We start from the raw sequence: 57,671 nt of genomic DNA, 5'->3' as shown, positions 1-57,671 counted from the left end.
TAATAAAGTATAATAATAAACCAATCCATCCGAGAATTTAGGAGTGAAATAGAACGTGAAAATAGCAATTATTGGTGGCACTGGTTACGGTGCTGTTGAACTTATACGATTTTTAACGAATCATCCATATGTTGAATTAACGACAATTGTATCCCATTCTCAGAGCGGGACAGAGCTTTCATCCGTGTATCCGCATTTAACCGATGTAATCGAAATGACAATGGAAGCATTAGATGTCGATAAATTAAGCCAATCGATTGATTTAGTATTTTTTGCAACGCCATCGAATGTTAGTAAAGAGTATATACCGGCATTTGTAGAAAATGGTGTAAAGTGTATCGATCTTTCAGGTGATTTCCGACTCAAGTCTGCTGAAGATTATGAGCAATGGTATCAATCAACACTAGCTGAACAAAAATATGTAGATCAAGCGGTTTACGGATTAAGTGAACTATATGCTGAACAAATTAAGGAAGCGAGTATTATTGCGAATCCGGGATGTTATCCAACTGCAACGCTTCTAGGGTTAATGCCAGCCGTCAAACATAGGCTAATCAATAATCATTCGATACTTATTGATGCAAAGACAGGTACGTCAGGTGCAGGCAGAGGATTATCCTTAAATGTCCATTTTTCAGAAATGAATGAAAACCTGAAAGCCTATAAGATTGGACAGCACAAGCATATACCTGAAATAGAACAAGTGTTGCAAACGGAATCTGGCGAGAATTTACAGGTTACTTTTACAACCCATCTTGTCCCAATGACGAGGGGGATTATGTCGACGATTTATGCAGATTTAAATGAATCAACTCAGACAGAAGAAGTAATTCATCTTTATAAAGAGTTTTATAAAAATGACCCATTCGTTCGAGTAAGGGAAGCGGGGGTTATTCCTTCTACTCGAGAAGTCTATGGGAGTAATTTTTGTGATATTGGCATTTATGCAGATCAGCGTACTGGAAAATTAACGATTATCTCGGTGATTGATAATCTTGTCAAGGGTGCTTCTGGTCAGGCGATACAAAATATGAATCTACTAAATGGTTGGGATGAAACAACGGGAATCAACCATTTACCTATTTATCCTTAAGGAGAGTGCGAAAATGGAATCGAATCAACTGGCAATGAAAGAAAAAATCCACATGTTAACTGATGGCAATGTAACGACGCCAAAAGGCTATACTGCAGGGGGGTTACACTGTGGTATCCGTAAGCGCAAGCTTGATCTTGGGTGGGTTTATTCTGATGTTCCTGCACAGGCAGCTGGTGTTTACACAACGAACATTTTTCAGGCAGCTCCGTTAAAAGTAACACAGGAGAGTATTGCAAAGGAACAAAAGCTTCAAGCAATCATCTGTAATTCCGGAATAGCGAATGCTTGTACAGGTGATCAAGGCTTGCAGGATGCTTATGAAATGAGACGCCACTTTTCAGAAGCATTAGGTATTGAAGAACATTATGCAGCGGTAGCGTCAACGGGGTTAATTGGTGAATTATTGCCAATGGAAAAAATTAATGCTGGTATTAGCCAAATACATGATCAAGAAAACAATGGGGCTTCCCGTTTTGAATCGGCGATTTTAACAACAGATACGAAGGAAAAGGGAATTGCTATTCAATTTGAAATTGATGGAAAGCTTGTTTCGATTGGTGGTGCTGCAAAAGGATCGGGAATGATTCATCCAAATATGGCAACCATGCTTAGCTTTGTTACAACGGACGCCAATGTAAGTGATCAAGCATTATCACAAGCGTTGAAGGACATCACCAATAAATCATTTAATATGATTACCGTTGATGGAGATACGAGCACGAACGACATGGTGTTGGTGATGGCAAATGGGAAAGCTGATAATGATGAACTAAATCCAAGTCATCCGGAATGGAACATGTTTGTAGAAGGGTTAAACATCGTTTGTGAAATCCTTGCAAAAGAGATAGCTAGGGACGGTGAAGGTGCGAGCAAGTTAGTCGAAGTCCAAGTAACTGGGGCTGTCAATGACAAGGCTGCACAGGCAATTAGTAAATCAGTTATTTCTTCTAACCTAGTTAAAACGGCGGTTCATGGTGCTGACGCAAACTGGGGAAGAATTATAACAGCCATTGGTTATAGCGGACAACAGCTCGACCCAGATAAGGTCAATATAGCGCTTGGATCGATTCCTGTTGTAAAAAATGGTATTCCGGTCTCATTTAGTGAAGAAGATGCAAAAAATTATTTGCTAGAGGATACAGTTGTTATTTATGCAGAGCTAGGTGATGGAGATGGGAAAGCAACCGCTTGGGGCTGTGACCTTTCGTATGAGTATGTAAGAATTAATGCTTCCTATCGTACGTAATGGAGGGGTTTAATATGAATTATGTGGTAATTAAATGTGGCGGCAGTGTGTTTAATGAATTACCGGAATCTTTTTATAAAGATATTATAACGATTCATAAAAGCGGCAAGTGGAAGCCAATCATTGTCCATGGTGGAGGACCACTCATTTCTTCGTTGCTTGAAAACATGGGTGTGAAGACTTCTTTTGTAAATGGGCTGCGCGTAACGACAAATGAAGTATTAGATGTCGTGGAAATGGCGTTAAGTGGATTGATGAATAAGCAAATTGTTCGCCATTTAACAAAGGCTAACGGTAATGCTTATGGAATAAGTGGTGTCGATGGTGGCTTGATTCAAGCAATTCCAGCTGTTTCAAGCGAGCTAGGTTTTGTAGGGGAAGTAGATACAGTTGAGACTTCCATCATTGAACAAATCGTCAACCAAGGCTTTATTCCTGTAATTTCACCACTCGGTATGAATAAAGACGGCCAGCGTTATAATATCAATGCGGATATGGCGGCTGCATCTATTGCTCAAGCATTGTCTGCAAAGCTTTGCTTTATTAGTGATATACCAGGTATTTATACCGAACAAAATGGGGAAAAGCTTGTCTTACATCATGTAGGAAAAGATCGAATTGAACAACTCATTGAAGATAAAGTGATTTATGGTGGCATGATACCAAAAGTACAATCTGCATTAAAAGCACTTGGCGATGGGGTACCAGAAGTGTCCATTGTTAACGGACTAGAGGAAAATGGACTGTTACAATTTATGAATGGAAAAAACATAGGAACGAGAATCTCATTAGAGAAGGAGATGCCGTATGTCTGAAAATATTTCGACACAAGTAGAGCCAATCATGTCAACGTATAATCGATTTCCAATCACCTTGACAAAAGGAAAAGGGAGCTTTGTCTGGGATGACTCAGGGAAAAAGTATTTAGATTACACGTCTGGGATTGCGACTTGTAATTTAGGTCATGTTCCAGATGTGGTTCAAGAACAAGTGGAGAAACAACTTCAACAATTGTGGCATTGTTCCAATTTATATCACATCCCGTCTCAACAAAAATTAGCTGCAAAGTTAGTGGAGAACAGCTGTGGAGACCAAGTGTTTTTTTGTAATAGTGGAGCGGAAGCAAATGAAGCGGCTCTTAAACTAGCAAGAAAATATGCTTCGAAACATAAAGGGGAAGATTCTGCAGAAATCGTAACCTTTACCAACTCCTTTCACGGAAGAACGTTAGGCTCATTATCTGCTACTGGCCAGGAAAAACTTCAACAAGGGTTTGCTCCGTTGTTACCAGGTTTTCGTTATTTGCCTTTTAATGATGAGAAAGCTTTGGAACAATTGGTACAGTCAAATACGTGTGCCGTCTTATTGGAGCTAGTTCAAGGGGAAGGTGGAGTTTTACCTGCTGATCCTCATTGGGTAGATCAGTTAATAGAGATTTGTAAGAAGAATGATATCTTAGTCATGGTAGATGAAATTCAAACAGGCATGGGGCGTACGGGTACACTGTTTACGTACGAACAATACGGAATCGAACCCGATGTAATTAGTATTGCAAAAGGTTTAGGATCAGGAATTCCGATTGGTGCAATTATCGCAAAAGAACATGTTGCTGAAGTATTTGGTCCTGGAACTCATGGTAGCACGTTTGGGGGAAACCCGGTTGCAACTACAGCTGGCTTAGCAACTGTTAATCATTTAGTAGAATCCAATGTCATCAAACAGTCGAAGGATATAGCAAGCTACCTCCTTGAAGGGTTAACAAAACTGAGCGAAAAATATAATCAAATCGAAGCAGTTCGGGGTAAAGGATTATTACTTGGGCTTGTTGTTAAAGGGAATGCGATTGATTATGTTAATGAAGCTAGAGAACATAACTTATTAATTTTAGTAGCTGGTCCGAATGTCATAAGAATTTTGCCACCATTAACGACAACAAAAGAGGAAGCAGATCAATTTTTGGAAATTATTGATAAAGTTTTTGCGAGTAAATAGAAAATACTTGAATAGATAACAGCTTTCACATACAGTATAAGAGGTAGAAAATAGCAAAAGAGGGTTAAAAGATGAAAAGCTATATTCAAGAAAAAGTAAATGCTTTTAAAGACCAAAATGAAAATCGAGCGAGGTTGTTAATTAACTGTCCAGATCAGCCTGGCATTATAGCTGCTGTCTCCGAATTTTTATATGAACATAATGCGAACATCGTGGAGTCGAGCCAATATTCCGTTGACCCAGAGGGCGGCGAGTTCTTTATTCGGATTGAGTTCGATTGTCCAGAGTTACAGGAGAAATCACAGCAGTTAGAGGACGATTTTCAAAAAATAGCCGATACGTTTAAAATGGATTGGAAATTTATGTATGTTTACAATGTTAAAAAAATGGCTGTTTTTGTATCCAAAGAACCACACTGTTTACTAGAATTGTTATGGGAATGGCAAAGTGGAGATTTGATGGCTGATATTTCAATGGTAATTAGTAATCATGAAACTTCTCGTGAGATGGTCGAATCACTAGGGATTCCGTATTACTATATCCCGGCTAACAAGGATATTCGCCAACAAGTCGAAAAAAAGCAAATTGAGTTACTACATGAACATGACATTGACGTGATTGTTTTAGCACGATACATGCAAATACTAACACCAAATTTTGTTGAAACATTTAAGGACCGGATTATTAATATTCATCATTCGTTTTTGCCGGCGTTTATTGGGGCAAACCCATACGAACGTGCCTACAGACGTGGGGTGAAATTAATTGGTGCAACATCCCACTACGTAACAAATGATTTAGATGAAGGCCCGATTATTGAGCAAGATATTAGTCGTGTCGATCATCGAGATAACGCAGAGGATATGAAGAAAATCGGTCAATCGGTTGAACGTAGTGTGTTAGCGCGGGCGGTAAAATGGCACCTAGAGGATCGGATTATTGTGCATGGCAATAAGACGATTGTGTTTTAAAGAATAATTGTTCACTGTTTTTTAACTATAAATACAGACAAGAACCGGGCTTTATTTGCCCGGTTCTTCTAGGTTTTGAATCAATCAAAGCAATAATGTATTTTTTGGTAGCTTTTTCTCATTTCAATCACTTGCTGACGGGCAGCATCTGTTCCTTTGCTTCCCTCTAATACAGCTACGATTAGATCAGCAATTATATCCATTTCTTGTTCCTTCATTCCTAGTCTTGTTATTTCTGTTGTACCAATTCTTAAACCGCTTGGATAATCCCAATTTTCCGGCTTATCAGAGGGGATAAGATTTTTATTTGTAATGATATTTGCTTTTGCTAACTTTTGTGCAACGCTTAAACCTCCGCCAAACTTCGTAACATCTAAAATAACTTGGTGGGTTTCCGTAAATCCTTTATGAGAGCCAAGTACTGTCATTCCTCTATCAGACAAAGCTGTTCCCAATGCTTTTGCATTTGCAACAATTTGTGCCATATATTCTTCACCGAATGCTAAAAATTCTGCTGCTGATGCAGCTAGTGCTGCAACTCTATTTACTTGGTGTGTCGCTGCTAAAGCAGGAAAAATGGTATCAGTAATTGGTTTTGTCAATTCTCCATCATTCCATAAGATAACTCCACTTTGTGGGCCGCTAAAGGTTTTACCTGCAGAACCAGTAATGATACATGCTCCTTCATTTAATGGTTCTTGGAATTGTCCTCCACCAATCAGTCCTAGCTGATGGGCTCCATCAAAGTAGATTTTTCCACCCCATTCTTGTACGATGTCTGACATTTCTTTAATTGGAAAAGGGAAGAGTGTCATTGATGCCCCCAATGTCACTAGGCGAGGCTTAATTTTTCTGGCTTCTTCTTTAAATTTCTCTAAATCAACTACCAAATCTACTGGGTCAAATGGGATGTCATAGATATTAAGTCCACGGACACCAGCTGGTCCATCATAACGATTACTAGAATGACCACCAAATGGCTGTGTCATCGTCATTATATTGTCACCAGGCTCGGTTAAAGCACTGTATACAGTCATATTTCCAATCATACTTGCAACTAAGCGGTGGTCCGCATAATTACAGTTAAACACCCTTTTAAGTAGCTCTACACATAGTGCCTCAATTTCATCTATGTATTGGGTACCGGCAAACCAGCGTTGGGTTGAGCCAATATGTCCTTCGGCAGCACGAGTACCAACCTCTGCAGATAATAAATTTTTAACCGTTGGACTAGTTGGTGCTTCTGGTGCTAGTAAATTTAAGCATTCTTCCCCTCTCCATAAGGCATTTCTGTTCACGGAATGAATCACTTCCTGTTGCATCATCCGTGGCGATGAGCATCTATCGAGTACGTCTTTTGCCCATCCAAGAATTTTCGGATCATGAACCTCATCGTTTTGTTTAGCCTCTTTTACCGATGTTTCCATTTATACAGCTCCTTTTTATATATTCTTCCTTATCTTATAAACCAATATATCGGATATCATAACAATCGTCAATAAAAAGTCTGAATTTTTAAAATAATAGTTTGTATTAAAGTTCGATGTGATTTTGACTCATCGTTAGTCAAAATTTACTAATTATCAGCAATATCCGTTAACAGGGAAAAATAAAAAAGTATGCGCATTCTGTGCACATACTTAAATATTGTTTATATAGTTTTGCTTCCAACTAATAACCGACCTAAGCTAAGCCAATTCTCTTCTACTAGTTTAGCTGTTAATTCCGCATCTCCTGATTTAGCTGCTTGTATAATTTCATCATGTTGTTGTACAGAATCCAAACCAGTGATAGAGCCAAACTTGGCAAATTCTAATCGGCGAATTTTTGGTGTGATATTTGCCAATACTTGTTCGATTTCTTTATTTCTGGAACCTATTACCAATACATGATGAAACTCATCATCACTTTCTACTGCTGATCGTATGTTTTTTTCGTCCAAAGCAAGCTTAAGTGCTTGATTGGCTTCTTTTAATTTCATTATGTCATCATCTTTAAGGTTAGGTATGGCCTGCCTAGCTGCTAGTGATTGAAGTGCTGCTACTACCGTAAAGGAGTTTTGTGCTTCTTCTGCATTCAATTCTGTTACACGGGTGGAGGAGCTTGGTAAAGATTCTATCAATCCTTCTATTTCTAATTTTTTAAACGCTTCTCGCACAGGTGTCCTGCTTGTTCCAAACTCTTTGGCGAAATCACTATCTTTAATTTTTTGTCCTGGAGATAGCTGCAATGTCACAATGGCTTCTTTTAAATGTTCATATATCTCTTCTCTTAATGGTAGACGATTAAGTCTTTTAAATGTTTTCATAAAACCAATATACTGGATTTCAATAAAATGTGTCAATAAACGTAGAGAAATAGATTGCATGGAAACACTTGAAAAAGTCTAGATTGACAATCATCAACCCTATCTATATAATAAATCGAGTGAATTGATTATTCGTATATACATGCGAGAGGTTCTTAGCTTAAACCCTCTATAAAAAACTAAGGACATATGACTTAATGGTGTATGTTCAAAAGTCGGTGAAAACTAGTTTGACTTTGAACAATCTCTAATATAGCGTCATGTCTCTTAGGGGGGCATGTTTTTTTATTTTATTTTCCAAAAAGGAGGTAACATCATGGCAGGTAGAAAAGATGAAGATTTACAGGACTTAACGTTACTAGGGAACCAAGCAAATTCCTATGCATTTGACTATTCGCCAGAAGTGCTGGAGACCTTTGATAATAAACATCCGAATCGCGATTACTTTGTAAAGTTTAATTGCCCAGAGTTTACGACATTGTGTCCGAAGACTGGTCAGCCAGATTTCGGTACCGTTTATATTAGTTATATCCCTGATCAAAAAATGGTGGAAAGTAAATCACTAAAGCTATACTTGTTTAGCTTCCGTAATCATGGTGACTTTCATGAAGATAGCATGAATATTATCATGAATGATTTAATTGATTTGATGGATCCGCGATATATTGAAGTGTGGGGGAAATTTACGCCAAGAGGCGGGATTTCTATCGATCCGTATTGTAACTATGGTCGCCCTGGTACGAAGTATGAACAAATCGCAGATCATCGAATGATGAATCATGACTTGTATCCTGAAAAGATAGATAATCGTTAAATGTACCAATATGAAGTTAAGGACATATGACTTAATTGTCTGTTTAAAAGTTTTCAAAAACCATTAGCGATTTTTGACAATCTCTTATGTAGACATGTCCCTTAGGGGCAGGATTTAAATATTAATGCTATACTTGTTTAACTCCCGTAATCGAATATGAAATAGCTAGAAAACGCTTGGGAATCCTGGATTTTTCAACCCAAGCGTTTTTCGATAGCACGGATTGTTAAAAATTTTTTCAACCAGTAAAAAATAATATAAATTGTTTGTAATTTTAGATTAATAGTATAGGAATTAATAGCGTTGCCTGAAGATAAAGATTAGCACAGAATGAAGAATCATAATCCCTGTTATTAAATACCACATAGCATCACGCCAACCATCGCCATTTAATGGCATGACGAAGTCTTCAACAACTCTAATAATTACCCAGCCAATGATAAACATAGGGAAGATAATTGAATAAGATTTGTTAATAATTTTACGCCCTCGTTCATCTTTTCCTTCTTCTCCAAATTGAAACTTAAACCAAATAAAAAGAGAAATAAAGAAAACTACAAGGTATGGAAAGAAAAACCATTCCATTTATAATTCCTCCTTTAAAATATATTGAAAAACTTCTTCCACTTCCACCTCGAATAAGTATGCGAGTTCGAACGCTAACTTAAGTGATGGGTTATATTTATTTTTTTCAATTGATACTATTGTCTGACGGCTAACACCTATTTTTTCAGCTACATCTTTTTGTGAATAGCCTTTTTTTGCTCTTAGTACGGATAGTTGGTTATTAAGGACACCATGTTCAATCATTTCTGTTTCCACCTCACACTGAATGTAATATATTTTTTACATAATGTCAAATAAATATTACTATTCCCAGTTGTATTTTGTATGTGAAAAGCGTTGTTAATTAATATAAAAAAGAACACCAGAATAAAATTCCAATGCTCTTTTTAAACAATCTAATTATATTCATAATTCACTTCAGAGGAATCAAAATCCCAATCTAGTTCTATGTCCCCTTCTGAAAGATCCTGTTCCCCGATACTACATTGTTCTTCAAAATCATCCTGACTCATTCCGAGTGATGGTGATAGAACATAACTGTAATCTGCGTCCGAAGCTAAATTGGTAACTGATCCACTAACACATACTTTTGAGTTTTCTACAGGCTGGATTTTACGATTATTGAAATCTGCATCCCCCATAATGTACATCGATGTATTACTCATTCCATTAATCGTCCCACCATCCGCGCTAAATGTGACATTGCCCAAAATAACGAAGAGTGAATCGTTCATACCTTGGTTAATATTTTGGAAAGTAGTATCGCCGCCAATAAAGAATTCTGACCCATCAATCCCGTTTAAAGGGGCGTTAAAATAGGAGCTATCTTTTATGACCATTGTAGAGTCTGTAATTCCATTATTAATGTTTTTAAAATTAGCCGTTCCTCCAATGTAAATGTCGGAGTTCGTAACCTCTTTTATGTTTTCATTAAACGTGCCGTCACCAGTCGTATAAATCGTTGAACCTACAATCCCTTTGTTGAGGGACTTGTGAACGGTTAAATCCCCATCGACTTTGATATCCACGTTTGTAAGATCTGCTTTATTATAGTGGTTTTCTATCGTTACATCTTCACTGAAAGTACAATCCATTGAGCCAATACTATCTGCATCATCAGCTGTACATGTTTCACCTATGGAAGGCTCTTGAATAACAATGCCATAATCTTCTTCATCATTGGATGGAACTCCGCCACCATCTGGATCACCTTCTCCACCACTGGAAGGATTAATGACAATTCTGCCAATATCAATCAATATGGTTGCTGTGATTGTCCTTTCACGTTCATCTTCCATAATTCCTGTACTAGTAAATCGTAAGTATAATTTTTCACCCGGCCCTATTTGATTATAGGTGTCCCAGTAAATAAATTTGTCGTCCGCTCCACTTTCGATACCTTCCACCGTTACATTTTCCACAGTAATACGAAATGAGTGATACTGTTCATTTTCCATTTCTACTTCTGCCACTACATCATCTGTCCCTGTAATTATTTGAAATGTTTCCATGTCACCACGTAAAAATTCATTGGCTAAGCTAGTGATTAATTCGCTGGTTAATTCTTTTTCATATGCATCTTCATAAGCGGCTTGGCCTTCTGTATCAAATCTATCCTGATCAAAATTTGTAATAATATCATCCTGAATGATTTCTTTTAATTCATCCATTTTTGTATTGTAGAAATTATTAAATTCAGCCTCAAAATATTTGAATCCCATCTCCGCTAAGTCTAATGTTTGTACTCTATTTTCCGTTTGTTTAAATTGTTGTCCGTTATTAATGATATAACCAATTCCTGCCAATCCTAGTAAACTAAAAACAGTAATCATCATAAGAACGATAGACAATGCAAAGCCTTTTTGGTTGTTTCGTTGTTTCATTTGTCTATCACCTACATCCTTGAAATGATCGTTTTGATTTCAAAACGAATGCTAGAATCACGTTTGTCTTGAACCACTAGCCTAATAGATAGGTAGTGGTTTTGGTCGCTGTCTTTAGGGTTAATCATCGTTAAAAGATCCATTTCTTGTTCTGTCTCATGACTTGTATCATAAAAAGAATATACATAGTTCGTATTTGAAATCGTAAATACTTCACCATCGTCATTTGTTATTGTGATCATTTCTGCTTGTGGGTTTTGATCTAATTTTATTTGATAGCCACTCGAGGTTTCATGCTGCGTTGTAAGCAAGGAAATAATATAATTTGCTTCGTTTTGAATAGAGGCAGTTCGCTGTGCCTTTTCAGAATAATTTAATCCATTAAATAGCACCTGGAATATAATCGTTATAACGATGGATGAAATAGCAAGGGTAGCTAATAATTCAACAAGTGTGATACCGTCTTGCTTTTTTAATTGATTCATCATCACCATCGTTTCCTTTCTAATACTTTGGAGTAATGTTTTTTTTCAATAGAATAGTCTTCTAATCATATTGAAAATAAGTATAGGTATCTGAAAGCATTTTGCTATCTTCAAACACTTGAATATATAAACGGTAAATCCCCATGCCATCGATTGCTCCAGATGTTACGTTTTCTACATCTGGTTCCTCTTTCATATAAATCAATATCTGAAAAGTCTGGTGATCAATGGTTAATAAATAATAATCACCTAGAGCTACTTGGTCAGGAGGTAGGATATTCTCAGATAGTTGAAGTGCTTGATAATCAGGGTTGGCCATGGAAAAATCTTCCGTATGGCTATCGTTATTGATATTTCTAATAAATTGTGTGAAAGCTTCATTTTTATCGGGATTCTCTTTTAGAACTGCTTGGTATTCACGAGCAAGATTCATAGCCTGTAAATGGTCCGCATTTATATGGTTAAAACGAAAGGCATTGGTGAAAAGACCTAAAAATGTCGCGATTACAATCGCTAATATTGTAATAGCTGCTAGTAACTCTATTAAAGTTAATCCACTTTGATTATATAACAGCTTTTTCATGATATCACCTGCCCAATTATCAATGTCTATTTTAGAATGCACTTTTAGTATATCATATGGCAATTTTCTATTTTAAAAAAACGAGTAGTTTTTATCGATACATCTCTGGCTTTACTGAAAACAATTCCATGACACATTAACCATATTTGACTTCAGTGAATACATTGATGTTGGGGTGGTGGTTAATATGTCAACTTATTTTAAAGTGATTCAGAGCGGAAAGTGGTTGAAAATTAAAAACAAGTCTAATCTCCCTTGTCTATACTATTGCGTTTATATTGATTATCAATTAGTGGCGATTTACTATTATGGTGACACCTTTTATTTACCGGTTGACCCACATGTGGATCACCATATTTTAGTAACGGGTATGCCCAATCATTATCGTTACCCAGCTCCAATAGCGGAGCAATTTATTTTTACTGCAGATACGCAAGCATATAGACGTGACTACAAGCCAGGAGATATTTTGGTTGCAAGTGATAATGTAAATGAAGCATTTACCGGCTATATGGGACATTCAGCCCTTGTTGTTGATGAGAACCATGTCATTGAGTCACCAGGTGGTTATCCTGCTATTCGAAAGGATTCGATTCAACAGTTTCTAGATAAACATCCACAACACGCTCATTTTAGGCCGAAATCAAAAGAAATCGGACAAAAAGCGGTTGCATATGCAGAGGAATATTTAAAAGAGTATGAAAAAAATATTGAAAATGGTGAGAAAACCCCAACGTTTTCGTTTAATCTCACCCAATCCTTGAAGGATCCTTGGGAGTATATTTATTGTTCAAAGTTAGTTTGGCTGAGTTATTATCATGGTGCCGATTATGAATTAGAAAATGATCACTTGTGGTTTTCGCCGGAAGATTTATACACAAAATTAAAGGATAATGATGATTTTGAATTGATTTATGAACATGAGGAAGTCAATTTTCAACTGGATACGTAACGTGCCTTCTTGGTGCGTTCGTATTCTATTGATACGGAGGATTTCGCCACTAGGAATTGAAGTTAACCAAGCTTTATTAATTAGAGAGGAAGTGCATAATGGAAACTACTTTTTCAGCGTATGTATTAAGAAATGAAGAGAGCTTTTCCGCAAAGGTGGACAAGCTTGAGGTTGCATCTTTACCGGATTCCGATGTGTTAATTGAAGTTCACTATTCTAGTGTCAATTACAAGGATGGATTAGCAAATAAACCAAAGAGTCCTATTGTAAAAAACTATCCTTTTGTACCGGGAATTGACTTATCTGGTATTGTTGTTTCATCTAAGGATAGCCGGTTTAAGCCAGGGGATAAAGTGATAGCTACTAGTTATGAAATTGGTGTGACACACTTTGGCGGGTACAGTCAATATGCAAGTATCCCTGCTGATTGGATTGTGCCATTACCAAGTGGATTATCTTTAAAAGAAGCAATGGTTTATGGAACGGCAGGGTTTACTGCTGCTTTATCGATTCATCGTCTCGAAACACAGGGATTAACTCCAGATAAAGGAAAAGTCCTGGTTACTGGTGCGTCTGGAGGAGTCGGAAGTATTGCTGTATCGATGTTACATAAGCGGGGATATCATGTTGTTGCAAGTACTGGAAAAGACTCTGTGCATGAATATTTGCAAAGTATCGGTGCACAAGAGGTTATTTCGCGTGAGGAGGTATTGGAAGATAAGGTGAAGCCTCTTGATAAACAGCAATGGGCAGCAGCGGTTGACCCTGTAGGTGGTCAAATGCTAGCGGCTGTACTGAGTAAATTGAGCTATGGTGGAGCAGTGGCTGTTAGTGGATTAACTGGTGGAGCTTCATTACCAACATCTGTTTATCCATTTATTTTGAGAGGTGTGTCCCTTTTAGGTATTGATTCTGTATATTGTCCAATGGCTCTTCGAAAGGAGCTATGGGGAAGAATGGCTAGTGATTTAAAACCTTTACACTTGTCTTCACAAATTGCTAAGGAAATAGCATTACAAGATTTACCAAGTGCTTTAACAAATATTTTACAAGGGAAATTAAGCGGAAGAACAGTAGTTAACATTAAATAACAAGCTTTTTGTATTCTTTGTATTTTTATTACTCAGTTGACGTATAATGCGTAACAAAAGGTGAGCTTAGATACGCGCTCCGGAAATACACTTCGCTTTCCGCGGGCGGCTGGTGAGCCTCCTCGAGCTTTCGCTCTGCGGGGTCTCACCGATGCCATTCCTCCCGCAGGAGTCTTCGTGTATTTCCTCCGCTCGCTGTATAGTGGAAGTTTCTCAACACAACTATAATTTCTTGATAAAACAATTGTATTAAAGTTCTTTACAACGTTCTGCGCATGGCAGTTGCACAATTATCTCACCTGCTTGAGAAAACAAAGCCAAGCTGTGGAAAAATGCGAGACTCCTGCGGGAAAAGCAACAGGTGAAGACCCCGCAGGAAGCGGTTTTTGCTTCCGAGGAGGCTGAGGCGTTGCCCGCGGAAAGCGAGTGTTTTTCCACAGCGGCGGATAAGCATTTTTTAGATAATAATTTTTATTGCGCATTAATCTATGTTGCGCAGTGTAGCTTTTTGCAATTAAACTTATTTATAAAAAGCAACAATTATTTATAAAACAGCCTTAAATAATGGCTTGTTATGAGAGTATATTTCCTGACTGGTTGGAAAAAGTAAGTGTACCCTACCGGAAAGGAGATACAACATGAAAAAGTATTTTCACTCTACATTCATTGCTTTACTTACCTTAGCATTCCTCATTGCTATACCAAGCTTTGCCTTTGCAGAAGAGCAAGAAGAAATGCCACAATATAAGGATGTAAAACTTACTGAGGAACAGCTAAAAGAATTAAAAGTATTGTATGAAGACGTCATTAACAAAAGAAAAGGGATCATTAATAAGTATGTGGAATTTGGTGTACTTACAAAAGAAGATGGAGAACAGATGAAAAAACATTTAGACAAGTTTTTCGAGAAAATGGAAAAGGATGGATATATTCCGAAGTGGGATAAAAAACATCACCATAAGCATAAAGGTGAATAAATGAATTATAAGAGAGTATAGCTATTGCTATCTCTCTTTTTACTTGTTTTAAAATATATAAGTTACATTTAATTTCAATAAGTTAGTTGTATGGTATTTATGATTCTTAAACAAATTTCGAATATAGATTTATTCTATAAAAATAGGAAAATCAAGCAGTAAATGTCTTAACAACAATAAAAAAACTACTTTTAAAAAAATAATTAAAAAAAAACACACTTAGTTATTGATTGTACGTACGAATTATATTATCATAAAATTAATCCAAAAAAATATACGTACAAGGAATATGTTGTACGATATCATAAAGAAGGGTGCTGAATACGAATGTTAGAGGATTTAAAACAGCAGGTTTTAGAAGCGAATTTGGCTCTTCCAAAACATGGATTAGTTACTTTCACTTGGGGAAATGTAAGCGGTTTCGACAAAGATTCAGAACTTGTTGTTATTAAGCCGAGTGGTGTGCCTTATGAAGAGCTAACAGCTAATGATTTAGTAGTCTTGGATTTAGAGGGCAACGTTGTAGAAGGAAGCTTAAAACCTTCATCGGATACGCCTACACACCTAGTACTATATAAAAATTTCCCTGGTGTGGGTGGAATTGTTCATACACACTCTCCATGGGCAACAAGCTGGGCACAGGCGGGAAAGCCAATTCAACCGTTAGGAACTACACAGGCAGATTATTTTTATGGTGCGGTTCCGTGTACAAGAAGAATGACAGATGAAGAAATTCATGGAGAGTATGAATTAGAAACAGGTAACGTTATTGTTGAAACATTCAAGGATATCAACCCGCTTGAAATACCAAGTGTTTTGGTTCATAGCCACGCCCCGTTCAACTGGGGAAAGGATGCAAATGAAGCAGTTCATAATGCGGTAGTACTAGAAGAAGTTGCAAAAATGAATTATCATGCTTACCAAATCAATCCGGATACTCCTCGAATGGATCAGACCTTATTAGATAAGCACTACTTAAGAAAACATGGAGCCGACGCTTATTATGGCCAAAAATAATAAGTGGACCCAGAATTCATGGAAAAAATACAATTAGAGTTGATTTCGCAACAGAATCCGGTAGTGAATGAAACGTAAACTATTAATCTATTAGGAGGAAATAACAATGTTAACGATTAAACCTTATGAATTTTGGTTTGTTACAGGTAGTCAACATTTATATGGAGAAGATGCTTTGCAAGAAGTTGCGGCAAATTCTCAGGCAGTTGTCGATGGATTGAATAAGGAGGGGGATTTACCTTTCCCGATTGTTTTTAAGTCTGTTTTAACAACTGCTGAAGACATCCGTCAGCTAGCCTTGAAAGCGAACGCAGATGAGAATTGTGCGGGTCTTATTACATGGATGCACACGTTCTCTCCAGCAAAAATGTGGATAGCTGGTCTAGGTTCTTTACAAAAACCGTTATTACACCTGCATACACAGTACAATCGTGATATTCCATGGAGTGACATTGATATGGACTTCATGAATCTAAACCAAGCAGCTCATGGCGATAGAGAGTACGGGTTTATCGGAACGCGTATGAATATTCCGCGTAAAGTTGTAGTAGGACATTGGCAAAACAGTGAAGTAACAGGCAGAGTTGGAAACTGGATGAAAACGGCTGTTGCTTATACGGAGGGTCCAAATGTTCGTGTAGCTCGTTTTGGAGACAATATGAGAAATGTAGCTGTTACAGATGGAGATAAAGTAGAAGCTCAAATTAAATTTGGTTGGACAGTAGATTACTATGGAATTGGTGACTTAGTGGAAGAGATGGATAAAGTCACTGATCAGCAACTAGAGGACTTATTTAACGAATATCAAGAATTGTATGAAATACCAGAGGAAGCAAAGCAACCTGGTCCGGTTAGAGATTCAATCTTGGAGCAAGGCCGAATTGAGTTAGGTTTGAAGTCTTTCCTTTCTGAAAGAAACTATAACGCATTTACAACTAACTTTGAAGATCTTCACGGAATGAAGCAATTGCCAGGTCTAGCTGCACAACGCTTAATGGCAGAAGGGTATGGATTTGCTGGAGAAGGGGATTGGAGAACAGCAGCGTTACTTCGTGTCATGAAAATTATTGCTGGTAATGAAGGTACATCCTTCATGGAAGACTATACGTACCACTTGGAACCAGGGAATGAAAAGGTTCTTGGTTCACATATGCTGGAAATATGTCCAACGGTATCAGCAACAAAGCCTAAGATTGTTGTAAGTCCACTGGGAATAGGTGGAAAAGAAGATCCTGCTCGTCTCGTGTTTGACGGAAAAGGTGGAGATGCTGTCAATGCTTCATTAGTTGAGTTAGGTGGTAGGTACCGATTAGTCATTAATGAAGTAAAGGCTGAACAGCCAACTATTGAAACACCAAAGCTACCGGTTGCGAAGGTGCTTTGGAAACCACAACCTTCATTAAGTGAAGCTACGGAATCATGGATTTATGCTGGAGGTGCTCACCATACAGTATTCTCGCTTGATGTAACGACAGAACAATTATATGACTTTGCGGATATGGTTGAGGTTGAGTGTGTTGTTATTGATCAAGATACAAATGTAAGACAATTTAGAAATGAGCTAAAATGGAATGAGGCAATTTGGAGAAGATAAAGGTTACAGCGATTTTTTCCGCAGAGGTTTACGATGGTAAATCTCTGCATTCTTTTTACATTAATCCATAAGCAGCCATTAGAAGAGCAAATAGTGGAATGGATGGTAAGTTGTTTATTTGGAAAAGTTATTACCCCTGAACGAACAAGGATGGTATAATCTATTAGGATAACTTATACGAACGACAGATAGAAAATGTTAGACAATAGTTGGGGTGTTACTATGCAAACAAAATATAATATTGTTAAACAAGCGATAAAGTCAAAGATATTGGATGGAACTTTCCAACCGCACCAAAAGATAAGCTCAGAAAGCGAGTTAATGAAGCAGTTTGATGTGAGTCGCCACACCGTTCGTTTGGCGATAGGTGACTTAGTGAATCAGGGCTGGCTATATCGAGAGCAAGGTGCAGGTACGTTTTGTGCAGATCGTTCACAAGTAGAAGCTGCAACAAATGGTAATCAAAAAAACATCGCCATCATTACTACGTATATTTCGGATTATATATTTCCTTCGATTATTAGAGGAGCAGAATCCTATTTAAGTGAACAGGGTTATCATGTCAGTCTATTTAGTACAAATAACGATCATGAAAATGAAAAACGTTTTCTAGAAACAATATTAACGCAGAATTTTGATGGCGTTATTATTGAACCAACGAAAAGCGCGTTAACAAACCCAAACATTAATTATTATTTGAATTTGGAAAGACAGCATATACCCTATATTATGATTAATGCCTATTATGATGAATTAGAGCCTATAAATATCGTATTGGATGATGAAAAGGGTGCCTATCTTCAAACGGAGCACCTTATCAAATTAGGGCACCGAAATATCGTTGGTTTCTTTAAAACGGATGACATTCAAGGAACGAAACGTATGAAGGGTTATCTAAAAGCTCACCGAACCTATGGTTTACCGATAAACCCTAATAATATTGTCACGTACAGCTCAAACGAAAAAGAAACGAAACCGAATCAGGAATTAAGAAATTTCTTATCTCGAACAGTAGATAAGCCGACTGGTGTTGTTTGTTACAATGATGAGTTGGCGATAAAGTTATTAGATGTACTGCGTGAACTAAAGCTGAAAGTACCTGAGGATATTTCAGTTGTAGGTTTTGATGATTCATTTTTAGCTAAGGTTTCCGAAGTGAAACTAACTACTGTTGCACATCCCAAAAGTGAAATGGGCAAAAATGCAGCGAAGGTAATTTTAGATTTAGTAAAAGAAAAAGAAACAAATAAAAAGAAAGCAAATAGTTCAGTTGAGTCGATTGTTTATGATCCTCAATTAATTGTTCGACATTCGACAAAAGAACTAGAATCTTAACAAATAGGGTTATCCTGCATGAGGGAGGGTAACCTGCCTTTTACACAGGAGCAAATGTTGACATTTTAGTAAAGAGGATGTTCAAAAAGCAATTCGACGTAGCAAAAAATCTCTAACAAATAGTTATTCATCACTTAATAATGTATAAGTTAAACTTATTGTAAAAACGTTTCACATTACTTATAATTAATAGTACGTACGAAAGTTAAAAATTTTAACACAAGTTGAAAGCGCTATCAAAATAAAGCGTGCTTTATGATGTGTTTCTTGTGATTTCAGCAATTTATAAGTTTAGTCGGTTGAAAGTATAAGCTGCCGTTTTTCTAAGAAGGGGTGTTGTTATGACTAGTAAGTATCAAGTGATTAAGCAAGCAATAAAATCAAAAATACTTGAGGGAACACTTGCGCCGCATCAAAAGTTAAGCTCTGAAAATGATATGATTAAGGAATATGGAGTTAGTCGCCATACTGTTCGTTTAGCTATAGGTGAATTGGCGAATGAGGGATGGTTATACAAGGTTCAAGGCTCCGGAACTTATTGTGCCGATCGTTCAAAAACAAAAAGTTTAAGGCAGCCAAATAACAATATAGCAATTATTACTACTTATATCTCTGAATATATATTTCCTTCCATTATAAGAGGTGCCGAATCTTATTTAAGTAAGCATGGGTATAATGTGACTATCTTCAATACGAATAATGACTATAATCAAGAAAAGCAAGTGTTAGAGATTATCTTAACAGGGAATTACGCGGGTGTGATTATCGAACCTACGAAAAGTTCTTCAGCTAGCCCTAATCTTCATTTGTACTTGAGTTTAGAGAGAGAGATGATTCCTTATCTCATGATTAATGCCTTTTATCATGAACTAGAACCAACAACTATTGTACTTGATGATGAAAAAGGCGGATTTATCCAAGCGGAACATCTGATTAAATTAGGACATCGTGATATCGTTGCAATATTTAAAACAGATGATATGCAAGGATCCAAAAGGTTGAAAGGGTTTATTAAAGCCCACCGGATGTACGACATTCCAATTAATACTTCAAATATAATAAGTTATAATACGCAAAACCGATATAGTAAACCGGTAGAAAAGCTGGAGGCTTTACTAGATTCGAATATGCAGACTCCTACTGGAATTGTTTGTTATAATGACCAGCTTGTTTTGGAGTTGTTGGATGTTCTTAGAAAAAGAGATTTGCAGGTTCCTAGAGATATCTCGATTGTAGGGTATGATGATTCAAGTCTATCAGAGGTTTCGGAAGTAAAATTAACTACTGTGAAACATCCAAAGAGTAAAATGGGCTATGAAGCTGCTCAATTGCTAGTGGAAATGATTAAAAATAGAAATGGTAGTGGAAAGAAATCAACAGAGTCAATTGTATATGAACCAGAGCTATTTATTCGAACATCTACGAAAAGAGTAGGTAAGTTTCAAGAGGAGCTTTTGGAAGGTAAATTTGAAAGTCCAATAGGTTCAAAGTAATTGTTTTACCTGTCGAAGATTAAGGTTTATTAATGATAGAAGCATCCATTGTCGTCATCGCTGATACGATTACCTGTGTTTGAAGCTTTTCATCGTGTGTTTGTTTTTAGTATTCATGAAAAGCTTTTTTATTTTGATATTTACTAACTTGTGGGAAGGAGTTGAGCAAATTGAGAAATAACAATAATAAGGTTGAAGCTGCATCTAACCGTTCATTTAAAGCTTTTGTGATGGGTTATTTTACAGAATCACCAAATGGGAATGGAGATGAGCATTCGTTACACATGGCTTATAGCTATGATGGGCTTCATTGGATTCCATTTAATGATAATCGCCCAGTGCTTGAGCCAGAAATAGGTGAAAAGGGGCTGCGAGACCCATATATATATCGTAAAAATGATGGGACTTTTGTTATATTAGCTACAAACATGTGGAATAGCGAATATATTATGTGTTACGACTCGACGGATCTGGTTACTTTTACTGAAGGAAGATTGTTAAGAATGAACGATTCAGCAATGCATGCTTGGGCACCGGAAGTTTTTTATGACACTAAGTTTGAACAGTATGGAATCATTTGGTCCGGAAACACCGATCGTAATCGTATCTATGTAAATTATACGTCAGATTTTATGAATGTAAGTAAACCAGAAGTTTATTTTGATCCAGGGTACAATGTTATTGATGCATCAATCGTATCCCATGATGATGTCCATTATTTATATTATAAGGATGAACGTGATGCAAATGAACCTCCTTATGAAGGAAAGCGAGTGAAAATTGCAAAGTCTGAATCTTTAAAACCACGAAGCTTTGATTCCAATTTATATTTAAAAACGATTGGTGATCCTCAGTTTGAAGCACCTTTAATAGTAAAAAGTAATGATATCGATAAATGGTATTTGTACGGAGATAATTATTATCCTTCAAATGGGAAGTTCTACGTATGGGAAACTGATGATCTAAGCGAAGCGACTTGGTTACCGTTAAACAGGAGAAATTATAATGCTCCTCTGAATGCAAAACATGCATCTGTTGTTGAGATTGATCAGCATGAACTGGACAATCTTATTCAATATTGGGGGAAAAAACCGAAGTGGAATCGTATAAAGTCTTTTCAAAACCCGGATTATTATGTAACCAGTGAGGATGGGTTTGCTAAATTAGAGTCTTATCCTTTTGATCCTTATGAACATTCACAATGGAAACTAGTTGAAGGTTTAGCAGATTCAGATGCGGTATCGTTTGAATCTATTGCTTATCCCAATTATTATTTAAAAGCTTATAACTTTGTTTTGCGCTTAGAGAAGCTTGATGGTTCAGAAGAATTTAAGCAAGAGGCAACCTTTAAAAAAATTAATGGATTAAGTGGAGTGGGAGGAACGTCGTTTATTTCTTATAAACACCCACATAAATACATTAAACAAGATGGGGCATTTTTAAGAGTTAGTGAAGTTACTACAGATACAGAAAAGCAGGCTGCGACGTTTGATATAGGCTGGTAAACGCTACAGCTGTATAAAACTATTGAAAAGTAATATTAAGAGAAATCAACTATAAACTTGAAATTATGTAGTACGTACAAGGTTAAAAAGTTGTAGGTATAAGTTGTTTAATTTATAAAAATAGAGATTTTGTCGAAAAATCTAGTTATTGAATGTAGAAGAAACTGTAAAATAAGGATCATGCTAGTTTCGGAGATTAACCACAACCTACCAATATTGTAAGATAATAATAGGATTCCATGCTAAAATGAGCGTGAAAACGTAAATGGTAATAAGTTTCTTGAGTAATTTGCTAAAAACATGTTGAAATATATAAGAGACTTATATATAATCAAATTAACAACACTTATACGTACGATTTTTCGAATGCGTTTGGTTAACTAATAAATGTTCGTACGTTGAAAGCGGATACGGATATAGAAGTTATTTAATGTTTAAAAAATCAGCGATAACTTTTATATTTTTGTACGATTTGAAAGCGTATTCATGTATAAGTGTGGATTATATATAGATTTATATATAAATGGATTTCTTTTAAGTTAAATGTATTTAATTTATAGGGAGTGAATGTACGAATGGCAGATCAATTGAAGGCTAAAATGATACTAGACAAAAATTATGAGATTGCTAAGGTAGATGAAAGAATTTATGGATCGTTTATCGAACATCTGGGTCGTGCGGTGTATGGAGGAATATACGAACCAGACCATCCGCAAGCAGATGAGCAAGGGTTTAGAAAAGATGTTATTGAATTAGTAAAAGAATTGCAAGTACCAATTGTAAGGTATCCAGGTGGTAACATGGTTTCTGCATATAATTGGGAAGATGGTGTTGGACCTAAGGAAGATCGCCCTCGTCGCCTAGAACTAGCTTGGCGTACAATTGAAACAAACCAAGTTGGTACGAATGAATTTGCAGATTGGGCGAAAAAGGTTAATGCAGACGTGATGATGGCAGTTAATCTAGGAACTAGAGGCATCGACGCTGCTAGAAACTTACTTGAATATACAAACCATCCAGGTGGCACGTATTGGAGTGATTTAAGAAAATCACATGGTTATGAGCAGCCGCATAACATTAAAACTTGGTGTCTTGGAAACGAAATGGATGGTCCATGGCAGGTTGGCCATAAGACAGCATATGAATACGGAAGAATCGCTCAAGAAACAGGAAAAGCAATGAAATTAGTAGATCCATCCATTGAGTTAGTTGCTTGTGGTAGTTCAAACACAGGGATGCCAACATTCCCAGAATATGAAGCTACAACACTTGATGTTGCTTATGAACAAGTAGATTATATTTCACTGCACCAATATTATGGAAACCATTCCAACGATCCTGCTAACTATTTAGCAAAGAACATGGATATGGATCACTTTATTCACACTGTTAGATCTACTTGTGATTATATTAAAGCGAAGCATCGCAGTAAAAAGACGATTAACTTAAGCTTTGATGAGTGGAATGTATGGTATCACTCTACTGATCATGATAAGCAGATTGAGCCTTGGACAATTGCGCCTCCTCAGTTAGAAGATCATTATAACTTTGAAGATGCATTACTAGTTGGAAGTATGCTTATCACATTCTTACAACATGCTGACCGAGTAAAAATGGCGTGTCTTGCACAATTGGTAAATGTTATTGCACCAATTATGACTGAGAATAATGGACGCTCTTGGAAGCAGACAATCTTTTATCCTTACATGCACGCATCTGTGTTTGGTAGAGGTGTTTCCTTGAAACCAATCCTTTCATCTCCGAAATATGATAGTAAAGATTTTACAGATGTACCTTATATTGATAGTGCAGCTGTATATAACGAAGAAAACGACGAAGTAACAATTTTTATGGTTAACAAGAACTTAGAAGAAGGCATTACAGTAACAAGTGATGTTCGAAGCTTCGAAGGCTATCAATTAGCTGAGCACATTATCCTTGAAAATGATGACTTAAAGGCTGTTAATACTGCTGAAAGTCAAGCGGTAGCACCGCATACAAAGAGTGAGTCAACTTTACAAGATGGTATTTTAGAAGCTAGACTTCCAAAGACTTCTTGGAACGTTATTCGTTTGAAAAAAGCTTAAGTCATATTGCATCATCGGTACAAACCTTAAGAGCAGGATCCTCCTGTTCTTAAGTGTACCAAATAAGATAAGGAGGGGTTTAGGTGATGGAAACAAGTAAAAGTACAAACACGAACTTGGCAGCAGAAAAAAGACCAAATAAGTTCCTAGAGATAATCAACTCGAAAAAAGTTGTGCCATATATCTTTGTTTCGCCGTTTGTTCTTTCATTTATCATATTTACTTTTTATCCAGCTATTCGTGGAATTATCATGAGTTTCCAAAGCGTTCTACCAGGGCAAGTTGAGTTTATTGGACTTTCTAACTATGAAAGGATTTTTAATCCAACATTTTATAAAGCGCTTTCCAATACAACCATATATGTAATATTGACCGTAACAATTTTAACAATTATTCCTATTATTTTGAGTGTTCTATTAGATTCTAAGTTTGTAAAAGGTAGAACATTTTTCAGGGCTTCCTTATTTATGCCAGCATTAGCTTCAACAATTGTTGCCGGTATGGTTTTCCGTTTAATGTTCGGGGAAACAGATACTGCAGTGGCAAACCAAATTATGAACTGGCTAGGTATGGAGTCTGTTGAGTGGAGATATAATGCTTGGTCGGGTATGTTTTTAATGGTTATTCTTTGTTCATGGCGTTGGATGGGGGTTAATATTTTGTACTTCCTGGCTGCGCTACAAAACGTTCCAAAAGAACTGTATGAAGCAGCAGACATTGATGGAGCTGGGAGAGTTCAAAAGTTTTTCTATGTAACGCTACCGTTCCTGAAGCCGGTAACGATCTTCGTTGTTACAATTTCTATCATTAACGGTTTTAGAATGTTTGAAGAAAGCTTCGTGTTCTGGGAAGCTGGTTCACCAGGTAATATTGGTTTAACAATGGTTGGTTATATTTATCAACAAGGTATCCAACAAAACGATATGGGATTCGGTGCAGCAATTGGCGTTGTGTTAATGTTAATTATTTTTGTAATTAGTATTATTCAGCTATTTCTAACCGGTGCATTCAAGAGGGGTGATGAATAATGGATACGAACAAAAACAATCCAGCATTAGTTTGGATAGCAAATTTAAGCTTTGTGATTATTTGTTTTATCGCTCTGTTTCCAATCCTTAACCTATTGCTTTCGTCCTTTAGGCCATCATCAGAGTTGATGCGTAACGGAATAAGTCTAACCTTTGATCCGAGCATGTTAAATCTAGATAACTACACTTATATTTTTACTCAAGCAGGTGATTATTGGACTTGGTACGGAAACAGTTTAGCAATTTCAGCATTAACAATCGTATTGTCCCTATTCTTTTCATCTATGGTTGGTTATGCATTAGCTGTATATGATTTTAAAGGAAGTAACTTCTTCTTTGTATTAGTACTATTCATTTTAATGGTTCCATTTGAAATTTTAATGCTACCGCTTTACCAACTAATGATTAGCATGCAGTTAATTAATACCTACACTGCTGTAGTACTTCCTGCTATTGTTGCGCCAATTGCGGTATTCTTCTTTAGACAGTTTGCTTTAGGACTACCGAAAGAATTAATGGATGCTGCAAGAATTGATGGTTCGACAGAGTATGGCATCTTTTTCAAAATTATGCTACCATTAATGACACCATCATTAGCAGCAATGGCAATTTTACAAGGTTTAAATAGCTGGAACAACTTCCTATGGCCGTTAATCGTATTACGTTCCAATGATATGTTTACATTGCCAATAGGTTTAGCTACCTTGTTAACACCGTATGGTAATAACTACGACGTGTTGATTGCTGGTTCTGTTATGACAATCGTACCAATCATTATTCTCTTTATCTTCTTCCAACGTTACTTCATTTCAGGTCTTACAGTTGGTGGGGTTAAAGGGTAAAATAGAAGCACTGTATAGCATTGGGGTGTTAGCAGCATGAACGGTAAAGGGGTAGTAACAACACTTGATTCCATTCTGAAATGGATTACACGATTAGCAGCATTAAACCTACTATGGATAGGCTATTCATTGATTGGTTTATTGGTTGGTGGCGTGTTTCCGGCAACAGTTGCAGCTCTTGGTCTATCTCGGAAATGGATCAATGGAGAGAATGAAGTAAAGTCGTGGATGACATTTAAGCAAATTTACCGACAAGAGTTTAAAGTGGCTAATTTAATTGGTTGGATACTAACTCTTGTTGGTTTAGTCCTTTACTTGAATTACCGACTGATTGCAGCATCAGAAGGAGAAATCATGATTATTATCCCTTTCGCCTTCTATCTACTCCTATTTTTCTATTCACTAATCGTGATATGGGTATTTCCGTTGCTGGCACACTACCAAGCTCACTGGTTTCAGCATATAAAAAATGCAATCATTATCGGTTTAACAAAACTTCATTACACCTTCTATTGTGGTTTATTAATTTTTACGGTCGCATATTATTCACTGGGTTATCCAGGCCTCATTCCTTTCTTTTCAATAAGTGTTATAAGTGTAGGGATGATGTGGATTTGTATGAGAATCTTTTGGCAGTTGGATGAGAAAATGAGCGAATAACTTATGGTTGCTAAAGAAAGGTTCTAATCCTTGTAGTATGAAATATCCCTAATAAGTTAGGGATATTTCTGTTTTTTTAGATTATCACCTTTACTTGTAGTGTTTCATGGCAACAAAAATTTTGGAGTTTTATGCAAATTATTAAATAACTGAGGTTTTTTTCCGACAATCCAGCGACTAGTGAGATCCCCTCATCTCCTTCCGGTGCAGGGTTAAAACTTTGATAAAAAATATAAAGGATAGATTATCGTGGATAATAGCAATGTTTATAGTAAAATAATGAAGGTAGCTGAATGGATCACTCGTTTTGCATACCTTAATCTATTATGGGTAATGTTTTCGTTACTAGGTTTACTAGTTTTGGGCTTAATGCCAGCTACAGCAGCAATGTTTTCGATTCACCGAAAATGGTATAGAGGGGAAGAAGATTTTAATGTATTTTTAAACTTTTGGAAATATTATAAAAAAGGATTTTTAGAAGCGAATGGAATCGGATTTAGTCTTTTATTAATTGGTTTATTTTTATATATTGATATTCAGTTACTATCTTCACTGTCTAATTGGTTAGGTCATCTATTTTTAATCATACTATTTGTTGCTTTTTATATCTTCATTGGTGTATTAATTCACATTTTTCCTGTCTATGTGCACTTCAACTTAACCTTTTTACAGTATTTCAAATATGCTTTTCATTTAGCTATATGTCAACCAATAAAAACGCTATTAATGGGAATTGGTGTTATCTTATTAGTATTGCTTTTTTTAATGTTTCCGATGCTGCTATTAATCTGTTCGGGAAGTTTAATTAGTGGTTTTTTAATAGGTTCTACTTTAACTGCTTATAATCATTTAGCTAAAAATAATCAAAACAATATCTCATATTAAATAATTTAAATTTATTTGGAGTCATTCTGTTAAGAGTGACTCCTATTTTTATGGATTACTTTTATAAACATGAAAGTCTTATTTTATAGTTAATATGAACCAAAAAATTAACGAAGTCGATATAATTATCGGTTATAATTAACAAAAGTGTATATTTATAATGGATATAAAAATTTATAAAAATTAGAAAAAACAGGAATTAGATTATTGACAACTATTTGTTTAACAAATATAATAATCACTAAGTTATGTACGTACGAGTTTTAATGGCGCGCGCAAATCATTCGAACAATTTAATAATTTGATTAACCATTTTATTCATCAAAACACTTTTCAAGGTGTTTAGTTTTTGCTGAATAATGAAAGCGTTTTATTTTAGGAGGGGTTAAATGTTTAAAATTAACAGGAAATGGTCGACTTTTGTTGTCTTAACGATTGTAATTGCAATCGCTGCAGGTTGTTCTGCTTTTGGTGGTGCTAGCAACAGTAACAGTAATGGTCAATCTGGTGGAGTAGAGGAAAGTGGAGTAAATGACGATGGAAAACTTGAGCTAAGTATTTCTACATGGGGATTACCAGATGAAGTAGAAGTATTTGAACAATTAATCGCTAATTTTGAGGAAGACAATCCCGATATGGAAGTAAATATTGTACACATCCCTCAAGACTATGCTGGAAAAATGAATACAATGTTAGCTGGTGGAACAGCACCGGATGTTATTTTTACAAGTGATGGTGACTTTGGCAGATGGGTAAGTGCAGGACAGTTTTTAAACATTCAGGACTATGTGGATAACAGTGATATAAACACAGATGCATTTTGGGATTCAGCTTTAAACCGATACAAGTGGAATGATAGGGCTCTTGGTACAGGTGATTTGTACGCACTTCCTAAAGATGTTGGACCATCTGTTCTTTTCTATAATAAAGATATTTTCGATGAAATGGGTTTACCATACCCTAGTCCGGAAAAGCCAATGTCATTCGATGAATTTTTAGAGCTAGCTCAGAAATTAACAGTTGATGAAAATGGAGATGGAAAGCCGGAACAATATGGAGTCGGACCACTATGGTGGGAAGGTTTTTTATGGTCTAATGGTGGAGATTTGTTAAATGAGGATAAGACAGAATTTATTTTAAATGAACCCCAGGCAGTTGAGGCTTTACAATATGTTGCTGATTTAACCAATGAGTACAAAGTTGCACCTGATACTAAATCTTTAGATGCAATGAATGCGGACCAAATGTTTGAAACAGGTAAAATTGCAATGGCTTTCAATGGAAGATGGATCGTTCCTACTTATCGCCAGCTTGATTTTGATTGGGATGTTGCGCCATACCCGGCTGGTAAGACAGGAGAGCCTTCTGGATGGTCTGGGTCTGTAGGTTATGCTATTAATAAGAATACGAATTATCCAGATGAAGCATTTAAATTAATAGAGTACCTTTCTGGTGAAGAGGGACAAAGAATTCAAACAGAATTAGGATTTGCAATTCCGACATATAAAGATGTAGCAGATGAAGAGGTGTTTTTACAGAGTGATAAAAAACCAGAGCATGCAGAAGTATTTATCATGGCTGCAGAAACTCAGCGTCCAGGTCCTTGGACATTAACTCCGAACAATAAGTGGCTAGACCATTTGAATCAAAAACTACCAGAATTATGGAATGGCGAAAAATCTGCCGAGGAATTAATAAACGAAATAAAACCAGAAGTTGACAGGTTACTAAAGGAAGGTAATCCGGAGTTGTTTGAGTAAGAGTTAGGAGTAAATAAGGGGGCTATCCTGTCCCCTTATTTAGATTAACTAAAGGAGTTGAAAAAAATGTCCTCTGAAATCGCTAGAAATACTTCTATTGAAGCAGAAAAAGTAGCTGTGAAGAAAAAAAGAAAAATAAAGAAAGAGTACATCTGGGGTTACTTGTTTATTGCACCACCAATATTAGGATTTATTCTATTTGCTTTAATTCCTATGCTATTTTCAGTATATATAAGTTTTACTCAATTTGATTTATATAATCCAGCTCAATTTACTGGGTTAGAAAACTATCATCGATTATTTTTTGAGGATGAACTTTTTTGGAAAACTATTTTTAACACACTGTATGCTGCAGTAGGAATACCTTTAGGGATGGCAGCTTCCCTACTAATCGCTATTGGTTTGAACCAAAAAATAAAAGGAATTTCATTATTTAGAACAGCATTTTTTCTACCAACAGTTTGTTCAGTAGTAGCTATTACTTTACTTTGGAGATGGATTTTTAACTCTGATTATGGGTTGTTAAATATTTTTTTAGAGTCAGTTGGTATAACAGGCCCCCCCTGGTTAAGTAGTGAAACTTGGGCAATGCCTGCTATGATTATACAAGGTGTATGGGGCGGTCTTGGTTTAAATATGATTCTTTATTTGGCTGCATTACAATCAGTAAACCCTGCTTTGTATGAAGCAGCTGATATCGATGGTGCGAATGCTTGGCAAAAATTCAGACATATTACACTTCCGTCTATTTCACCAACTACGTTTTTTATATTAATAACTTCTACGATTACAGCTTTACAAGATTTCCAGCGTTTTATGATTATGACAGAAGGCGGACCAAATTATTCCACAACTACAGTAGTGTACTATTTATTCCTGAATGCGTTTAGATATATGGAAATGGGATATGCCTCTGCAATGGCTTGGGTGCTTGGAATAATCATTCTCATTATTACCATTATTAACTTTAAAGTCGGTAAAAAATGGGTTCATTACTAAAGGGGGAGGAAACATGTCTGCAAATAACAGAACAGCATGGCATCAAAGTAAACAGAAATTAGCATTAATCAAAAAACTTTTTTCTTATATATTTTTGATTATCGGGGCTCTCGTCATGTGCGTACCTTTTTTCTGGATGCTCTCAACATCTCTAAAACCACCAGGCGCAATTTTCAAACTACCGCCTCAGTTTATTCCTGAAGAAATTATTTGGGAAAATTATATTCGTGTATTTACAGAATCTGATATTATCAGAGGTTTTGTTAATACGTTAATTATAATAATACCGGCAACAGCAGTAGGTCTATTTGCAGCAGCGTTAGCAGCATTTGGTTTTGCTAAGTTGAACTATCCGGGGAGAGACAAGATTTTCTTTTGTTTAATAGCTACAATGATGCTTCCCGGAATTGTAACAATGGTACCACAGTTTATCGTATTTAGAGATCTTGGCTGGTTAGATACATTTAAACCATTAATGATCCCAGCCATGTTTGGTGTCCCGATTGCTGTTTTCTTTTTAAGGCAGTTTTTTATGACTATCCCTACTGACTTAATTGATGCAGCTAAAATAGATGGGCTGAGTTATTTTGGTATATTTCTCAAAATTATCGTTCCATTGGGGCGCCCAGCTTTAGTGACTCAGGGGATTTTAGGTTTATTAGCTGGCTACAATGACTTTATGGGACCGTTAATTTATTTGAATTCACCTGAGAATTTCACTTTACAATTAGTCCTGGCTTCATTTAGAGGGTATTACACTTCAGAGTGGGGATTAATAATGGCCGGCTCAGTAATTGCGTTAGTACCAACAGTGATAGCATTTTTCTTTGCACAAAAACAGTTTATTGAAGGTATAACCATGACGGGGTTAAAAGGTTAAATTTCAGTAGGTAGGTAATATAACTGTGAAGGAATCAAAAAATACTATAGCGAATAGCTGTCTTACAAAGGTCTGACTCCCGTAATTGTCTACAACATAGGGGGTCAGACCCCTTTATTTTGAATCTACCTAAAAAAAGATTGGTTTTCTAATGAATTTGGAATTCACAGTTACAAAGAAACCATGCATAATAGAGTTAAGGACTCGTCCATACAACTTGAGAGAAATATGGTAGCAACTTTGAGATCAAAGCTATTGTGTTGTCAAGTTGGGACAGGAAAGATGGTAGAAACTTACGTATTCATGGGAAAAGACAATGATATAGATATACATTGCTAAAAGGGTTTAGTAAGTTAAGATTTAATCTGAAATTAGAAGAAGCGGAGGGTTTAGCATGGAAAGTGTAACGCTTAGGAACGGGATCTTTAAAGAATCACAAGAAAAAGGGAAAGAATATTTACTCTACTTAGACGTTGATCGGCTAACCGCACCATGTTATGAAACAGCGGATCAAACACCGAAGAAATCACGCTATGGTGGGTGGGAATCAACAGCAATAGCCGGGCATTCGATTGGACACTGGTTATCGGCGGCTGCTGTAATGGTATCTGTTTCTGACAGCGCTTTATTAAAACATAAGCTTGAATATGCAATTGATGAGTTGGAGCATATACAGAGCTTTGATAATGATGGATATGTGAGTGGGTTTCCAAGGAACTGTTTTGACAACGTTTTCTCTGGCGATTTTGAGGTTGGAAACTTCAGTCTAGGAGGCTCTTGGGTTCCTTGGTATAGTATTCATAAAATTTATGCAGGTCTAATTGATGTGTACAATTATACTGGCAATGAAAAAGCATTACAGGTTGTTATTAAACTTGCAGATTGGGCGAAGAAGGGGCTGGATAACCTTACTGAGGAACAATTTCAACGGATGCTAATTTGTGAGCATGGTGGTATGAATGAAGCGATGGCAGATCTTTATTTGATTACAAAGAATGAGGATTATCTTACGCTTGCAAAGCGTTTTTGTCATCACGCAATCTTAGGTCCTTTGTCCGAGGGTGAGGATAACCTGGAAGGAAAGCACGCAAATACGCAAATACCAAAAGTGATTGGTGCTGCAAAGCTCTATGAAATTACTGGAGAACAACAATATAAAGATATCGCTGAGTTTTTCTGGAACCAAGTCACAAACTATCGATCTTATGTCATCGGTGGCAATAGTATTAGAGAACATTTTGGTCCAGAAAATGCGGAAGAATTAGGAATTTTAACAACCGAGACTTGTAACACGTATAACATGCTAAAGCTTACCGAGCATTTATTTAATTGGTCACATGATTCTGTTTATATGGACTATTATGAGAAAGCATTGTACAACCATATTCTTGCATCACAAGACCCAGACTCTGGTATGAAAACCTATTTTGTTTCTACTCAGCCTGGACATTTTAAGGTGTATTGTTCTCCTGATAATTCGTTTTGGTGCTGTACAGGGACAGGAATGGAAAACCCTGCGAGATATCCTAGAAGTATTTATTATCATGATCATGATAACTTGTATGTCAATCTGTTTATTGCCTCGGAAATAAGCTTACAGGATAAGCGAGTTACGATTACACAGGAAACATCTTTTCCGGAAGAGGAAACTACTAAATTAACGTTTAAGGAAGCGCATGGGGAAAGTTTGACACTCCATATTCGAGTGCCTTATTGGGTAGATCGAGAGGTTGATGTTACGTTCAACGGTCAGAATATGACGTCTGAAGTGAAAAATGGTTATTTAGCTGTTACGAATGAGTGGCAAACGGGAGACGTTTTGGAAGCTCAAATACCGATGAATTTTCATATCTATAAATCTAAGGAAGATGCTCGAAAACAAGCACTCATGTATGGGCCGATTGTTTTGGCTGGTGCACTTGGAAAAGAAAACTTTCCAGAAACAGATATTTTAGATGATCATCAAGCGTTAAATAATCACCCGTTAATCGATGTTCCGGTTCTTGTGACGAGTGAGAATGATCCGAATAAGTGGGTTAAAAAAGTGGAAAGTACACCATTGACTTTTGAAACAGAAGCGATTGGACAACCGGGGAATGTGAAGGTTACGCTAATTCCGTTTTATCAGTTGCACCACCAACGTTATACGTTATATTGGAATATTATGAGTCCGGATGACTATCAAAACTTTAAAGATACTGAAAAGGAACTGGAAGTTAGAAGAAGAAGAATTACAGTAGATGAAGTCAATCCGAATGAACAGCAACCAGAAGTTGATCATCATATTCAAACGAAAAATTCTACATCGGGATATTTAAACCTTGTTCATAGTGGTTGGCGCGATAGTCGTGGGGAAGGGTTTTTTAGCTATGATATGGCTGTTCAACCAGAAAAAACGATGTATTTAGTTGTTACTTACTTCGGTAGCGACCATGATTTACATGTGGACGGAAAAATGTATAAAAGGGATTTTGATGTTCTTGTCGATGGCACGGTTATAGCAAATCAAAAATTGAACTTAAATCAGCCGGGCGAACTGTTTGATGTTGGCTATGAAATACCGAGAGAATTGACAAAGAATAAGGATAAAGTAACAGTTACATTCCAATCCGAAGAAGGAAAAGCGGCTGGAGCCGTTTATGGACTGAGAATTGTTAACGAAGAAGTAAATTAAACTTGACAAATAGTTTGAATTTTTTTAATCTTAATATACGTACAAATATTTTATAACTTAATGATTTTGGCATTCATGTACGTTCAACTTTGTGGGTTGACTATTTTTTGGAAGAGTGTTGTAAGCGGTTTATATAAAGCTTTGTTAATTTTTAATCCATAATATAGGAGGAATAATCATGGCAAATAAAGTTGTAGTAAATGCAGATGTAAAGCAAGGGACAATTAATAAAAATATTTATGGTCACTTTGCTGAGCACTTAGGAAGATGTATTTATGAAGGATTTTGGGTTGGAGAAGACTCCGATATACCAAATACAAACGGAATCCGTAATGATGTTGTAGAAGCATTGAAAAATATTGATATACCGCTTCTTCGTTGGCCAGGTGGGTGTTTCGCTGATGAGTATCACTGGAAAGACGGAGTAGGACCTCGTGAAAATCGTAAACGTATGGTAAATACGCACTGGGGTGGCGTTATTGAAAACAACCATTTTGGTACACATGAATTCATGATGCTATGTGATATGTTAGGGGCAGAGCCATATATTAACGGTAACGTTGGTAGTGGTACGGTCCAAGAAATGTCTGAGTGGGTTGAATACATGACATTTAATGGTGAGTCGCCAATGGCTAACTGGCGCCAAGAGAATGGACGCGAGGAACCTTGGAAATTGAAATATTTTGGTGTAGGGAACGAAAACTGGGGTTGTGGTGGTAACATGAGACCTCAATACTATGCAGATCTATATCGTCGTTTCCAAACCTATGTCCGTAACTATGGTGATAATAAAATTTTCAAAATTGCTGGTGGAGCTAACGTAGATGACTATAATTGGACAGAAGTACTAATGCGTGAAGCGGCTCGCTTTATGGATGGATTAAGTTTGCACTATTATGTACATCCAGGTGGTTTCTGGAACAAAGGTTCTGCGACTGATTTCACTGAAGATGAGTGGAATATTACGATGCAAAAGACATTGTACATTGAGGAACTAATTGAGAAGCACAGTACAATTATGGATAAATACGATCCTGAAAAACGGATTGCAATGATCGTTGATGAGTGGGGCGCATGGTATGATGTAGAGCCTGGAACAAACCCTGGCTTCTTATACCAACAAAACACAATTCGTGATGCACTAGTTGCGGGTGCTACGTTAAATATCTTTAATAACCACAATGATCGTGTCCGTATGGCGAACATTGCCCAAACAGTAAACGTCATTCAATCAATGGTCTTAACGGAAAATGAAAAAATGATTTTAACTCCAACGTATCATGTCTTTGAAATGTACAAAGTTCACCAAGATGCAGAAAGAGTTGCACTTGATCTAGAGGTAGGAGAAGTAAAGCATGGAGACACTTCATTCCCGCAAGTAAATGGTTCTGCTTCTAAGAAGGATGGTAAAATTAATATCTCTCTATGTAACATGGACAAAGATAATAGCGCAACACTTGATTTACAATTACGCGGAGCAGATCTTACTAATGTTTCTGGTAGAATCATTACAGCTACAGAAATGAATGCAATGAATACTTTTGAAGAGCCTGAAAATGTTAAACCTGCTGCATTTAATGGCTTTGAAGCTAATGGAAATGCGTTGAATGTTGAATTACCACCAAAGTCAGTAGTTGTACTTTCTATTGCTGAATAATAGATTAATTGTCGGGGGATGACTGTCTCCCGGCAATTTTGTAATCAGTGGAGGTATAGTGACAGATAATGTAAGTCCTTTGTGAATAACGTATCGTAAAGCGGATGAACGCGTTAATAACAGTTATGATGCAGTTTTACCTGGATTTTTTCTCGTCAACTGAATCAAAAGCCGGTTAAATCAGTTTTGGTCATGAGTGCTTAGGGCTTTTAAAAGATGCCCATGGTAATAGGCAAGTGGTAGAATAAACAATTTTAATCAGAAAAGGATGCCCATCAGTTGCTGCACGGAGCAAAGGTTGGTGTAACGACTACTATTATCGCAGATTTATACCGAAAAAAATTACCAACAATCTTTGATGAAACGAAGAAACGTGATACAGCCATTGCAAAACGATTGGAGGAGCATCGATCCCAGATTCTTCAATGGGTAAATGAACTACCTGATTCAGAAACATTAAAAGGGTTACTTCAATTAGTAGGTGGACCAACTACACCAGAAGAGCTTGAAATGTCAGATGAATTAGTTAAAGAAAGCTTAAATCACGCATTTAAATTGCGTGAACGCTGTACAGGATTATTGATTCTTAATCAGCTTAAAGCAGAAGATATTCCTTATCCATTTTAAGCATTTATTCCCATCTCTGTTTTGAGGTGGGTTTTTGTTGCACCAGCAAAGTGTAAAATTTCAGCAGAGGATCTAAACATTGCAAACAATTTGCATTCACTTTTCATTTGCCTGTGGTTTGTAGAAGCCGTATGTTGACTATAATAGTCTAAAAATAAGGGGGATTTTTTATATGCAGCTAATAAAAGCACTTGCGGATAAGCTAAATCAAGCAGAAACAATTACTTGCTTAACCGGTGCTGGTGTTTCAACAGCAAGCGGCATTCCAGACTTTCGCTCAACAAACGGTTATTGGAAAGAGGGCAAATCAAGGGAATATTATATGTCTCGTGAGTATTTCTTCCATGACCCGGAAGACTTTTGGAATAAGTATAAAGATATTTTCAGGCTAAAGCTTTTGAAAAACTTTGAACCAAATAATGTTCATTTATTTTTAAAACAGTTAGAGAAAAATCATAAAAAAGTTCATATTGTTACACAAAATGTAGATGGACTACACCGTGCTGCAGGCAGCAAATCAATTATTGAATATCACGGGAACTTAAATACGGCAAGTTGTCCAAGATGTGGAGCTTCTTATTCTTTAGACTATGTGATGCAGGAGAAAATTCCTGTTTGTAATCAAAAGGCTTGTGAAGATATATTAAAACCGGATATTGTCTTGTTTGGAGATCCGATTACCGAACATGGAAACGCTGAATCCGTTATTCAACAAAGTGATTTTATACTTGTAATGGGGACATCCTTATTGGTAAGTCCGTTTAATCTTTTGCCAAGTTTTGCGATGATGGAATGTAATATTCCAGGAGCTATCATTAATCGGGATGCGACAGAAATGGATGCGCTTTTTGAATTTGTTATCCATGATGACCTTGTTCGAGTGACTAATCAGTTGAAAAACTACGTGAAATAAGTTTGATGTAAAAGTGGGAGATAAAATAGTAGAAGCTTTATTCCCACTTTTTCTATAGTCTTTAAGTACAGGTTAGACTACCTATCCTTCCATCACTTTTGCTACATATTTTCGTTGACGTGGTCCATCAAATTCACAAAAATATACGCCTTGCCACGTACCTAGGACGATATCCCCGCCAGAAATGATCAATGTTTGTGCATGTCCGACTGTACTTACCTTTAGGTGGGAGGCAGTATTTCCCTCCATATGTCTGTCTTTCGGGTGATCCCATGGGTAAACCTCATCCAATCGCATCAACATGTCCGTTTTGACATCTGGATCGGCATTTTCATTAACCGTTATGCCAGCAGTTGTGTGTAGTGAGGAAACGACTAGGATACCATCCTCGATGTGATTGTCTCGAATCCACTGTTGTAATTCGAATGTAATATCAATCATCTCATCCCGTTTTGTCGTACGTAAATAAAATGTTTGTATCATGTACATCATCCCTTTCTTTCGTTATATTGAAGATACCAAATCAGGCAGTTCTATTACAACTGGATGGACGGGATTGACTTATAGACTAGTATTCAAAATAAAAAAGATGAGAATTTATAAAAAAATCTCATCACTAAAAATGTCTTATGGTGCGTGTTCAAAAAGTCGACGAATAAAAACAAGCCAACGATGAGATTCGCCGTTTATCATTTGGTGACTCTTTGAACAACCCTTTTATATATAATATATTTTAAAGTTAATGTCTTGATCGTGGTTCCCAAACTTCCTTCCGAAAATGGTTGCCCCTCCAACATGCTTTGCATCTTCTTTTACTTCTGTTCTAAATGTCCAGCTTGCACAGTTTACATCCAAATCGTCAATCGTAACATTTGACAATGGATCACCATCAATATAGGTTCCATGACTGGTAATTCGGATAGTCTTTAACAATCCGTATTGATTGACGTTATGTGGCCACCAATCTGGTGTGTACTTTCCTCTAGTATCGGCAAAATCTCCTGGGCTTATCCAGGTCCCTAATTCAATGCCATTTAAAGAAAATGTGATATCAGATGGCCAGACTTCATTTGAAAATGGAAATTCCGAAGAAACTTCTAAACTAATATCAAACTGTTGTATACTTTCTTCACTTTTTAAAAAGTTGGGTATTTTATATTCAACATACCCTTGTGTAAACCATAATATTTTGGCATCAACTCTAGTTGGAACCATAAAGATTTTAGGGTCATCCACTGGTCCCAGAAAATCTTTGTCGGAAGCAATTCCACATGTCGGCAATACTTCTATATCTGTATAATGTCCAACTGGTACAGACGTTTCATAAGTAGCAAAAGAATGATAGATTTTTTTGGGGAAATTAATTTCGATATGATCGACTTTTAATATGGAAATCTTCTGAATTCCAGACTTACCTGGTACTTTTTCCGTTCGAATAATACCAGCATCTTCCAATTTTTTAATGTGCTTGGTCACAATTGGACTGCTTATTTCAAGCTCCTTAGACAATTCCTTAATATTCATTTTATTTTTAGAGAGTAATTGAACGATTTTTAAACGAACCTCGCTGGCTAGTGCTTCGTACACACTTAGTGAAGATTTATCTATTTCCAGTTGCATATTATCATCATCCTTAATTCTAATGAATTGTTAACGCGTCCATTTCCGTTCATGAATAAAATTAACATAATAATTAATCAGTGTAAATATATTTACTTTATAGCTATTATAGTTAATATTATTATTAATTAAATTGTAAAAATAAAATGTGTTTTTTTAAAAAAAAAGCAATTGACAACGCATTTACATCTTTATGAAGTTATTTGTAAAGGTTACGGTAAAACAGCAATATGGTTCTAATCTAGTGTCTATGGTAAAATTTCAAATAAACATACAAATAGAAAGGGTGTAACGCATGGTAAAAGCAATTCATACAAACGATGCACCACAAGCAATTGGACCATACTCGCAAGCGATTGATCTTGGTGATTTAGTATTTGTTTCTGGACAAATCCCAATTAATCCGCAAACAGGTGAGGTTGTAGAAGGGATTGAAGCACAAACGAAACAAGTAATGCAAAACCTTCAAGCAATTTTATCAACGGCAGATTTGAGCTTTTCTGATGTAGCAAAGTTTACGATTTATATTACGAACATGGATGATTTTGCAAAAATTAATGAGGTGTACGCTACTTTTTTACAAGAACCATATCCTGCACGAGCTTGTGTGGAGGTAAGTCGACTAACTAAAGGGGTAAGTATTGAGATGGATGTTATTGCAAAGCGGAAGTGATTTTCAACCTTTTCGGACATCCGGACGTTATGGATTACACCGTGTTAAAAATAGGGGTATGAATCGTTATGCGATTTGTACCCCCTATTTGGTGTGATTTTTCCTCAAGAGCTGATCCCTTTCTATTATCTAGGATTCTCACTCTCCATTAGCTTCAGAAAAGAGAACACAAGTAGCCCAATAATGAAAACAGATGGTAATGCAACAATTAATGTGACGGTTTGCAATGCATTTAACCCACCAATAAACATGAGTGCAGCAGGAGGAAGTGCTAAGGCAAAAGCCCAAAACAGTCGGTTCCAGCGGATTGGGTCCCCATGTACATTTTTCTGCGTGACGGCGGCTAACATATACGATGAAGTGTCAAAGGTTGTTGAAAGAAAAACGATGGAAAGCAATGTGAATAAAAGAACAGCTAGCTCTCCTAGTGGTAGTGTACTTAAAATAGTGACGATCGTTTCAGGCGCTCCGTTGATTGCTAGTAGCTCAACCACAGGCAGTGACCCATTTAATTGCTTGTAGAGACTGAAATTGCCTAAAATCGTAAAGAATAACCAGCAGCCAACCGTTCCGAATCCAATTGTACCTAAAATTACTTGCTTGATTGTTCTCCCACGCGAAATTTTGGCAATGAACAAGCCGATAAAAGGTGCATAGACAATCCACCAAGCCCAAAAGAATAATGTCCACTTCTCTGGAAAACCGGATTGGCCAATTGGATCAATCCATGTGTTTAATCGAAGCAGATTGGTGCTGACTAATCCGATGCTGTTGGTGGACATCTCCAGAATAAATATAGTTGGACCGGCAAGAAAGACAAAGAGAAGTAAAGAAATAGCCAAATAAATATTGATATCACTTAACTTTTTAATTCCTTTTTCTAAACCGGAATAAACACTAATCGAAAATAGGAGGGTACATACAAAAAGAATAAGGATGTCTAGTGTATAGGTGTGCTCTAATCCTGTTAGCTTATGTACGCCAGCAGCAATCATTGGGATACTTATACCTAATGTTGTACCAGAAGAACCTAATAACCCAATAATAAAAGCTAAATCAATGATTTTTCCAATTACTCCATCACTATGATGCTTTAAAATAGGACGACAAGCTTCACTAATCTTGAGTACTGGCTTCCCTTTTACATGATAAATGTAAGCAATCGGTATTGCTGGTAAACAGTAAATTGCCCATGCAGTAGGACCAGTATGAAACATCCCGTAAGCGGCACTCCATTCAATTGCTTCAATCGATCCTTGGGCTAATGAAAAAGGGGGCTCCATATAGTAGAAAGCCCATTCAATGGTTCCCCAGTATATCACTCCCGCACCAATTCCCGCGCAAAAAACAAGTGCGATCCAACTAAAGGTAGAAAACGTAGGTTTGGCATGTTTGGGTCCGAGTTTAATTTTGCCATACTTGCTAAAAGCAACCCACAATAAAAAAAGCAAGGATGAAAAACCTGCCCATAAATAAAGAATGCCTACTTGGTTCATTAAATGGTCGTGGACATTTTGTAACCATATATCTGTTTGCTTAGGATATAGAAAGATAATAAGACACATGGCTAAAATGAAGGAAATGGAAAGTATAAACGAAGACCAGTCCAGTTGTTTTTTGTTCAAAAAGATGCACTCCTTCAGTCATTAAGTTTGTCCATTTCTATGTAGAAGCATATGAGTGGATGTATGAAATGATGCTTTTTTAGTAGAAGAAAATTAACGCTGGACACTGTAATAACTAGTCAAAATTTCACTTCCCATAAATTGAAAATATACGGATAATATAAGTGTAAGAATTGAAGAAAAAGGGGAAAAATCTATGACCTATAAAAAACTGCTTTTCGTAATGGTTCTTTTAATGGTAGGTTTCGTTAGTTTTTCAGTTTCTGCGTTAGCGAGTGTCGGTAGTAACAATAATGAAGGAATAAATGAGAAATATGGGTTACCTAGAGTTGTTTATGGTGAAGCGTTATCCGAAGCGCAGAAAGAAGATGTAAGGAGGCTTTTGGGTGTAGACGATCCATCAATGGTTCAGGAGTACACAGTGACTGCTGAAGATTTAGTTAATTATATTGGTGGAGACCCAAGCGCCAACATGTATTCCTCGGCAAAGATCACGAGGAAGGATCCAGGTCACGGTCTTGTAGTAAACATCGTTAATTCAGATAATATAACAGAAGTAACCAATGAAATGTACGCTAATGCATTGCTAACTGCGGGGGTAGAAGACGCATTGATAGAGGTAGCTTCACCAGTGAAAGTTAGTGGTCATTCTGCATTAACTGGTATTTACAAAGCCTTTAATGTTGACGGGGAATCATTGGACAAGGATCGTATGGAGATAGCAAATGAAGAGCTAGGTATAGCGACGGATTTAGCTGAAAAAGCAGGGATGGATCAAGAGAAGGTAAGTGAGTTATTAACGGAAATTAAAAAGGCGATTTCAGAGCAAAATCCAGCAACGAAAGAAGAGATAGAGAAAATTGTTCAAGAACAGCTGGATAAGCTTAATATTGAGCTTAGTCCCGAAGATCGGGAGTTACTCACCAATCTCTTTGAAAAAATGAGAGCAATTAATATTGATTTTGGTAATGTGGCGAGTCAGCTAGAAGACCTTGCTAATGATTTAAGAAATACAATAGAAGAGGTTACAGGAAACACAGGATTCTGGCAGACGGTTATGGACTTTTTTGAAAATTTATTAGCAGAGTTTAGAAGTTTGTTTGGTTAATAAAATAATAAACAAAGTAGGGGTGCAAATCGATAATGATTAGTACCCCTACTTTTTATGGATTTAACTGTGTTATTCTGACACAACATCGCAAAAATGTCATAAGTATTTGAAAACAAATGAATAACAATTTCATAATGAGTTGTTTTAATCAACTGGCTTGTTTAAAATAAGCATGGATTGAATTTTTAATCTATACTGAAGGATGTTCTATAAAAGGAAAGTACTATTGGGTCTATTAGGAGAGGTTTGATGGAAGGTCAACAAGTAAAGTGGACAACTACTACAATGGAAACAGCACAATGGTTTGTATTTATGTTGGCAAGTTCAGTAGCATTGCCAATTGTCATCGGTGCGATATTTGATATGAGTCTTATAGAAATTAGTGGCCTTATGCAGCGCTCTTTCTTTATTATCGGAATTGCTTCTGTGCTACAGGGATTATTTGGACATCGGTTGCCTATTATGGAAGGACCTGCTGGCATATGGATTAGCATTTTTTCAGTAATGGCACTAACAAGCTCCCAGAGAGGTGAGACTCTTAAAGAAACGCTGCAAGTTTTAGAAGCAATTATGATACTTACAGGTATTTTTTTATTTATATTTGGTGTTTTTAAGTTAGCTCAGAAAATTTTACCTGTCTTTACTCCACTTGTAACTGGAACATTTTTCTTTTTATTAACCGTACAATTAAGTGGTATTTTCTTAAAAGGGATGCTCGGCTTACAACAAGGCTCTGAATCTATTCAGTTGATAGATAGTCTACTTGCATTTATGACTTTCATTATTGTGCTTGGGCTTTCCATTTTTGCTAAGGGCTGGCTACGAAATTATGGTGTGTTAATTGGAATAATGGTAGGTTGGATCTCTTTTGTTTTAGTTAAAGATGGGGCAAAAAGTGACGCAACTGTACCCATCGTTTCGTTTCCAGAATGGTTTGCATTTGGTATGCCACAATTTGATATTAGCATTATTCCTATTGCATTTGTTACATCTATCGTTTTATTATCGAACCTTGTTGCATCTGTCGTAGCTGTTAGTCAGTCCATTTATGACAAACCTCGATACAATCAACAACAAATAAATCGAGGGAGCATATTTTCAGGGATTAATCACGGTTTAACAGGTATGTTTTCGGCACTTGCAAATGTACCTTTGGCAACACCAGCGGGATTTATCAAATTAACTGGACAAAAGCGTAAAATGCCTTTTATCTATGCGTCGTTAGTGTTAATTGGTATAGCTTTCTTTCCGCCAATCGTGTCGTTTATTTCAACGATTCCAGCACCAATTGCCAACGCTACGTTAATGGCAACCTTTGTTCAATTAGTGGGACTAGCCATTAATAATGTGACAATCGAACCACTTGATTCAAGAAAAGTAACCATTGTCGGTGTTTCTTATTTGTTTGGGATTAGTACGATGTTCTTACCGGTAGAGGTTTTTTCGGAACTACCTGCAGTCGTACAAAATCTAGCAAGTAATGGTCTTCTGATTGGAACAGCGCTAGTTATTACCTTAGAACAATTATGGAAAGTAGATGAATCATCTAGTCGATAAATAAACTTGGCTAGCCACGAACATAAGAAAAATGGTGAAGCAAAAAGGGAAAACCTAATGCTTCACCATAGAGTGGTCACAAGCTGATTTTGATTGTCGTAGTCTAGCACCTAATAAGGCAATCGAACACATCAACAATAGTATACTGGTCACGAAAAAAACGGAGGCAAAACCAAAGTAACCAGCAAGAGCACCACCCATGACTGGACCAATGATATTACCAAAAAAACGGATACTTGTATTATAGCCAAGTACCTCTCCTTGCATTGCAACCGGAGCTTCTTGACGAATATAAGCGATTCGAACAGGGATAATACCGCCAATTGCAGCTCCTAGTAAAAACCGAAGTATGACAAGCTGCCAAATATTTGTGACGAATGCTCCAGGAAAGTAAAATAGAGCAGCCATAAAAAGTAGCGCAATTAATACTTTTATATAACCAAATTTATCTCCTATGTCTCCCCATTTTTTGGTCATTAACAAATTTCCTAACCCAGCTGCAGAAAAAGCAATTCCTGAAAACAAGGCTACGTTCACTGGTCCATGTAATTCTGCAACGTATAAAGATAAAATGGGTTGAATGCTAAAATGGGCTATTTGGATAAACATGGATACAAGCATCACCATGAAAAGCATCGGATTTTTCACAATATGGAAAAGCACTTCCTTGCTCGAATAAGCTGTCTTTTCATGACTTTCTGCTGGTAACGTATATTCGTGAATTCCTATAAATACTAAAATTGCAGTTATAAATAGAATAACAGAGAGCCATTTAAAGGAAGTTGCATATCCTAATGCATCAGCCATAACACCGCCAAGAAGGGGTCCCATTAAGGTACCTGTTACCGTTCCAGTTTGAAGGGTTCCTAACACTCTCCCTGCCATGTGCTTTGGCGTTTGTGTGGAGATAAGTGCCTGTGAAATGGAAATAAAACCAGTGAATACTCCCATAAACAAACGTAAGGTAAATAATTGCCATACCGAAGTTACAAAACCCATTAAGAATACTGATAAACCTAATCCACAGGCGGAAATAATAAGGATGTGCTTCCTACCATAACGATCTCCGAGCTTTCCCCATATTGGAGAAAAGATAAAAGCTGCAACGAATGTAACACCAAAGGTTATTCCCGACCAGTTTTGTACATATTTATCAGAAAAGTTTCCAAGCGTTTCGATATATAGAGATAAAAACGGGAGGACCATCGTAATACTTCCCGCAATAAAAAAGTTAGCAAACCACATAATCCAAAGGTTTTGTTTCGTGGTTTCTTTTTTGATACTAATCACTTCTTTCAAATTATTTCGTCTATCTAAATAAATATGTTAAACGAATATTAAATATTAAGGAAGTGATTTGCCGATTGGTAAAATCATCCAAAAGGGGTCAGACCCCTTTTACTAAACATAAAAAAGACCACTTCCTATTGTGTGAAGTGGTCAAACAAATTTTTAAACAAGGCGTCTTCTGATGTATCCGGAAATTTGGTCGATGATTGTTACAACGACAATGATTGCTAATAGTATCATTCCGACTTCTTCCCAGTTACGGTTCAAGTAAGCAAAGGTAATTAGTGTACCAATACCACCTGCGCCAACAATACCGAGGACAGAAGATGCACGCACATCTATTTCAAAACGATAAATGGCGTATGATAAAAATTCCGGTAGGACCTGTGGCATAATACCGTAAAAGAATATTTGGGTTTTGTTGGCCCCGCTAGCTTCTAGAGCCTCAACTACATGCATATCAATGCCTTCAATAACCTCAGAATAGAGTTTTCCAAGCATCCCTGTTGAACCAATAGCAATCGCGAGTACACCGGCAAAAGGATTAGGTCCGACTGCTGCAACAAAAATAATAGCTAGTATGATCTCTGGAAATGCACGAACAGCACCTAGAATCCATAGGCCAACATTGTTTAAAAATTTATTTCGTACAATGTTTGATGCACATAAGAATGCGATTGGGACAGCGATCACCGCTGCCGCTAATGATCCTGTATAAGCGATGAAAATCGTTTCAATCATTTTTTCCATGATGGTACCAGTTTCGGCAAAGGCAGGATCAAAAAATTTAGGAATGATTCGATCAAAGTTTTCAACGGTGCGAATGCTGAAAATTTTGCCCCAATCAATTCTAGCTTGAGCACTGGCAATGGTCCAAGTGTATATCGCGATAAGCACTATTGCGATAAGCATTCTTTTCACGAATGTAGATTGCTTTTTTGGTTTAGGAGGTATTTGGTTAGTCATTACAGAATTCCCTCCCTTAATTTCCCGCTAATATAATCAATGACAACAACAACAGCGAAAATAATGAGAACGATGGTTGATACTGCTGGATAATTTAGAAAGTTAATTTCTTTGTTTATTAATTGTCCTATTCCACCTGCTCCAACTAGTCCTAACACAACAGAAGCTCTTATGTTAATTTCAAATACGTATAGACTAAATGAAATAAATTGTGGCAGCACTTGTGGAACGACAGCATACCAAATGGTTTGAATGGTGTTTCCGCCAGAGGCCTTAATGGCTTCTGAAGGATTCATGTCAATTGCCTCGATGATTTCACTCATTAACTTAACTAAAATACCAATGGAAAAAATGATTAACGCGATAATCCCAGAAAACATTCCAATCCCGAATAAGCCAACAAAAACAACGGCTAAAATGATATCTGGAATTGTTCGTATAATATTTAAAAGAAATCGCATAAAATTGTACAGAACTTTATTTGTTGTAATGTTTTGTGCTGTTAATAAAGTGAATGGAATGCTAACCAGTGTAGCTATAGTCGTTGCAATAATTGCCATATGAATCGTTTCAAACAACTTTCCCCAAACATTACTCACATAACCCCAATCAGGTGGGAAGAATCGAGCAATTAAATCCGTAATATTCGATGCTTTTAAAATAAAATTAATAATGAAAGATTCGGTTGTAATCGAGCTAACTAAGTAAAATCCAATGACAAAGATTAAAGAAACCGTAATGATTCGTTTAGTTTTTGCAGGATAAAGACTAGTAGGGATAAACTTTCTACTATTATTCGTCATCTGCAGCTCCTCCCCGCATATCTTCTTCACGGATGGAACGACCATAAATTTCTTCAAATGTTTTTTCGGTGACCTCGGATACTGGACCATCGTATACGACTTCTCCAGCTCTCATACCAATAATTCGATCTGCATATTCCATTGCCATATCAATAAAGTGAAGATTAACAATCGTAGTAATTTTATCTTCTTTATTGATTTGTCTTAAGTATGTCATCACCTGATGAGATGTCGGGGGATCTAGGCTTGCTACTGGCTCGTCCGCAAGAATAACATTAGGCTTTTGCGTTAATACTCGAGCAATGCTAACCCGTTGCTGCTGACCACCACTTAATTCATCTGCACGGCTATACAGCTTTTCCTCAATGTTGACACGTTTTAAATTTTCGTATGCCATGTTCATATCTTCTTTGGAGTACATATTTAATATGCTTTTAAGTGTTCCAGTATAGCCTAATCGACCTGAAATAACATTTTTGAGAACAGTGGAGCGTTTAACAAGGTTATAGTTTTGGAAAATCATTCCGACTTTTTTTCTTAACTCACGCAGTGACTTGCCGTTGTGTTTTAAAATATTTTCACCATCAACGAGTAGGTCACCTTCTGTCGGTGTTACTAGTCTGTTAATGCTACGGATAAAGGTGGATTTACCGGCACCTGATAAACCAACAATAACGACAAATTCCCCTTCATTAATTTTGATATTTATATTTTTAAGCCCTTTTGTTCCATTTGGATAGGTTAGGGACAAGTTTTTAAATTCAATCATGATTTCCCTCCATAGCTAGAAGTCTAATTCTATAAATCGTAAAACAGGAGAGAAGCCAGCTTCTCTCCTGTAGCATTAAAATATATAATTCTTCTTTTTTATTAATCTAAGGAAATGGAATCTCCGAATTTCTCATAAGTGCTTCGAACAACATCATATTCACTGTCCTCAGCTTCGATGATTGCATCCCAATTATAAACTTCATTCATAATTTGAATCATTTCTTCATCCTCATTAAATGCTAAGAATGTGTCTTTAATGTCTTGAACAAGCTCATCATCCAATTCTTTTGTTACAGAAATTGTATCGTTAGGAATTTCTTCTGTATATCCTACAACTTTTAATACGTCCATAATATCTGGATATTCTTCTTCCAGACCAGTTCTTACATCGTCAAATGTTGTAGCGACATCAGCTTCGCCGTTATAGACAGCGATCGCAGAGTTATCATGTCCACCAGTTTGAACCGAGTCACCAAAGAAATCAGCTTCCGGATTGTCTACACCAAACTCGTCCATGATTTGAGCGGCTGGGAACAAGTATCCACTAGTTGAAGTAGGATCACCATAAGCCCAAGTTGTACCTTCCATGTCTGCTAATGATTCAATACCTGAGTCAGCACGTACAAGGTATTGAGCAACATAGGTACCACTTCCATAGCGCTCAGATTTTAAAATAACTTCTACACCATGTTCTTGGTTTGCTAAAACATATCCAAAGGCAGGGATAAAACCAATATGAACTTCGTTGGTTCCCATTGCTTCTACGAGCGCAGTATAGCTTGTCATTGTCCTTGCTTCTACTTCTTTACCTAGTTCTTCCCCCAGTTTATCTGCTAATGGCTGTGCTGTATCGGTTATGGTGTCAGAATCTTGTGAAGGAACAAAACCCATGATAAGTTCGTCTGGATTACCTTCGTCTCCGCCATTACAGCCTGCAATAAATAGTACCGCGATTGCAGTTAAAACAATAGATAAAATCTTTTTCATTCTGTTATCCCCCTTAACCCTCTCTTTTTTTAGAAAAACTTGGCTTATCGCAAAGTCTTGTCTTCATGGCGAAAGCCTTGTTTTACATATACTTTCACTCGCCCCAGCTAATTTATGATGAAAGTATAAAATTTCCAATTTCTATTATGCAATATTTCGTCAAAATTAGCTATAGTTTTTACAAAAAATTTACTATAAATCTTAATGTTTGTCAGATTTTTTGACGCGAACGTTCGTGTTTTTGGATCAATCAGAAAGAAAATTCATAATAGTATTAATAATCTACTCATATCCTTTATAATTGGATTATCGACAATTCGGAGGAAAACATATGAAACTACTTTATCAATATGCACGGAAATATAAGAAAGCAATGAGTATAGCCTTGGCTCTTATGGTAACCGAGTTAATTGTGGAACTAGTACAGCCATTAGTAATGGCCGTTATTATTGATGAGGGTGTTGTTCAAAGAGACATGCAAACCGTCATGATGTGGGGATCTGTTTTATTATTGTTGACTGTAGTGGCATTTATTGCAGGAATTGTTAGTTCGTTTTTTGCAGCCGAGGTTAGTCAAGGGGTCGGATATGATGTTCGTCACAATTTATTCGAGCATATTCAATCCTTTTCAGCTTTGCAAATGCAACGGTTCTCTACACCGTCATTAATTACACGCATGACTGGAGATATAACACAAATTCAAGGATTATTATTTATGCTGATGAGAATTGCTCTACGTGCTCCTTTATTTATTATATTTGGAATTGTAATGGCTTTCATTATTCATGTGAAGCTAGCTACAATTCTTGTGGCGATTGTACCGGTTCTATTGGTTATCATGTATTGGATTATGACAAAAGGAATGTCATTATTTAGAACAGTTCAAACAAAGTTAGACGAGGTAAATCGTGCTATTCGTGAAAATTTACACGGGATTCGTTTGGTAAAGGCGTATTATCGGGTTCGCCATGAAAAATCTCGTTTTTTTCAAACGAACAGATCATTGATGGATATTACTAAAAAGTCGTTATCACTGATGGAAGTCACCATGCCAATATTAATGCTAGGAATGAATGGAAGCATCGTCATTATTCTCTGGTTTGGTTATCAGGAAATTGGCCAAGGAACAGCACAACCTGGAGAAATTGTTGCCATTCTTAATTATGCAACGAGAATCTTGGGAGCATTTGGTGTATTTTCTTTCCTTATTATGAATTTCTCTAGAGGTACTGCATCTGCTTCAAGGATAGCAGAGGTACTTCAAAGTGATGTGGATGAACCGATTCAGAGCAGCAAACCTGAAAGCAAAGATGTGAAGGGTAAGATAAGTTTTGATAGCGTTTACTTTTCCTATCCTAATACGAATGCCAATACATTAAGAGACATCACCTTTACAGCTGATCCCGGGCAGGTCGTGGGGGTGCTTGGTGAAACTGGTTCTGGAAAATCAACACTTCTACAATTAATACCACGTCTGTTTCCGGTTACGAGTGGAACCATTTATATTGACCAGACGAACGTAAATGATCAACAGGGTTGGTTTCGTGATCAAATTGCTTTGGTTCCTCAAGAGCTTCATATATTCTCCGGGACAATTCGCGAAAATATTTCATGGGGAAATGAAGAAGCAACAATGGAAGAGATTATCGAGGCCGCAACAGATGCAAATATTCATTCGTTTATTGCTAGTTTACCGGATGGTTATGAAACCGTCGTCGGTCAGCGAGGGGTTAATCTATCGGGTGGACAAAAACAAAGGATTTCTATAGCAAGAGCCTTAGTGAAAAATCCTAGAATTTTATTGTTGGATGATAGTACGAGTGCTCTTGACGCCAATACGGAATCTCGTGTGTTGAAAGCATTAAATAGAAGATCTTGTACGACAGTAATTGTTGCACAAAAGATTAGTTCAGTAGTCGATGCAGATAAGATTTTATTGTTACAGCAAGGACGAGTAGCCGGAGCAGGGTCTCATCAACAGCTGTTAAAAAACAATGAATTATATCAACAAATCTATTATTCTCAAATCAGTGAGGAAGTGGTTAATCATGTCAGCAAACCGAGAGCTTAATAGTGGATCACGTTCCCCTTCCTCGAAACATCAAGCGGGAAAGCAACCGAAGCAGAGGGTTCAAGATCTTTCCGGAACTCTATATCGAATATGGAAGTATATGGATGAGGATAAAAGAATGTTTTTTATCGTATTGAGTTTGGTCTTTATTAGTTCTGCTTTATCCTTGTTAGGTCCTTATTTATTAGGAGTAACCGTTGACCAGTTAATTGCTGATATCGATCCATCCTATTTAATACGGATGATGATTGTTCTTCTCGTTATTTTTTTATTACAGTCCATTGCTGTATGGTTACAGAATTATTGGATGATTTCAGTGGCGCAAAATACTATCTTTTCGATTCGAAATCATTTGTTTTCTCATTTTTTAACATTGCCCCTTTTGTTTTTTCAGAAGAGGCAAAGCGGTGATTTAATGAGTCGATTAACAAATGATGTAGAAAATATAAGTCGAACATTAAACACAGCAGTCATTCAGTTTACGACGAGTGTGTTAACTTTAATCGGTACCATGATCATGATGGTTTGGTTAAGTCCGCTGTTAACATTACTCACACTTCTAATTGTCCCTTTAATGTTTTGGGGAATGAAATGGATTACAAACAGAACGAGTGTTTATTTTAAAAAGCAACAGTATCAATTAGGAATGATGAATGGTTATATTGAAGAAACAATGTCTGGTCATAAAATGGTCAAATTGTTTGCAAAGGAAGCACATGTCATGGACGCCTTTAAAGAAAAAAATAAAGCGCTGAAGCATGATAGTTATTGGGCTCAAGTGTACTCTGGATTTATCCCTAAGCTAATGAATAGTTTAAATAATCTTAGCTTTGCTATTATTGTTGGACTTGGAAGCGTATTTGTTTTGAATGGCATGATAACGATTGGAGTTATTGTCACATTTACTACCTACTCCCGTCAGTTCACTAGGCCGTTAAACGATTTAGCCAATCAATATAATGTGATTTTGTCAGCTGTCGCTGGTGCAGAACGTGCTTTTTCCATCATTGATGAAGAAAAGGAGGAAAAGGAAGATACACCTAGGAATGATATGGAGGAGATGAAAGGGGAAGTGTCCTTTGAATCTGTTACTTTTTCCTATGAGGAAGAAGAGAAAATACTGAAGGATGTATCCTTTCATGTTAATCCTGGAGAGACAGTTGCTCTCGTAGGTCCTACAGGTGCCGGAAAAACAACAGTTATTTCACTTTTAGCTAGATTTTATGATGTGAATGAGGGCAATATAAAAATAGATCATCATGACATTACTTCCTTTTCTAGGGAAAGCTTAAGGAATGAAATGGGAATTGTTCTTCAGGACTCATTTATGTTTGATACAACGATCAAGGAAAACATTCGCTATGGAAGGTTACATGCTACTGATGAGGAAGTTTTTGAAGCGGCAAAAGCAGCCAATGCTCATGCATTTATTATGCAACTGCCAAATGGGTATGAAACGATGCTTGATTCAAATGGAAAAGACATTAGCCATGGACAACGGCAACTTATCTCCATTGCTAGAGCAGTCCTAAGGGATCCAAAGCTATTAATTTTGGATGAAGCAACAAGCAGCATCGATACGATAACGGAAATCAAAATTATCGATGCATTTGAAAAACTGATGGAAACACGAACAACTTTTGTCATTGCTCACCGTTTGAACACGATTAGAAATGCAGATGTCATTCTCGTTTTTAATGAAGGAATGCTAATTGAAAAAGGTAACCATCAAGAATTAATGGAGGAAAAGGGTTATTATCGTGAATTAATTACCACCCAACAAAGTTAGAAGAGGATTATTATAGTGTAACAGGTTCCGTTGTATGGTGCTCTCCTATTGAAACACAATGGGAATCACATTGTTATTCTCACAAAAATCACAAAAAAAGACACAAAGAATGTAAATTAGTGAAGGGGGGTCAGAGAAACCACTCGCTTTCCGCGGACGAACTGGCAAGCCTCCTAGAGCTAATCAGAATTTATGTAACGGAGGGGATGCCATTGAAAGATAAAGTGGTTGGTTATGCACGTGTGTCAACCAAAGGGCAAGTCAATGAAGGGTATAGTGTTGCTTATCAAATGGAGGAAATAAAACAATACTGCACCCGCCACTACCTCGAATTAGTAAACATCTACATAGATGAAGGTATTAGTGGGGCTAAAGTCGATCAGGAAGGGCTTTCTGTTGAACGTAATACGACTACAAGACATGTTAAGTGACATACGTGTTCAACAAGTGAAAGCTATCGTTGTTTTAAACACCTCCCGCCTGTGGCGATCTGATATGGTCAAAGTCCTTATTCACCGTGAATTGAAACGTCAGAATGTTGATATTTACTCGATTGAACAGCCCAATTATAGTATCTATTCCCATGATCCAAATGACTTTCTTATTAATGGAATGATGGAGTTATTAGACCAATACCAACCCCTAGAAATCGCCTTAAAGCTAGGAAGAGGGAGAAAGCAAAAGGCTCAAAAAGGTGGCTATGCAGGTGGGAGAGTGGCATATGGCTATACCACAAGAAAAAGACACAAGCAATTAGTAGTAGATGAACAACAAGCGAAAGTCATTAAAAGGCTGTTTGAATTAAAGGAACAGCACCCTTTATGGTCATGTCCCAATACGCCCTCCAACTGAATATAGAGGGCTATACAACCAAAATGAATAAACCTTTTACAAAAGTACAAGTGAAACGAATACTTGACCGTAAGGATACATTCAATCTAAGGGTAAAGGTAATGTTAAGCTATTACCATCTTCTAAAGTAGACGATGCTTTCGGTAAATTAAAAGAAAAGGATATAGACCATATTATTAACGGTAGTAAAAAATCTAATCATCAATGGGATAAACTTGTACCTGATAAGAGTTGGGGCAAAATAAAACCAATTATTAATGATGTTATGAAAAATGGTGCAGATATGCCTTATAAAAATGTATCTTCTAAAATGAAGATAATAAACGGAGAATTAGTACAGGCAACATACAAAATACTACCTGATGGTTCTTATAGAATATCAAATGCGTGGGTGAAATAACTATGAACGAAAAAGTTAAACAGTTAATAATGTCTGGAGACTTTAAAACGGCTAAAGAATTTATTACGAAAGAAGATAGAGATTTTTTAAAACAAATAGTTCTAGAGCTAGGTTTTGATGAAGATAGTATAGGGGCTTATTCATTTGTATGTTATTTAATTAATGAAGAAGAAACCTCAGAAAACCATTACTTAGCCTCAGAAGTATTAAGTACAGCTTTATGTCACTTACCAGATGCATACTCAAGTGCATTATTTCATGCAAGAAGGGCATTAGAATTACACCCTGAAGATGTAAGTTTAAAAGAATATTTATTATTATTTCACGATATTCCTGAACAATTAATAAGTAAAGAAGAGGCAAAGGAAATTGCTAAAGATATAGTTGATAAAATGCCAAATAGTACAGCTGCACAGAATATATTAAAAAATGAATAATAACTACTATGACCCTGGAAGAGGCAAAACTCTTTCAGGGTTTTTTATATAGTGGGTGGAGTGTCGAATAAGAAGTTTTTTATTGAGAAAGCAGAGGTAGCCCTTATTAGCCCTATATGATTTTTTTGCAAATTATTTAGTACTTACATTCACTGTAAAATGTATACCCTATTTATTGTTTACAATTTTAGTAAATAACCATAATATCATCAGTTACCACCATATCAATCTTCAAATACTTTACCTTCGCTTTCTCCCTGCCTTTTAAATTTTTTCGCAACTTTGACGTACATAGAACGATTACTAGAGCAAGAGGCTACTCCACCTCGATTAACTCCTGAATGTCAATGTCTAACACTTTGCATACCGTTTCTAATGTTGATAGATACACCCTGTCCACATTGTCTGAACAAAGATGGCTGATTGTATTTGGTCGCAGCCCTGTCATTCGTGCCAATTCACGTTGTGAAAGGTCACGTTCTTTAAGGATTTCTTTAAGTTTGATTGATATTGGCATGGTATTTCCCTTCCTTCCCCTTCTTCATGTTACTTTTACGATACACAATAAATTTGTATCGGTAAAGGGGTTGATTGTATCGCTAAAGCCACATGCAATGGTTTTATATTAATTATAGCGTCTAAGCGTTACGTTAATCACAATTTATGTAACGCTTTTTAGCGAATAGCGAGTATTATACGACCGTCTATAGATAAAATACAACCCAAAATTTTTAAGCCAAGTTAGCAAAAGCACACACTTTCACGTTATCCATTATTTATCGCCACGAGCTTTGTCATTCTCGTTAGTTTGTTAGCTATGCCATGTCATAACTACCCCTGCCATGTAAAATGTCATCTCGCCTATTTATCTTATTATTTTCACAAACCAAGTATTAAAACAGAATGCCTTGATGGTACAACCATCATGAGTTATGATTTTCACTTAAGCATTATTCAATGTCTATCTAACAAATGCTTTTCCTTTTATTGCTCTATTCATTTTCTTATGATACAAGTTTATTTACTTATTTATCACTACGAGCTTTGTTATTCTCGTGTGTAAATATAAATCGAGTAGTAAGTATGGCCGTTATATTTAAATGTCACTACTACCTATCTCGTAATTCTGCTAACCATCATTAGTTTTTGATTCTAAAGTCATATTGTTTTTAACCATAAAGCTCTTAAATATAAAAAACCTTGAAAGGCATCTAGCCAATCAAGGTTTTTTTGCTTTTTATATTCTTTGATTTACTCCTATACCTGACGCTTGAACCTAATTCCTGTTTAAACTAAATCCAAAATCTAAATAGTTTTCATACGATATACAAAGACACCAATCACCTTCTAAAGGTATGAAATAATGGTGCTGTGGAATGTCTAAAAAATAGACTAATATCTGTTCTATATCCTTTATTTCGAACTGATACCCAAACTCTGTAAGACTATCGCCTATATACATTACTCGAACGTTATTATTCAAGTATTTTTCTTTTAGTTCAGTAATGAATAGACTAGCATCAGTAAGTAACGATTCATTATTCGACTCTTTACTATAGTGCTTATTAGTTTGCAACCAATCTATTTTTGAACCATTAAATTCAAATTTTTGTTCTATTAAATTTAGATAAGTTTCTGGATTTTTTATTACTTTGACACACTTATTTAGGTCATTTAATACTAGATCCTTTACTAGTTCATCATAACTACTCAATAAAATTACCCCCTTTATCTAAAACGTTTTTTTATTTTTTTAACGGCTTTCTCAGATGCATCAAATTCAAAATGCGGACCTTTTTCTTTCCCAGCCCAAACATTAATATGCGCTCCACTCCTACTATCATGCTCGATTCTAAAACCTACTTTACCGTCATTTGTTTGCCTACCGATAGGTTCATTTTTAGTATACCCAAACTTTCCAAAGGTTTGTTTTTCAGATTTGAAGCCTCTTTGCTCCAACCAAGACAGTGCTTACCCTTAGGAATATCTAAAATTATACTTTATGAAAGAGTGGCAGTTTATTCAACCACCACCCAAATTGATTAACTTACTTTCGCTTCAGGCATTTCAGGCAGGATATATGCCGTTTTATTTTTCATCATACATAGATTATTCTGACTAATCTTCTCATAATGCAAAGAAGGGCTTGTGACTTGGATTTCCCTTCATTCAACTTCTGATTATAGTAAGTATAGAACACAGGATTACGAGGGATTTTACTCCCTTTACATACTTGGACTTGTTGAACAGCTAAGTTGTAAAAGGTGTCATATAACTTACGATTACCTTGTTTTGTTTTCTTCATCGTTTCCTTACCGCCCGAACCCATTCGGATAGGGGCTATCCCTGCATATTTTGCAAGTTTATCAGAGTTTGTGAACCGATGAATGTCACCAATCTCTGCAATTAAAGCGGATGAAGTAACCGTATCAATACCTGGCATAGTTTCAAGCTGCATATCTAGTGTTTTAATAGTTACTTTTAATTCTTTATCTACCTTTTTGATTTCCTGCTTCTTAAAGCGAATATCTCTAACCATACTTTGAATGATAAAATCTCTTGATGTCTGATATTCTCGCTTTACTTCTCCATCAGATTGAACAAGGGATAATATCAGTTCCGCTTTTTTAGTTGAACAAGCATTTTTACTTGCTTCTAATAGGAACTTACGTAAGTCCTCTACGGTTGCCCCCTCCAAATGATAAGGTGAAGGATAACTTTCCCAAAAGGCTAATGCCGTTTTGCCATCCACTTCTGAAAAGAAATCCTTGTAGCTTGGATAATGATAGTTTAATTGGATATGGAGTTGGTTCTTCAAAGCGGTTTGGGCTTTCACTAAAGCATTTCTTCTACCAACTAGTTGAGCGATTATCCAATGTATATCCGATGGTGCAGTGTCTGGTAGATAAGGTAGCTTACGAATTAGAACATCTGCGACACATTGAGCGTCCCAACTATCATTCTTTTCTGTCATGGCATAGCTGTTTCGTTCTGCATTGGATAAAGAGGAATTAACGAATTTTACAATGTAACCTTGTTCAATTAAATATAACGCTAAGTCCCTTCCGTAACCGCCCACATCTTCTAATCCAAATACAGGGGTCAAACCTTCTATTAGATATTTATTCACATATTCTAGTAAGCTAGGAAATGCAGTTGGTTTGTTTTGAATGGTCTTTTCTCCTAACTTCTCAAACCAACAATCTAATATCACCGCTGTATGTTGGAACTTGTGTAAATCTAATCCTATATAAATATGCTTATCTCGTTTCATCAGAAAACCTCACCCCTATATTAGAATTAAACGATTAAAGCAAGACAGAGAATGTCGGCAACCTTAGGTCGAGCGTTAGTCTGTTAAGACTCGCAAGGGTACGAAAGCCTATCCATTCTCTATCTGTTAATCGTTATAAAATGGCTTGATGTTTGCCATTTGCCGTTATTTCTCCATAGCGGTATAAACCACTATAAAACGCTTTTCTATCTAAAATCCTTTTAACCTGGACCTTACTAAACTTCTTTCCTTGTTTCGTTCGATGTCCTTCTTCATTCAGTTTCTCAGCTATCTTGGTTAATGACCATGAAGGATATTGTTCCTTTATATCAAACACTCGTTGTACGGTCTGTGCTTGTCTATGGTCTATCACAAGGCTTTTCCTACCTTTCTCCACTTTATAGCCTAATGCGATATTTCCTCCTGCATAGCCTCCCTGTTGGGCTTTCTTGTTTCTCCCTCTCCCTAGCTTTAAAGAGATTTCTAATCGTTGATATTGGTCTAATAACTCCATTAAGCCATTG

At 36.5% G+C, this 57,671-nt stretch carries 52 protein-coding genes, 2 pseudogenes and 1 riboswitch (1 of these 55 running past the window's edge); of the genes and pseudogenes, 34 read left to right on the top strand and 20 right to left on the bottom strand.

The genetic code is table 11. The annotated features are described in order from the left end of the window. The first annotated feature begins 55 nt into the window (after nt 1-55). From argC to purU, 5 genes are all read left to right on the top strand, one after another. Nucleotides 56-1,093 (top strand): N-acetyl-gamma-glutamyl-phosphate reductase, encoded by a 1,038-nt coding sequence (gene argC / locus JOC48_RS05765; RefSeq protein WP_204498112.1) that lies wholly within the window; start codon nt 56-58, stop codon nt 1,091-1,093. A 13-nt stretch (nt 1,094-1,106) separates the two neighbouring features. Beyond that, nucleotides 1,107-2,342 (top strand): bifunctional ornithine acetyltransferase/N-acetylglutamate synthase, encoded by a 1,236-nt coding sequence (argJ, locus tag JOC48_RS05760; RefSeq protein ID WP_239584213.1) that lies wholly within the window; start codon nt 1,107-1,109, stop codon nt 2,340-2,342. 14 nt (nt 2,343-2,356) lie between these two features. Next, the gene (gene argB, locus JOC48_RS05755) at nt 2,357-3,157 is read left to right on the top strand and encodes an acetylglutamate kinase (RefSeq protein WP_204498111.1); all 801 of its coding nucleotides are present in this window, start codon (nt 2,357-2,359) and stop codon (nt 3,155-3,157) included. Beyond that, entirely contained in the window at nt 3,150-4,334 is a 1,185-nt protein-coding gene (locus JOC48_RS05750; protein ID WP_204498110.1) for an acetylornithine transaminase, read from the top strand. Before argB ends, JOC48_RS05750 begins: the two co-directional genes overlap by 8 nt. A 71-nt stretch (nt 4,335-4,405) precedes the next feature. Then, nucleotides 4,406-5,305, top strand: a complete 900-nt coding sequence (gene purU / locus JOC48_RS05745) for a formyltetrahydrofolate deformylase (RefSeq protein ID WP_204498109.1) — start codon at nt 4,406-4,408, stop codon at nt 5,303-5,305. Nucleotides 5,306-5,385: 80 nt separating this feature from the next. Here purU and JOC48_RS05740 read toward each other — a convergent pair whose 3' ends face one another. Then, nucleotides 5,386-6,732, bottom strand: coding sequence for a serine hydroxymethyltransferase (locus JOC48_RS05740; protein ID WP_204498108.1), 1,347 nt, complete (start codon nt 6,730-6,732; stop codon nt 5,386-5,388). A gap of 224 nt (nt 6,733-6,956) precedes the next feature. Then, nucleotides 6,957-7,613 carry a GntR family transcriptional regulator gene (locus JOC48_RS05735; RefSeq protein WP_204498107.1) on the bottom strand — a complete coding sequence of 219 codons (657 nt, stop codon included), beginning with the start codon at nt 7,611-7,613 and terminating at the stop codon, nt 6,957-6,959. A gap of 142 nt (nt 7,614-7,755) precedes the next feature. After that, nucleotides 7,756-7,802: riboswitch (PreQ1 riboswitch) on the top strand. Nucleotides 7,803-7,929: 127 nt separating this feature from the next. On the opposite strand from JOC48_RS05735, the gene queF reads away from it, so the two are divergent. Further along, the gene (gene queF, locus JOC48_RS05730) at nt 7,930-8,427 is read left to right on the top strand and encodes a preQ(1) synthase (RefSeq protein ID WP_204498106.1); all 498 of its coding nucleotides are present in this window, start codon (nt 7,930-7,932) and stop codon (nt 8,425-8,427) included. A gap of 294 nt (nt 8,428-8,721) precedes the next feature. On the opposite strand, the gene JOC48_RS05725 is transcribed toward queF, so the two are convergent. The 5 genes from JOC48_RS05725 to JOC48_RS05705 form a co-directional block, all read right to left on the bottom strand. After that, nucleotides 8,722-9,012 carry a hypothetical protein gene (locus JOC48_RS05725; RefSeq protein ID WP_204498105.1) on the bottom strand — a complete coding sequence of 97 codons (291 nt, stop codon included), beginning with the start codon at nt 9,010-9,012 and terminating at the stop codon, nt 8,722-8,724. Continuing rightward, nucleotides 9,013-9,237, bottom strand: coding sequence for a helix-turn-helix transcriptional regulator (locus tag JOC48_RS05720; protein WP_204498104.1), 225 nt, complete (start codon nt 9,235-9,237; stop codon nt 9,013-9,015). Nucleotides 9,238-9,389: 152 nt separating this feature from the next. Beyond that, nucleotides 9,390-10,877 (bottom strand): type IV pilus modification PilV family protein, encoded by a 1,488-nt coding sequence (locus tag JOC48_RS05715; RefSeq protein ID WP_204498103.1) that lies wholly within the window; start codon nt 10,875-10,877, stop codon nt 9,390-9,392. An 11-nt stretch (nt 10,878-10,888) separates the two neighbouring features. Further along, complete coding sequence (locus JOC48_RS05710; protein WP_204498102.1) at nt 10,889-11,365, bottom strand: PulJ/GspJ family protein; 477 nt, start codon at nt 11,363-11,365, stop codon at nt 10,889-10,891. A 58-nt stretch (nt 11,366-11,423) separates the two neighbouring features. Continuing rightward, entirely contained in the window at nt 11,424-12,008 is a 585-nt protein-coding gene (locus tag JOC48_RS05705) for a type IV pilus modification PilV family protein (RefSeq protein WP_204498101.1), read from the bottom strand. Nucleotides 12,009-12,132: 124 nt separating this feature from the next. Here JOC48_RS05705 and JOC48_RS05700 point away from each other — a divergent pair, with 124 nt between their 5' ends. The 20 genes from JOC48_RS05700 to JOC48_RS05605 all read left to right on the top strand — a co-directional run bounded on the left by JOC48_RS05700 (nt 12,133) and on the right by JOC48_RS05605 (nt 36,921). Continuing rightward, a complete protein-coding gene (locus JOC48_RS05700; protein WP_204498100.1) occupies nt 12,133-12,897 on the top strand; it encodes a C40 family peptidase in 765 nt (254 codons plus the stop codon). Between the two features lie 98 nt (nt 12,898-12,995). Next, nucleotides 12,996-13,988: an NADPH:quinone oxidoreductase family protein gene (locus JOC48_RS05695; RefSeq protein ID WP_204498099.1), complete on the top strand. Its 993-nt coding sequence runs from the start codon at nt 12,996-12,998 to the stop codon at nt 13,986-13,988. Between the two features lie 638 nt (nt 13,989-14,626). After that, entirely contained in the window at nt 14,627-14,965 is a 339-nt protein-coding gene (locus JOC48_RS05690; protein WP_204498098.1) for a YckD family protein, read from the top strand. A 327-nt stretch (nt 14,966-15,292) separates the two neighbouring features. Further along, entirely contained in the window at nt 15,293-15,982 is a 690-nt protein-coding gene (gene araD, locus JOC48_RS05685; RefSeq protein WP_204498097.1) for an L-ribulose-5-phosphate 4-epimerase, read from the top strand. A gap of 106 nt (nt 15,983-16,088) precedes the next feature. Then, on the top strand, nt 16,089-17,576 hold the full coding sequence (gene araA, locus JOC48_RS05680; RefSeq protein WP_204498096.1) for an L-arabinose isomerase: 1,488 nt from the start codon (nt 16,089-16,091) through the stop codon (nt 17,574-17,576). Between the two features lie 222 nt (nt 17,577-17,798). Further along, nucleotides 17,799-18,911: a GntR family transcriptional regulator gene (locus tag JOC48_RS05675; RefSeq protein ID WP_204498095.1), complete on the top strand. Its 1,113-nt coding sequence runs from the start codon at nt 17,799-17,801 to the stop codon at nt 18,909-18,911. Nucleotides 18,912-19,252: 341 nt separating this feature from the next. After that, nucleotides 19,253-20,404, top strand: a complete 1,152-nt coding sequence (locus JOC48_RS05670; protein ID WP_204498094.1) for a GntR family transcriptional regulator — start codon at nt 19,253-19,255, stop codon at nt 20,402-20,404. A 170-nt stretch (nt 20,405-20,574) separates the two neighbouring features. Then, the gene (locus JOC48_RS05665) at nt 20,575-21,909 is read left to right on the top strand and encodes an AbfB domain-containing protein (RefSeq protein ID WP_204498093.1); all 1,335 of its coding nucleotides are present in this window, start codon (nt 20,575-20,577) and stop codon (nt 21,907-21,909) included. Nucleotides 21,910-22,484: 575 nt separating this feature from the next. Beyond that, on the top strand, nt 22,485-23,996 hold the full coding sequence (arfA, locus tag JOC48_RS05660) for an arabinosylfuranosidase ArfA (protein WP_204498092.1): 1,512 nt from the start codon (nt 22,485-22,487) through the stop codon (nt 23,994-23,996). Nucleotides 23,997-24,082: 86 nt separating this feature from the next. Further along, nucleotides 24,083-25,024, top strand: coding sequence for a carbohydrate ABC transporter permease (locus JOC48_RS05655; RefSeq protein ID WP_204498091.1), 942 nt, complete (start codon nt 24,083-24,085; stop codon nt 25,022-25,024). After that, nucleotides 25,024-25,866 carry a carbohydrate ABC transporter permease gene (locus JOC48_RS05650; protein ID WP_204498090.1) on the top strand — a complete coding sequence of 281 codons (843 nt, stop codon included), beginning with the start codon at nt 25,024-25,026 and terminating at the stop codon, nt 25,864-25,866. Before JOC48_RS05655 ends, JOC48_RS05650 begins: the two co-directional genes overlap by 1 nt. A gap of 36 nt (nt 25,867-25,902) precedes the next feature. After that, the gene (locus JOC48_RS05645; RefSeq protein ID WP_204498089.1) at nt 25,903-26,526 is read left to right on the top strand and encodes a YesL family protein; all 624 of its coding nucleotides are present in this window, start codon (nt 25,903-25,905) and stop codon (nt 26,524-26,526) included. 249 nt (nt 26,527-26,775) lie between these two features. Then, nucleotides 26,776-27,411: a DUF624 domain-containing protein gene (locus JOC48_RS05640; RefSeq protein WP_204498088.1), complete on the top strand. Its 636-nt coding sequence runs from the start codon at nt 26,776-26,778 to the stop codon at nt 27,409-27,411. A 389-nt stretch (nt 27,412-27,800) separates the two neighbouring features. Then, a complete protein-coding gene (locus JOC48_RS05635; RefSeq protein ID WP_204498087.1) occupies nt 27,801-29,171 on the top strand; it encodes an ABC transporter substrate-binding protein in 1,371 nt (456 codons plus the stop codon). A gap of 66 nt (nt 29,172-29,237) precedes the next feature. Continuing rightward, nucleotides 29,238-30,170: a carbohydrate ABC transporter permease gene (locus JOC48_RS05630; RefSeq protein WP_204498086.1), complete on the top strand. Its 933-nt coding sequence runs from the start codon at nt 29,238-29,240 to the stop codon at nt 30,168-30,170. Between the two features lie 13 nt (nt 30,171-30,183). Next, entirely contained in the window at nt 30,184-31,050 is an 867-nt protein-coding gene (locus JOC48_RS05625) for a carbohydrate ABC transporter permease (RefSeq protein WP_204498085.1), read from the top strand. A gap of 394 nt (nt 31,051-31,444) precedes the next feature. Next, the gene (locus JOC48_RS05620; protein WP_204498084.1) at nt 31,445-33,724 is read left to right on the top strand and encodes a glycoside hydrolase family 127 protein; all 2,280 of its coding nucleotides are present in this window, start codon (nt 31,445-31,447) and stop codon (nt 33,722-33,724) included. A gap of 178 nt (nt 33,725-33,902) precedes the next feature. Beyond that, nucleotides 33,903-35,381 carry an alpha-N-arabinofuranosidase gene (locus JOC48_RS05615; RefSeq protein ID WP_239584212.1) on the top strand — a complete coding sequence of 493 codons (1,479 nt, stop codon included), beginning with the start codon at nt 33,903-33,905 and terminating at the stop codon, nt 35,379-35,381. A gap of 279 nt (nt 35,382-35,660) precedes the next feature. Then, complete coding sequence (locus tag JOC48_RS05610) at nt 35,661-36,008, top strand: dehydroquinate synthase/iron-containing alcohol dehydrogenase family protein (protein ID WP_204498083.1); 348 nt, start codon at nt 35,661-35,663, stop codon at nt 36,006-36,008. Nucleotides 36,009-36,180: 172 nt separating this feature from the next. Further along, complete coding sequence (locus JOC48_RS05605; RefSeq protein WP_204498082.1) at nt 36,181-36,921, top strand: NAD-dependent protein deacylase; 741 nt, start codon at nt 36,181-36,183, stop codon at nt 36,919-36,921. An 81-nt stretch (nt 36,922-37,002) separates the two neighbouring features. On the opposite strand, the gene JOC48_RS05600 is transcribed toward JOC48_RS05605, so the two are convergent. Continuing rightward, a complete protein-coding gene (locus JOC48_RS05600) occupies nt 37,003-37,404 on the bottom strand; it encodes a secondary thiamine-phosphate synthase enzyme YjbQ (protein WP_204498081.1) in 402 nt (133 codons plus the stop codon). Nucleotides 37,405-37,638: 234 nt separating this feature from the next. Further along, on the bottom strand, nt 37,639-38,541 hold the full coding sequence (locus JOC48_RS05595) for an ArsR/SmtB family transcription factor (RefSeq protein ID WP_204498080.1): 903 nt from the start codon (nt 38,539-38,541) through the stop codon (nt 37,639-37,641). A gap of 295 nt (nt 38,542-38,836) precedes the next feature. Between JOC48_RS05595 and JOC48_RS05590 the strand changes: the two genes are divergently transcribed. Continuing rightward, nucleotides 38,837-39,214: a RidA family protein gene (locus tag JOC48_RS05590; RefSeq protein WP_204498079.1), complete on the top strand. Its 378-nt coding sequence runs from the start codon at nt 38,837-38,839 to the stop codon at nt 39,212-39,214. A 125-nt stretch (nt 39,215-39,339) separates the two neighbouring features. Here JOC48_RS05590 and JOC48_RS05585 read toward each other — a convergent pair whose 3' ends face one another. Then, on the bottom strand, nt 39,340-40,839 hold the full coding sequence (locus JOC48_RS05585) for a BCCT family transporter (RefSeq protein WP_204498078.1): 1,500 nt from the start codon (nt 40,837-40,839) through the stop codon (nt 39,340-39,342). Between the two features lie 196 nt (nt 40,840-41,035). Between JOC48_RS05585 and JOC48_RS05580 the strand changes: the two genes are divergently transcribed. Together JOC48_RS05580 and JOC48_RS05575 are read left to right on the top strand one after the other, a co-directional pair. Continuing rightward, nucleotides 41,036-41,947: a DUF1002 domain-containing protein gene (locus JOC48_RS05580; RefSeq protein ID WP_204498077.1), complete on the top strand. Its 912-nt coding sequence runs from the start codon at nt 41,036-41,038 to the stop codon at nt 41,945-41,947. Between the two features lie 252 nt (nt 41,948-42,199). After that, a complete protein-coding gene (locus JOC48_RS05575) occupies nt 42,200-43,507 on the top strand; it encodes a purine/pyrimidine permease (RefSeq protein ID WP_204498076.1) in 1,308 nt (435 codons plus the stop codon). Nucleotides 43,508-43,561: 54 nt separating this feature from the next. On the opposite strand, the gene JOC48_RS05570 is transcribed toward JOC48_RS05575, so the two are convergent. The 5 genes from JOC48_RS05570 to JOC48_RS05550 all read right to left on the bottom strand — a co-directional run bounded on the left by JOC48_RS05570 (nt 43,562) and on the right by JOC48_RS05550 (nt 48,324). Next, nucleotides 43,562-44,752 carry an MFS transporter gene (locus JOC48_RS05570; protein WP_204498075.1) on the bottom strand — a complete coding sequence of 397 codons (1,191 nt, stop codon included), beginning with the start codon at nt 44,750-44,752 and terminating at the stop codon, nt 43,562-43,564. A gap of 207 nt (nt 44,753-44,959) precedes the next feature. Continuing rightward, nucleotides 44,960-45,763 carry a phosphonate ABC transporter, permease protein PhnE gene (gene phnE / locus JOC48_RS05565; protein ID WP_204498074.1) on the bottom strand — a complete coding sequence of 268 codons (804 nt, stop codon included), beginning with the start codon at nt 45,761-45,763 and terminating at the stop codon, nt 44,960-44,962. After that, nucleotides 45,763-46,566, bottom strand: coding sequence for a phosphonate ABC transporter, permease protein PhnE (gene phnE / locus JOC48_RS05560; RefSeq protein ID WP_204498073.1), 804 nt, complete (start codon nt 46,564-46,566; stop codon nt 45,763-45,765). Before phnE (JOC48_RS05560) ends, phnE (JOC48_RS05565) begins: the two co-directional genes overlap by 1 nt. After that, nucleotides 46,556-47,335: a phosphonate ABC transporter ATP-binding protein gene (gene phnC / locus JOC48_RS05555; RefSeq protein WP_204498072.1), complete on the bottom strand. Its 780-nt coding sequence runs from the start codon at nt 47,333-47,335 to the stop codon at nt 46,556-46,558. Before phnC ends, phnE (JOC48_RS05560) begins: the two co-directional genes overlap by 11 nt. A gap of 101 nt (nt 47,336-47,436) precedes the next feature. Then, a complete protein-coding gene (locus JOC48_RS05550; protein ID WP_204498071.1) occupies nt 47,437-48,324 on the bottom strand; it encodes a phosphate/phosphite/phosphonate ABC transporter substrate-binding protein in 888 nt (295 codons plus the stop codon). Nucleotides 48,325-48,655: 331 nt separating this feature from the next. Between JOC48_RS05550 and JOC48_RS05545 the strand changes: the two genes are divergently transcribed. The 5 genes and pseudogenes from JOC48_RS05545 (at nt 48,656) to JOC48_RS05525 (ending at nt 53,873) form a co-directional block, all read left to right on the top strand. Further along, complete coding sequence (locus JOC48_RS05545) at nt 48,656-50,395, top strand: ABC transporter ATP-binding protein (protein ID WP_204498070.1); 1,740 nt, start codon at nt 48,656-48,658, stop codon at nt 50,393-50,395. Next, nucleotides 50,373-52,184: an ABC transporter ATP-binding protein gene (locus tag JOC48_RS05540; protein WP_204498069.1), complete on the top strand. Its 1,812-nt coding sequence runs from the start codon at nt 50,373-50,375 to the stop codon at nt 52,182-52,184. The genes JOC48_RS05545 and JOC48_RS05540 overlap by 23 nt, the downstream gene beginning before the upstream one ends. A 212-nt stretch (nt 52,185-52,396) precedes the next feature. Then, a pseudogene (locus JOC48_RS05535) lies at nt 52,397-53,167 on the top strand (recombinase family protein). Nucleotides 53,168-53,301: 134 nt separating this feature from the next. After that, nucleotides 53,302-53,436 (top strand): hypothetical protein, encoded by a 135-nt coding sequence (locus JOC48_RS21830; RefSeq protein WP_476693103.1) that lies wholly within the window; start codon nt 53,302-53,304, stop codon nt 53,434-53,436. Between the two features lie 2 nt (nt 53,437-53,438). Then, a complete protein-coding gene (locus tag JOC48_RS05525) occupies nt 53,439-53,873 on the top strand; it encodes a hypothetical protein (RefSeq protein ID WP_204498068.1) in 435 nt (144 codons plus the stop codon). 316 nt (nt 53,874-54,189) lie between these two features. On the opposite strand, the gene JOC48_RS05520 is transcribed toward JOC48_RS05525, so the two are convergent. The 5 genes and pseudogenes from JOC48_RS05520 to JOC48_RS05500 form a co-directional block, all read right to left on the bottom strand. Beyond that, entirely contained in the window at nt 54,190-54,390 is a 201-nt protein-coding gene (locus JOC48_RS05520) for a helix-turn-helix domain-containing protein (protein ID WP_026089141.1), read from the bottom strand. 759 nt (nt 54,391-55,149) lie between these two features. Further along, nucleotides 55,150-55,587, bottom strand: a complete 438-nt coding sequence (locus JOC48_RS05515; protein WP_204498067.1) for a rhs-associated protein — start codon at nt 55,585-55,587, stop codon at nt 55,150-55,152. A gap of 14 nt (nt 55,588-55,601) precedes the next feature. After that, nucleotides 55,602-55,832 carry a hypothetical protein gene (locus JOC48_RS05510; RefSeq protein WP_204498066.1) on the bottom strand — a complete coding sequence of 77 codons (231 nt, stop codon included), beginning with the start codon at nt 55,830-55,832 and terminating at the stop codon, nt 55,602-55,604. 83 nt (nt 55,833-55,915) lie between these two features. Beyond that, a pseudogene (locus JOC48_RS05505) lies at nt 55,916-57,147 on the bottom strand (IS110 family RNA-guided transposase). 133 nt (nt 57,148-57,280) lie between these two features. Beyond that, nucleotides 57,281-57,671, bottom strand: the 3' portion of a protein-coding gene (locus JOC48_RS05500; protein WP_204498065.1) for a recombinase family protein. 386 nt of this gene lie beyond the right edge of the window; the window shows 391 of its 777 coding nt (coding positions 387-777); its start codon lies beyond the right edge, outside the window; its stop codon occupies nt 57,281-57,283.

The sequence above is a fragment of the Aquibacillus albus genome (genome assembly GCF_016908325.1).
Taxonomy (GTDB): Bacteria; Bacillota; Bacilli; order Bacillales; family Amphibacillaceae; genus Aquibacillus_A; species Aquibacillus_A albus.
The sequence above is the reverse complement of the archived record's forward strand: the minus strand, read 5'-3'. Positions and strand labels throughout refer to the sequence as shown.

What these genes read in the sequence shown, in the direction of transcription:
- argJ (WP_239584213.1), top strand. Translation starts at nt 1,107, where the DNA reads ATGGAATCGAATCAACTGGCAATGAAAGAAAAAATCCACATGTTAACT.
- argB (WP_204498111.1), top strand. Translation starts at nt 2,357, where the DNA reads ATGAATTATGTGGTAATTAAATGTGGCGGCAGTGTGTTTAATGAATTA.
- JOC48_RS05750 (WP_204498110.1), top strand. Translation starts at nt 3,150, where the DNA reads ATGTCTGAAAATATTTCGACACAAGTAGAGCCAATCATGTCAACGTAT.
- purU (WP_204498109.1), top strand. Translation starts at nt 4,406, where the DNA reads ATGAAAAGCTATATTCAAGAAAAAGTAAATGCTTTTAAAGACCAAAAT.
- JOC48_RS05740 (WP_204498108.1), bottom strand. Translation starts at nt 6,732, where the DNA reads ATGGAAACATCGGTAAAAGAGGCTAAACAAAACGATGAGGTTCATGAT.
- JOC48_RS05735 (WP_204498107.1), bottom strand. Translation starts at nt 7,613, where the DNA reads ATGAAAACATTTAAAAGACTTAATCGTCTACCATTAAGAGAAGAGATA.
- queF (WP_204498106.1), top strand. Translation starts at nt 7,930, where the DNA reads ATGGCAGGTAGAAAAGATGAAGATTTACAGGACTTAACGTTACTAGGG.
- JOC48_RS05725 (WP_204498105.1), bottom strand. Translation starts at nt 9,012, where the DNA reads ATGGAATGGTTTTTCTTTCCATACCTTGTAGTTTTCTTTATTTCTCTT.
- JOC48_RS05720 (WP_204498104.1), bottom strand. Translation starts at nt 9,237, where the DNA reads ATGATTGAACATGGTGTCCTTAATAACCAACTATCCGTACTAAGAGCA.
- JOC48_RS05715 (WP_204498103.1), bottom strand. Translation starts at nt 10,877, where the DNA reads ATGAAACAACGAAACAACCAAAAAGGCTTTGCATTGTCTATCGTTCTT.
- JOC48_RS05710 (WP_204498102.1), bottom strand. Translation starts at nt 11,365, where the DNA reads ATGATGAATCAATTAAAAAAGCAAGACGGTATCACACTTGTTGAATTA.
- JOC48_RS05700 (WP_204498100.1), top strand. Translation starts at nt 12,133, where the DNA reads ATGTCAACTTATTTTAAAGTGATTCAGAGCGGAAAGTGGTTGAAAATT.
- JOC48_RS05695 (WP_204498099.1), top strand. Translation starts at nt 12,996, where the DNA reads ATGGAAACTACTTTTTCAGCGTATGTATTAAGAAATGAAGAGAGCTTT.
- JOC48_RS05690 (WP_204498098.1), top strand. Translation starts at nt 14,627, where the DNA reads ATGAAAAAGTATTTTCACTCTACATTCATTGCTTTACTTACCTTAGCA.
- araD (WP_204498097.1), top strand. Translation starts at nt 15,293, where the DNA reads ATGTTAGAGGATTTAAAACAGCAGGTTTTAGAAGCGAATTTGGCTCTT.
- araA (WP_204498096.1), top strand. Translation starts at nt 16,089, where the DNA reads ATGTTAACGATTAAACCTTATGAATTTTGGTTTGTTACAGGTAGTCAA.
- JOC48_RS05675 (WP_204498095.1), top strand. Translation starts at nt 17,799, where the DNA reads ATGCAAACAAAATATAATATTGTTAAACAAGCGATAAAGTCAAAGATA.
- JOC48_RS05670 (WP_204498094.1), top strand. Translation starts at nt 19,253, where the DNA reads ATGACTAGTAAGTATCAAGTGATTAAGCAAGCAATAAAATCAAAAATA.
- arfA (WP_204498092.1), top strand. Translation starts at nt 22,485, where the DNA reads ATGGCAGATCAATTGAAGGCTAAAATGATACTAGACAAAAATTATGAG.
- JOC48_RS05655 (WP_204498091.1), top strand. Translation starts at nt 24,083, where the DNA reads ATGGAAACAAGTAAAAGTACAAACACGAACTTGGCAGCAGAAAAAAGA.
- JOC48_RS05650 (WP_204498090.1), top strand. Translation starts at nt 25,024, where the DNA reads ATGGATACGAACAAAAACAATCCAGCATTAGTTTGGATAGCAAATTTA.
- JOC48_RS05645 (WP_204498089.1), top strand. Translation starts at nt 25,903, where the DNA reads ATGAACGGTAAAGGGGTAGTAACAACACTTGATTCCATTCTGAAATGG.
- JOC48_RS05635 (WP_204498087.1), top strand. Translation starts at nt 27,801, where the DNA reads ATGTTTAAAATTAACAGGAAATGGTCGACTTTTGTTGTCTTAACGATT.
- JOC48_RS05630 (WP_204498086.1), top strand. Translation starts at nt 29,238, where the DNA reads ATGTCCTCTGAAATCGCTAGAAATACTTCTATTGAAGCAGAAAAAGTA.
- JOC48_RS05625 (WP_204498085.1), top strand. Translation starts at nt 30,184, where the DNA reads ATGTCTGCAAATAACAGAACAGCATGGCATCAAAGTAAACAGAAATTA.
- JOC48_RS05620 (WP_204498084.1), top strand. Translation starts at nt 31,445, where the DNA reads ATGGAAAGTGTAACGCTTAGGAACGGGATCTTTAAAGAATCACAAGAA.
- JOC48_RS05615 (WP_239584212.1), top strand. Translation starts at nt 33,903, where the DNA reads ATGGCAAATAAAGTTGTAGTAAATGCAGATGTAAAGCAAGGGACAATT.
- JOC48_RS05605 (WP_204498082.1), top strand. Translation starts at nt 36,181, where the DNA reads ATGCAGCTAATAAAAGCACTTGCGGATAAGCTAAATCAAGCAGAAACA.
- JOC48_RS05600 (WP_204498081.1), bottom strand. Translation starts at nt 37,404, where the DNA reads ATGATACAAACATTTTATTTACGTACGACAAAACGGGATGAGATGATT.
- JOC48_RS05595 (WP_204498080.1), bottom strand. Translation starts at nt 38,541, where the DNA reads ATGCAACTGGAAATAGATAAATCTTCACTAAGTGTGTACGAAGCACTA.
- JOC48_RS05590 (WP_204498079.1), top strand. Translation starts at nt 38,837, where the DNA reads ATGGTAAAAGCAATTCATACAAACGATGCACCACAAGCAATTGGACCA.
- JOC48_RS05580 (WP_204498077.1), top strand. Translation starts at nt 41,036, where the DNA reads ATGACCTATAAAAAACTGCTTTTCGTAATGGTTCTTTTAATGGTAGGT.
- JOC48_RS05575 (WP_204498076.1), top strand. Translation starts at nt 42,200, where the DNA reads ATGGAAGGTCAACAAGTAAAGTGGACAACTACTACAATGGAAACAGCA.
- JOC48_RS05570 (WP_204498075.1), bottom strand. Translation starts at nt 44,752, where the DNA reads ATGTGGTTTGCTAACTTTTTTATTGCGGGAAGTATTACGATGGTCCTC.
- phnE (WP_204498074.1), bottom strand. Translation starts at nt 45,763, where the DNA reads ATGACTAACCAAATACCTCCTAAACCAAAAAAGCAATCTACATTCGTG.
- phnE (WP_204498073.1), bottom strand. Translation starts at nt 46,566, where the DNA reads ATGACGAATAATAGTAGAAAGTTTATCCCTACTAGTCTTTATCCTGCA.
- phnC (WP_204498072.1), bottom strand. Translation starts at nt 47,335, where the DNA reads ATGATTGAATTTAAAAACTTGTCCCTAACCTATCCAAATGGAACAAAA.
- JOC48_RS05550 (WP_204498071.1), bottom strand. Translation starts at nt 48,324, where the DNA reads ATGAAAAAGATTTTATCTATTGTTTTAACTGCAATCGCGGTACTATTT.
- JOC48_RS05545 (WP_204498070.1), top strand. Translation starts at nt 48,656, where the DNA reads ATGAAACTACTTTATCAATATGCACGGAAATATAAGAAAGCAATGAGT.
- JOC48_RS05540 (WP_204498069.1), top strand. Translation starts at nt 50,373, where the DNA reads ATGTCAGCAAACCGAGAGCTTAATAGTGGATCACGTTCCCCTTCCTCG.
- JOC48_RS21830 (WP_476693103.1), top strand. Translation starts at nt 53,302, where the DNA reads ATGAAAAATGGTGCAGATATGCCTTATAAAAATGTATCTTCTAAAATG.
- JOC48_RS05525 (WP_204498068.1), top strand. Translation starts at nt 53,439, where the DNA reads ATGAACGAAAAAGTTAAACAGTTAATAATGTCTGGAGACTTTAAAACG.
- JOC48_RS05520 (WP_026089141.1), bottom strand. Translation starts at nt 54,390, where the DNA reads ATGCCAATATCAATCAAACTTAAAGAAATCCTTAAAGAACGTGACCTT.